General features: G+C 63.5%; 52 protein-coding genes (2 of these 52 cut by a window edge). 20 read left to right on the top strand and 32 right to left on the bottom strand.

Annotated features, from left to right (window positions below; translation table 11 throughout):
• Both FHR27_RS26990 and FHR27_RS20280 read right to left on the bottom strand, forming a co-directional pair.
• A protein-coding gene (locus FHR27_RS26990) for a proline racemase family protein (RefSeq protein WP_042555894.1) crosses the window boundary here: on the bottom strand, positions 1 to 769 show its 5' portion. It extends 305 nt beyond the left edge of the window; 769 of the gene's 1,074 nt are visible here — the first part of the coding sequence; its start codon is at positions 767 to 769; its stop codon lies off the left edge, out of view.
• Positions 770 to 922: 153 nt separating this feature from the next.
• Positions 923 to 1,636 carry a murein L,D-transpeptidase catalytic domain family protein gene (locus FHR27_RS20280; RefSeq protein ID WP_042555895.1) on the bottom strand — a complete coding sequence of 238 codons (714 nt, stop codon included), beginning with the start codon at positions 1,634 to 1,636 and terminating at the stop codon, positions 923 to 925.
• A 152-nt stretch (positions 1,637 to 1,788) separates the two neighbouring features.
• On the opposite strand from FHR27_RS20280, the gene FHR27_RS20275 reads away from it, so the two are divergent.
• On the top strand, positions 1,789 to 3,402 hold the full coding sequence (locus FHR27_RS20275; protein WP_179539394.1) for a L,D-transpeptidase family protein: 1,614 nt from the start codon (positions 1,789 to 1,791) through the stop codon (positions 3,400 to 3,402).
• Between the two features lie 138 nt (positions 3,403 to 3,540).
• Here the strand turns inward: FHR27_RS20275 and FHR27_RS20270 are convergent, their stop codons facing one another.
• Together FHR27_RS20270 and FHR27_RS20265 are read right to left on the bottom strand one after the other, a co-directional pair.
• Complete coding sequence (locus FHR27_RS20270) at positions 3,541 to 4,212, bottom strand: GntR family transcriptional regulator (RefSeq protein ID WP_042555896.1); 672 nt, start codon at positions 4,210 to 4,212, stop codon at positions 3,541 to 3,543.
• Between the two features lie 48 nt (positions 4,213 to 4,260).
• Positions 4,261 to 5,211: a LysR family transcriptional regulator gene (locus FHR27_RS20265; RefSeq protein WP_042555989.1), complete on the bottom strand. Its 951-nt coding sequence runs from the start codon at positions 5,209 to 5,211 to the stop codon at positions 4,261 to 4,263.
• 188 nt (positions 5,212 to 5,399) lie between these two features.
• On the opposite strand from FHR27_RS20265, the gene FHR27_RS20260 reads away from it, so the two are divergent.
• The 7 genes from FHR27_RS20260 to FHR27_RS20230 all read left to right on the top strand — a co-directional run bounded on the left by FHR27_RS20260 (position 5,400) and on the right by FHR27_RS20230 (position 14,957).
• Positions 5,400 to 6,815: an acetyl-CoA carboxylase biotin carboxylase subunit gene (locus tag FHR27_RS20260; RefSeq protein WP_042555897.1), complete on the top strand. Its 1,416-nt coding sequence runs from the start codon at positions 5,400 to 5,402 to the stop codon at positions 6,813 to 6,815.
• A gap of 10 nt (positions 6,816 to 6,825) precedes the next feature.
• Positions 6,826 to 8,637 carry a sodium-extruding oxaloacetate decarboxylase subunit alpha gene (oadA, locus tag FHR27_RS20255; RefSeq protein WP_179539393.1) on the top strand — a complete coding sequence of 604 codons (1,812 nt, stop codon included), beginning with the start codon at positions 6,826 to 6,828 and terminating at the stop codon, positions 8,635 to 8,637.
• A gap of 335 nt (positions 8,638 to 8,972) precedes the next feature.
• Positions 8,973 to 10,187: a YeeE/YedE family protein gene (locus FHR27_RS20250; protein ID WP_179539392.1), complete on the top strand. Its 1,215-nt coding sequence runs from the start codon at positions 8,973 to 8,975 to the stop codon at positions 10,185 to 10,187.
• Positions 10,181 to 11,017, top strand: coding sequence for an alpha/beta hydrolase (locus FHR27_RS20245; protein WP_179539391.1), 837 nt, complete (start codon positions 10,181 to 10,183; stop codon positions 11,015 to 11,017). The genes FHR27_RS20250 and FHR27_RS20245 overlap by 7 nt, the downstream gene beginning before the upstream one ends.
• 305 nt (positions 11,018 to 11,322) lie before the next feature.
• A complete protein-coding gene (locus FHR27_RS20240; RefSeq protein WP_042555901.1) occupies positions 11,323 to 12,696 on the top strand; it encodes an alanine/glycine:cation symporter family protein in 1,374 nt (457 codons plus the stop codon).
• Between the two features lie 645 nt (positions 12,697 to 13,341).
• A complete protein-coding gene (locus FHR27_RS20235) occupies positions 13,342 to 14,469 on the top strand; it encodes a saccharopine dehydrogenase family protein (RefSeq protein ID WP_179539390.1) in 1,128 nt (375 codons plus the stop codon).
• Between the two features lie 2 nt (positions 14,470 to 14,471).
• Positions 14,472 to 14,957, top strand: coding sequence for a DUF2269 family protein (locus FHR27_RS20230; protein WP_042555903.1), 486 nt, complete (start codon positions 14,472 to 14,474; stop codon positions 14,955 to 14,957).
• Positions 14,958 to 15,064: 107 nt separating this feature from the next.
• Here the strand turns inward: FHR27_RS20230 and FHR27_RS20225 are convergent, their stop codons facing one another.
• The 4 genes from FHR27_RS20225 to FHR27_RS20210 form a co-directional block, all read right to left on the bottom strand.
• Positions 15,065 to 16,135, bottom strand: a complete 1,071-nt coding sequence (locus tag FHR27_RS20225) for an energy transducer TonB family protein (RefSeq protein ID WP_179539389.1) — start codon at positions 16,133 to 16,135, stop codon at positions 15,065 to 15,067.
• The gene (locus FHR27_RS20220) at positions 16,132 to 16,782 is read right to left on the bottom strand and encodes a hypothetical protein (protein ID WP_257026958.1); all 651 of its coding nucleotides are present in this window, start codon (positions 16,780 to 16,782) and stop codon (positions 16,132 to 16,134) included. Before FHR27_RS20220 ends, FHR27_RS20225 begins: the two co-directional genes overlap by 4 nt.
• Before the next feature lie 251 nt (positions 16,783 to 17,033).
• Positions 17,034 to 17,975: a hypothetical protein gene (locus FHR27_RS20215; RefSeq protein ID WP_179539388.1), complete on the bottom strand. Its 942-nt coding sequence runs from the start codon at positions 17,973 to 17,975 to the stop codon at positions 17,034 to 17,036.
• Positions 17,976 to 18,104: 129 nt separating this feature from the next.
• Entirely contained in the window at positions 18,105 to 19,007 is a 903-nt protein-coding gene (locus FHR27_RS20210; RefSeq protein ID WP_042555905.1) for an alpha/beta hydrolase, read from the bottom strand.
• A 215-nt stretch (positions 19,008 to 19,222) separates the two neighbouring features.
• Here FHR27_RS20210 and FHR27_RS20205 point away from each other — a divergent pair, with 215 nt between their 5' ends.
• On the top strand, positions 19,223 to 20,473 hold the full coding sequence (locus FHR27_RS20205) for an MFS transporter (RefSeq protein ID WP_179539387.1): 1,251 nt from the start codon (positions 19,223 to 19,225) through the stop codon (positions 20,471 to 20,473).
• Between the two features lie 159 nt (positions 20,474 to 20,632).
• Here the strand turns inward: FHR27_RS20205 and FHR27_RS20200 are convergent, their stop codons facing one another.
• The 3 genes from FHR27_RS20200 to betC all read right to left on the bottom strand — a co-directional run bounded on the left by FHR27_RS20200 (position 20,633) and on the right by betC (position 24,925).
• The gene (locus FHR27_RS20200; protein ID WP_042555906.1) at positions 20,633 to 22,198 is read right to left on the bottom strand and encodes a SulP family inorganic anion transporter; all 1,566 of its coding nucleotides are present in this window, start codon (positions 22,196 to 22,198) and stop codon (positions 20,633 to 20,635) included.
• A gap of 188 nt (positions 22,199 to 22,386) precedes the next feature.
• Entirely contained in the window at positions 22,387 to 23,316 is a 930-nt protein-coding gene (gene choX / locus FHR27_RS20195) for a choline ABC transporter substrate-binding protein (protein WP_179539386.1), read from the bottom strand.
• Positions 23,317 to 23,416: 100 nt separating this feature from the next.
• Complete coding sequence (gene betC / locus FHR27_RS20190) at positions 23,417 to 24,925, bottom strand: choline-sulfatase (protein ID WP_179539385.1); 1,509 nt, start codon at positions 24,923 to 24,925, stop codon at positions 23,417 to 23,419.
• Between the two features lie 112 nt (positions 24,926 to 25,037).
• Here betC and FHR27_RS20185 point away from each other — a divergent pair, with 112 nt between their 5' ends.
• From FHR27_RS20185 to pbpG, 4 genes are all read left to right on the top strand, one after another.
• Positions 25,038 to 25,991 carry a choline sulfate utilization transcriptional regulator gene (locus FHR27_RS20185; protein ID WP_042555909.1) on the top strand — a complete coding sequence of 318 codons (954 nt, stop codon included), beginning with the start codon at positions 25,038 to 25,040 and terminating at the stop codon, positions 25,989 to 25,991.
• Positions 25,988 to 26,350: a DOPA 4,5-dioxygenase family protein gene (locus FHR27_RS20180; RefSeq protein ID WP_042555910.1), complete on the top strand. Its 363-nt coding sequence runs from the start codon at positions 25,988 to 25,990 to the stop codon at positions 26,348 to 26,350. Before FHR27_RS20185 ends, FHR27_RS20180 begins: the two co-directional genes overlap by 4 nt.
• A 54-nt stretch (positions 26,351 to 26,404) precedes the next feature.
• On the top strand, positions 26,405 to 27,268 hold the full coding sequence (locus FHR27_RS20175) for a carboxylate/amino acid/amine transporter (protein ID WP_042555911.1): 864 nt from the start codon (positions 26,405 to 26,407) through the stop codon (positions 27,266 to 27,268).
• Positions 27,269 to 27,442: 174 nt separating this feature from the next.
• Entirely contained in the window at positions 27,443 to 28,348 is a 906-nt protein-coding gene (pbpG, locus tag FHR27_RS20170) for a D-alanyl-D-alanine endopeptidase (RefSeq protein WP_042555993.1), read from the top strand.
• Position 28,349: 1 nt separating this feature from the next.
• Here pbpG and FHR27_RS20165 read toward each other — a convergent pair whose 3' ends face one another.
• Positions 28,350 to 29,246, bottom strand: a complete 897-nt coding sequence (locus tag FHR27_RS20165; protein WP_179539384.1) for a LysR family transcriptional regulator — start codon at positions 29,244 to 29,246, stop codon at positions 28,350 to 28,352.
• A 218-nt stretch (positions 29,247 to 29,464) separates the two neighbouring features.
• Between FHR27_RS20165 and FHR27_RS20160 the strand changes: the two genes are divergently transcribed.
• On the top strand, positions 29,465 to 30,076 hold the full coding sequence (locus tag FHR27_RS20160; protein WP_179539383.1) for an NAD(P)-dependent oxidoreductase: 612 nt from the start codon (positions 29,465 to 29,467) through the stop codon (positions 30,074 to 30,076).
• Between the two features lie 131 nt (positions 30,077 to 30,207).
• Here FHR27_RS20160 and FHR27_RS20155 read toward each other — a convergent pair whose 3' ends face one another.
• Positions 30,208 to 31,506: an Nramp family divalent metal transporter gene (locus FHR27_RS20155; RefSeq protein ID WP_042555913.1), complete on the bottom strand. Its 1,299-nt coding sequence runs from the start codon at positions 31,504 to 31,506 to the stop codon at positions 30,208 to 30,210.
• 354 nt (positions 31,507 to 31,860) lie between these two features.
• Between FHR27_RS20155 and FHR27_RS20150 the strand changes: the two genes are divergently transcribed.
• A complete protein-coding gene (locus FHR27_RS20150; protein WP_179539382.1) occupies positions 31,861 to 32,811 on the top strand; it encodes a 2-hydroxyacid dehydrogenase in 951 nt (316 codons plus the stop codon).
• A 235-nt stretch (positions 32,812 to 33,046) separates the two neighbouring features.
• Here the strand turns inward: FHR27_RS20150 and FHR27_RS20145 are convergent, their stop codons facing one another.
• The 3 genes from FHR27_RS20145 to trpB form a co-directional block, all read right to left on the bottom strand.
• The gene (locus FHR27_RS20145) at positions 33,047 to 33,574 is read right to left on the bottom strand and encodes an REP-associated tyrosine transposase (protein WP_179539381.1); all 528 of its coding nucleotides are present in this window, start codon (positions 33,572 to 33,574) and stop codon (positions 33,047 to 33,049) included.
• 135 nt (positions 33,575 to 33,709) lie between these two features.
• Entirely contained in the window at positions 33,710 to 34,519 is an 810-nt protein-coding gene (trpA, locus tag FHR27_RS20140) for a tryptophan synthase subunit alpha (RefSeq protein WP_179539380.1), read from the bottom strand.
• Positions 34,516 to 35,727 carry a tryptophan synthase subunit beta gene (gene trpB / locus FHR27_RS20135; RefSeq protein WP_042555917.1) on the bottom strand — a complete coding sequence of 404 codons (1,212 nt, stop codon included), beginning with the start codon at positions 35,725 to 35,727 and terminating at the stop codon, positions 34,516 to 34,518. Before trpB ends, trpA begins: the two co-directional genes overlap by 4 nt.
• 274 nt (positions 35,728 to 36,001) lie before the next feature.
• Here trpB and FHR27_RS20130 point away from each other — a divergent pair, with 274 nt between their 5' ends.
• From FHR27_RS20130 to FHR27_RS20120, 3 genes are all read left to right on the top strand, one after another.
• Positions 36,002 to 36,670 (top strand): DUF3592 domain-containing protein, encoded by a 669-nt coding sequence (locus FHR27_RS20130; protein ID WP_179539379.1) that lies wholly within the window; start codon positions 36,002 to 36,004, stop codon positions 36,668 to 36,670.
• A 1-nt stretch (position 36,671) separates the two neighbouring features.
• Complete coding sequence (locus FHR27_RS20125) at positions 36,672 to 37,565, top strand: LysR family transcriptional regulator (RefSeq protein WP_179539378.1); 894 nt, start codon at positions 36,672 to 36,674, stop codon at positions 37,563 to 37,565.
• A 96-nt stretch (positions 37,566 to 37,661) separates the two neighbouring features.
• Complete coding sequence (locus tag FHR27_RS20120; RefSeq protein ID WP_179539377.1) at positions 37,662 to 38,156, top strand: DUF3060 domain-containing protein; 495 nt, start codon at positions 37,662 to 37,664, stop codon at positions 38,154 to 38,156.
• Positions 38,157 to 38,200: 44 nt separating this feature from the next.
• On the opposite strand, the gene gloA is transcribed toward FHR27_RS20120, so the two are convergent.
• The 16 genes from gloA to FHR27_RS20040 all read right to left on the bottom strand — a co-directional run bounded on the left by gloA (position 38,201) and on the right by FHR27_RS20040 (position 54,207).
• On the bottom strand, positions 38,201 to 38,728 hold the full coding sequence (gene gloA, locus FHR27_RS20115; protein ID WP_042555921.1) for a lactoylglutathione lyase: 528 nt from the start codon (positions 38,726 to 38,728) through the stop codon (positions 38,201 to 38,203).
• Between the two features lie 225 nt (positions 38,729 to 38,953).
• Positions 38,954 to 39,412 (bottom strand): metallophosphoesterase family protein, encoded by a 459-nt coding sequence (locus FHR27_RS20110; protein ID WP_179539376.1) that lies wholly within the window; start codon positions 39,410 to 39,412, stop codon positions 38,954 to 38,956.
• A 176-nt stretch (positions 39,413 to 39,588) separates the two neighbouring features.
• Positions 39,589 to 41,427, bottom strand: a complete 1,839-nt coding sequence (gene ilvD, locus FHR27_RS20105; protein WP_042555923.1) for a dihydroxy-acid dehydratase — start codon at positions 41,425 to 41,427, stop codon at positions 39,589 to 39,591.
• A gap of 215 nt (positions 41,428 to 41,642) precedes the next feature.
• The gene (locus FHR27_RS20100; protein ID WP_179539375.1) at positions 41,643 to 42,710 is read right to left on the bottom strand and encodes a protein-glutamate methylesterase/protein-glutamine glutaminase; all 1,068 of its coding nucleotides are present in this window, start codon (positions 42,708 to 42,710) and stop codon (positions 41,643 to 41,645) included.
• Positions 42,707 to 43,225 carry a chemotaxis protein CheD gene (locus tag FHR27_RS20095; RefSeq protein WP_042555925.1) on the bottom strand — a complete coding sequence of 173 codons (519 nt, stop codon included), beginning with the start codon at positions 43,223 to 43,225 and terminating at the stop codon, positions 42,707 to 42,709. Before FHR27_RS20095 ends, FHR27_RS20100 begins: the two co-directional genes overlap by 4 nt.
• Entirely contained in the window at positions 43,218 to 44,039 is an 822-nt protein-coding gene (locus tag FHR27_RS20090; RefSeq protein ID WP_042555926.1) for a CheR family methyltransferase, read from the bottom strand. The genes FHR27_RS20095 and FHR27_RS20090 overlap by 8 nt, the downstream gene beginning before the upstream one ends.
• Position 44,040: 1 nt before the next feature.
• The gene (locus tag FHR27_RS20085) at positions 44,041 to 44,568 is read right to left on the bottom strand and encodes a chemotaxis protein CheW (protein ID WP_042555927.1); all 528 of its coding nucleotides are present in this window, start codon (positions 44,566 to 44,568) and stop codon (positions 44,041 to 44,043) included.
• A gap of 3 nt (positions 44,569 to 44,571) precedes the next feature.
• Positions 44,572 to 46,230 carry a methyl-accepting chemotaxis protein gene (locus FHR27_RS20080; RefSeq protein WP_042555928.1) on the bottom strand — a complete coding sequence of 553 codons (1,659 nt, stop codon included), beginning with the start codon at positions 46,228 to 46,230 and terminating at the stop codon, positions 44,572 to 44,574.
• A 37-nt stretch (positions 46,231 to 46,267) separates the two neighbouring features.
• Positions 46,268 to 46,780: a chemotaxis protein CheW gene (locus FHR27_RS20075; protein WP_042555929.1), complete on the bottom strand. Its 513-nt coding sequence runs from the start codon at positions 46,778 to 46,780 to the stop codon at positions 46,268 to 46,270.
• Positions 46,777 to 48,948 (bottom strand): chemotaxis protein CheA, encoded by a 2,172-nt coding sequence (locus FHR27_RS20070; protein ID WP_042555930.1) that lies wholly within the window; start codon positions 48,946 to 48,948, stop codon positions 46,777 to 46,779. Before FHR27_RS20070 ends, FHR27_RS20075 begins: the two co-directional genes overlap by 4 nt.
• Positions 48,949 to 48,953: 5 nt before the next feature.
• Complete coding sequence (locus tag FHR27_RS20065; RefSeq protein ID WP_042555931.1) at positions 48,954 to 49,274, bottom strand: STAS domain-containing protein; 321 nt, start codon at positions 49,272 to 49,274, stop codon at positions 48,954 to 48,956.
• Positions 49,271 to 49,639 (bottom strand): response regulator, encoded by a 369-nt coding sequence (locus FHR27_RS20060; protein ID WP_042555932.1) that lies wholly within the window; start codon positions 49,637 to 49,639, stop codon positions 49,271 to 49,273. Before FHR27_RS20060 ends, FHR27_RS20065 begins: the two co-directional genes overlap by 4 nt.
• A 9-nt stretch (positions 49,640 to 49,648) precedes the next feature.
• A complete protein-coding gene (locus FHR27_RS27360; RefSeq protein WP_444964389.1) occupies positions 49,649 to 50,368 on the bottom strand; it encodes a methyl-accepting chemotaxis protein in 720 nt (239 codons plus the stop codon).
• Between the two features lie 621 nt (positions 50,369 to 50,989).
• Complete coding sequence (locus FHR27_RS20050) at positions 50,990 to 51,628, bottom strand: response regulator (protein ID WP_042555934.1); 639 nt, start codon at positions 51,626 to 51,628, stop codon at positions 50,990 to 50,992.
• A 10-nt stretch (positions 51,629 to 51,638) separates the two neighbouring features.
• Complete coding sequence (locus FHR27_RS20045; protein WP_042555935.1) at positions 51,639 to 52,364, bottom strand: sensor histidine kinase; 726 nt, start codon at positions 52,362 to 52,364, stop codon at positions 51,639 to 51,641.
• A 646-nt stretch (positions 52,365 to 53,010) separates the two neighbouring features.
• A complete protein-coding gene (locus FHR27_RS20040; protein WP_042555936.1) occupies positions 53,011 to 54,207 on the bottom strand; it encodes a class I SAM-dependent rRNA methyltransferase in 1,197 nt (398 codons plus the stop codon).
• Positions 54,208 to 54,439: 232 nt separating this feature from the next.
• Here FHR27_RS20040 and FHR27_RS20035 point away from each other — a divergent pair, with 232 nt between their 5' ends.
• A complete protein-coding gene (locus FHR27_RS20035; RefSeq protein ID WP_218878506.1) occupies positions 54,440 to 55,306 on the top strand; it encodes an HDOD domain-containing protein in 867 nt (288 codons plus the stop codon).
• Positions 55,307 to 55,386: 80 nt separating this feature from the next.
• Positions 55,387 to 56,115, top strand: partial view of a bifunctional DNA-formamidopyrimidine glycosylase/DNA-(apurinic or apyrimidinic site) lyase gene (gene mutM, locus FHR27_RS20030; RefSeq protein WP_042555938.1) — the 5' portion only. It continues 84 nt past the right edge of the window; the window shows 729 of its 813 coding nt (coding positions 1-729); the start codon lies at positions 55,387 to 55,389; the stop codon falls past the right edge of the window.

Genomic DNA, 56,115 nt, shown 5'->3' with positions numbered 1-56,115 from the left:
ATGATGCTGCGTTGGGAACTGGCGAAAAATGCTCATTTACAGCCAGTAAACTGCGCTTTTTCGCCAGCTCCCGCCTTGCCTCCTCATCGCTCGCGACGCTTGGCTGCGAGCCTTCGGCTTGTTCATCTTCTGCAAACAACTCGATGTGGTCGATAAGGCCGCCGTCCTCGCCACGAACGCCCTGGTCCTCGAGCGCCTTCTGCACCGCGTAGGTATACGCGGTCAGGGCTTCGACGTTGTCTCCCGCGATGCGCTGGCCGTGGTCGGCGATCAGGAAGAACCAGTTACCGCCCCAGGCGATATCGCCCTGCACCGAGCCATAGCCCGGCACCTGCAGTTCGACGGCCTGACGGTAACGGTAGGACGGCACGTTGCGCACGCTGACCGAGCGATCTTCATGCAGGGTCGCCTCGACCGTGCCCACCGGGGTTTCGATCTTGTGCACGCCGGCGCCGATGCGCCCCATGTGCGCCAGCGATACCACCAGGCCGATGGTGCCGTGCCCGCACATGCCGAGGTAGCCGGTGTTGTTGAAGAAGATCACTCCGGCACAGGCGCTAGGGTCGACCGGCTCGCAGAGCAGGGCGCCGACCAGCACGTCATTGCCGCGTGGCTCGAGAATGCAGGCGGCACGCCAGGCATCGTGCTCGCTGGCCAGCAGCTGTTTGCGCTCGGCCATGCTGCCCTTGCCGAGATCAGGAAAGCCGCTGACCACCAGACGGGTCGGCTCGCCGCCGGTATGGGAGTCGATCACTTCGATGCGTTTCATGGGAGCTGCGCCTGTATGCCGATTGAATGGTTACAGGGTGACGCGAGGCGGGCTGCCCGGCTTGAAGGATTTGCGCGGGCGTGATGACGAAATCGGCATAGTGGTCCAGGCCGTTCCTGACGCCCTGCATGGCACCCACCAATCGACCGCGTATCAGCCCTCTTTGGCGCTGACGATGCTCGCGACCAGGCCGGGCTTGCAATTGATGAACGCCGACGACTGCAACCAGCGCTTATCCGGGTAGTACGAAAACATGAATTGGCCGCCCTTGAGGCTGTCTACCACCATGCGGGCGACTTCCGGGCGCACGGCAGGGCAGCCCTGGCTGCGGCCGATTCGGCCCTGGGTCTTGATCCAGGCTGGGTTCACGTAATCCGCCGGGTGTATGACGATGGCGCGCTGGCGGGCAAGATCATTGAAGCCTGGTTCCAGGCCGTCCATGCGCAGCGAGTAGCCGTGCTTGCCGGTATAACTTTCCTGGGTGCGGAACAAGCCGATGCTGGACTGATGGCTGCCTTCGGTATTGGAGAACCGGGTGGCGAAATTTTCACCGGACTGCTGGCCATGGGCGACCAGATCGTGCAGCAGCAAGCGTTTGCTGGTCAGGTCGAAGATCCACAGGCGGCGTTCGCTGGAGGGCTTGGAAAAATCGATGACCGCCAGTCGTTGAGCGGGTACGGCGCCATTATTGATGGCGCAACGCATGGCGTCGATGGCATGGTTGAGTACCTTGCGATTCAATGCCGGTGCTTTGGCAGACAGGCTTTCCAGCAGGGGATCGGGAGCCAGTGTGGCGGCCATCAGGGACGGAACGGGCAATGCCAGGCAAAGAAAGGCTAAGCAAATTCGCTGAATCGTGGTCATCATTTCAAGTCTCTGAGTTTCGGCCATCGATATGTCGAGCCTTCGCCAGGCGATGCGGGCACAACAAAGCCCGCGATTCTAGCAGCCGAAATCTTCTGACCCGCGGGCCAATCCGACGGGCTGTCATTCACTTTGTCGTAAATTGGAGCGGCGCTTTGTTTTCTCCCACTTCATCCGCCGCCTGGGCGTTGGTCCTCACCGCTCCTCTGGCCGTGGCCGATGCCATGCCACCCAGCCCTCTCGAACAGCAGCTCGCCGAACCCAGCCTGACCTGCGTATCGCCGGCCCTGAACCTTACCGCCAAGGATCGCGAATGGCTGGAGCCTTTCTATCTGCTGCGTGGTTCGCAGCCGGTGTGGAGTGAGCAGAACCTGCCCACCTTGCTCGCGCAGTTGGATACGCTGGTCGACGACGGCCTCGAGCCTCGCGCTTACCATCTTGAGCCGCTGCGTGAGCTGGCCGCGGTGGAAAGCCCGTCGCCACGTCTTTCCGCCTGTGTCGAGGTGCTCGCCACCACGGCTTATCTGCAGGCATTGCGTGACCTGGCCTATGGGCGTCTGGAGCAGTCTCAGGTCGAGCCGCTCTGGGAGCCCGAAAGCATGGCCATGGAGCAGAGCCAGGCACCGCTGCTGGCCATCGCCCAGGCGGGGTTGAGCGATCCGGCGCAAGCCTTCGAGCAGGCCCGTCCGGATTTCGGCCCCTACCGGGAGCTGCGTCAGCGCTATGCCGATCTGCGTCGTCAGGCGCTGCCGCAATGGCTGGCGATTCCGGGCGGAACTCTGTTGCGTCCTGGCGCGGTGGACGGGCGCGTGCCCCTGCTCGAGCAGCGCCTGCAACTGCATGGCGATCTTTCCCAGGGCGCCCCGGCATTGGTCGCCGAGGAAACATCGGTGTACTCCACTGCGCTGGTGGAGGCCGTCAAGGCCTTCCAGCGCAACCACCTGCTCAAGCCCGATGGTGTGGTCGGCCCGGGCACGCTGGCCGAGCTGAACCGCTCGGCCAGCGAGCGCATGGATCAGATCCGCATCAACCTGGAGCGCCTGCGCTGGCTGTCCCACGAGATCGAGCCGACCAGCGTACTGATCGACGTGGCTGGCGCCGAAGTGATCTTCCTGCGTGACCATGCGATCGCCTGGCAGGCACGCACTCAGGTTGGCCGCCCGGCCCGGCCGACGCCGTTGCTGCGTTCGCGGATCACTCACCTGACCCTGAACCCGACCTGGACGATTCCACCCACCATCCTGCGCGAGGACAAACTGCCGGAGCTGCGCCGCGACGCCGCCGGCTATCTGGCCGCCAACCATATGCAGGTGATCGATTACGAAGGCAATCCGGTGGATCCGCGTGGCGTCGACTGGGAGCGCCCTGGCCGCGTGATGATTCGTCAGTCTGCTGGCGCTCACAGCCCATTGGGCAAAGTGGCGATCCGCTTCCCAAATCCGTTCTCGGTGTACCTGCACGACACACCGAGCCAGCGCCTGTTCGACAACCTGCCGCGGCTGTTCAGCTCAGGTTGCGTGCGCATCGAGCGGGTGACCGAGCTGGTCGATCAGTTGCTCGCCGAAGCCACTCCAACCGACCGCGCGCGGATCGCCAGGCAGTGGGACAGTGGTCGCACGCTGCGTGCCGATCTGCCGCGCCCGGTACCGATCCTGATGGCGTACTGGACAGCCCAGGTCGGCGCCGACGGGCAGGTGCAGTTCCGCCCCGATATCTACGGCCACGACGCTCGCCTGCTCAAGGCGCTGGATGCGTCGAACCGGATCTAGGGCGTCGCGGTTCGAGGAACCTTTGCAAGGCAGTAGCAAGTGTCCATCGGTTCAGTGTGGGAGCGGGCCACGCCCGCGATCTCGTGAGCCGCAGGTATTTTGCTGAACGGCCGCTTCCGTATGTTTAAGCCTGCCGATTCAACGGTGCTCGGGCAGGTGCTCGAACAGGCTGCGGCAGACGCCGATGATGTGCTGGTCGAGCAGGGTGACCGCCAGTTCGACGTCACGGGCGCGGCAGGCGGCGATGATCTCGCGGTGTTCGCGGTCGGCGCGATCCTTGCCCTCGGAAAGGCTCATCTGCATGCGCAGGTAGCGCTCCAATTTGTCGTGGATGGAGCGGATCAGGCTGACCAGGAACGGACGCTGCGCCGGCTCGTAGAGGCAGGCGTGCAGCTCCCAGTTGAGTTCGGCCCAGCGGCCGATGTCTTCCTCGCCGATGAACTCCTCGCAGATGCGCTCGGCGCGGGCGAAGGTCTCTTCGCTCATGTTGGGAATCGCCAGGCGCAGTACCTTGTCTTCGAGGAGAATGCGCACCTCGAACATCTGCGCCAGCTCCGGCTCGGAGATGCGCGTGACCACCGCTCCCTTGTTGCGCTGGAACACCACCAGCCCTTCGGCTTCCAGGCGCTTGAGCGCCTCGCGCACGGGAATCTTGCTGACGTTGAACAGCTTGGCGATGTCGTCCTGACGCACCGGCTCGTCTTCGGCGAAATGGCCGGAGACGATGGCATCGCGCAGGTGCTTGGTGATCACCTCGGAAGCGGACGGGGTGATGCCCAGATTCGGGGCGTTCAGGGGAGGTAATGGCACGCTGAGGCACCCGCTAGGTGAGGGTTTTGGATATCATATACGAAATCCCTACAGCGAATTGCTCGCGCCGCTGAATTGCTCGGCCAGAGCGCCAATCTGCGTGCGCTCGTTACGCACGAAATTGAAGAACGCCTGGGCGACAGGCGACAGGTATTTGCCCCGCGGATGCACCACGCACCAGCTGCGCAACAACGGCAGTTCGGCTACCGGTAACTCGCGCAGCACGCCCAGTTGCAGTTCGCGACGCACGGCATGGCGCGGTATCAGGGCCAGGCCCAGCCCGGCGATCACCCCCTCGCGCTGCCCCTCCATGGAGCCCACCTCTTGCAACTGGGCGAAATGTGCACGCTTCTGGTGACAGTACTCTTCACAGGCTCGCCGGGTGCCCGAGCCAGGTTCGCGCACCAGCAATGGCCAGGCACACAGGTCCTGTAACTGCAACGATCGTGCCTGGCTCAGCGGGTGATCAGCGGGCGCCACGGCGATGATCGGGTTGTTCAGGAAGGGCAGAAACTCCAGGGACATGTCCGCCGGCACCTGGGACATGATCAGCAGGTCGTCCCGGTTGGCGCTCAGTCGCCTGACCGCCTGGGCGTGATTGACCACGGTCAGTTGCAGGCTGACTTCCGGATGCTCGCGGCGAAAGGCGGCGAACAGATGCGGCATGAAGTACTTGGCGCTGGACTCGATGGCCAGGCTCAGTTGGCCCTGCAGCGAGCCCTTGAGATCGGCCAGCTGCATGTCCAGGCTTTCCAGGCGGCCGAAAATGTCTTCGCTGGCGCGCTGCAGGGCTTCGGCTGCCTCGGTCAGGTACAGCCTCTTGCCGACGTAATCGAACAGCGGCTGATCGAGCAGCTCCTCGAGCTGGCGGATCTGCAGACTCACTGCTGGCTGGGTCAGGGCCATTTCTTCAGCGGCGCGGCTGTACGAGCGGTTGTCGCACACCGACCGAAACACCTGAAGTTGACGAAAGGTCATACGTAACAATGACTTGCGAATTTTATTCACCACTCCAGTGGATTCTTGTTCGCCCAGCATAAGTTTTTACTTATGCATGACCCAATAAATATTGATTTTGGTTAATTGTTACAGCCGAGTAGGGTTAAGACTGAAGCCGGGGTGGAGTTATCCGGTCATATCTCGACCCTTAAAGGGTTGCCTGTTCACGTGATCGAGGATGCTGGCTCGTGATCAAGAAAATCCTGATAGCCAACCGTGGCGAGATCGCGGTCCGTATCGTGCGGGCCTGCGCCGAAATGAACATTCGGTCGGTGGCCATCTATTCGGATGCCGACCGCCAGGCCTTGCACGTCAAGCGTGCCGACGAGGCCTATGGCATTGGCGACGACCCTTTGGCGGGTTACCTGAACCCGCGCAAGCTGGTGAACCTCGCCGTGGAAACCGGCTGCGACGCGCTGCACCCCGGCTACGGCTTTCTCTCCGAGAACGCCGAGCTGGCAGAAATCTGCGCCTCACGCGGCATCAGGTTCATCGGCCCGAGCGCCGAGGTCATCCGCCGCATGGGCGACAAGACCGAGGCCCGGCGCAGCATGATCAAGGCCGGCGTGCCGGTGACGCCGGGCACCGAGGGCAACGTGGCGGATATCGCCGAGGCGCTGCGCGAAGGTGATCGCATCGGCTACCCGGTGATGCTCAAGGCCACCTCCGGTGGCGGTGGGCGGGGCATACGTCGCTGCAACAGCCGCGAGGAACTGGAGCAGGCGTTCCCGCGGGTGATCTCCGAGGCCACCAAGGCGTTTGGCTCGGCCGAGGTGTTTCTCGAGAAGTGCATCGTCAACCCGAAGCACATCGAGGCGCAGATTCTCGGCGACAGCTTCGGCAACGTGGTGCACCTGTTCGAGCGCGATTGCTCGATCCAGCGGCGCAACCAGAAGCTCATCGAAATCGCCCCCAGCCCGCAACTGACCCCGGAGCAGCGCGCCTACATCGGTGACCTCGCCGTGCGCGCCGCCCAGGCGGTGGGCTACGAGAACGCCGGTACCGTGGAGTTCCTGCTCGCCGAGGGCGAGGTGTACTTCATGGAGATGAATACCCGGGTGCAGGTGGAACACACCATCACCGAGGAAATCACCGGCATCGACATCGTTCGCGAGCAGATCCGCATCGCCTCCGGCCTGCCGCTTTCCATCAAGCAGGAAGACATCCAGTACCGCGGCTTCGCCCTGCAATTCCGGATCAACGCCGAGGACCCGCGCAACAACTTCCTGCCGTCGTTCGGCAAGATCACCCGCTACTACGCGCCTGGCGGCCCGGGCGTGCGCACCGACACGGCGATCTACACCGGCTACACCATCCCGCCGTATTACGACTCCATGTGCCTGAAACTGATCGTCTGGGCGCTGACCTGGGAAGAGGCCCTGGCCCGTGGCTCCCGTGCACTGGACGACATGCGCGTGCAGGGCGTGAAGACCACCGCCACCTACTACCAGCAGATTCTCGCCAACGACGAATTTCGCAGTGGGCGCTTCAACACCAGCTTCGTCGACAACCATCCCGAGCTGCTGAACTACTCGATCAAACGCAAGCCGGGCGAACTGGCCCTGGCCATCGCCGCCGCCATCGCCGCCCATGCCGGCCTGTGAGGAACACACCATGACAAGAAAGATCACGGTCACCGACACCATCCTGCGCGACGCCCACCAGTCCCTGCTGGCCACCCGCATGCGCACCGAAGACATGCTGCCGATCTGCGACAAGCTCGACAAGGTCGGCTACTGGTCGCTGGAAGTCTGGGGCGGCGCGACGTTCGACGCCTGCGTGCGCTTCCTCAAGGAGGACCCGTGGGAGCGCCTGCGCGAGCTGCGTGCGGCACTGCCCAATACCCGCCTGCAGATGCTCCTGCGCGGGCAGAACCTGCTCGGTTATCGCCATTACAGCGATGACGTGGTCAGCGCCTTCGTTGCCAAGGCGGCGGAGAACGGCATCGACGTGTTCCGCATCTTCGATGCCATGAACGATGTGCGTAACCTGCGCGTTGCCATCGAAGCGGTGAAGACCGCCGGCAAGCACGCCCAGGGCACCATCGCCTACACCACCAGCCCGGTGCACACCGTCGATGCCTTCGTCGCCCAGGGCAAGGCCATGCAGGCCATGGGCATCGACTCCATCGCCATCAAGGACATGGCCGGTCTGCTCACGCCTTACGCCACGGCCGATCTGGTCAAAGCGCTGAAAGCCGAGATCGATCTGCCGGTATTTATCCACAGCCACGACACCGCGGGCCTGGGTTCGATGTGCCAGCTCAAGGCCATCGAGGCGGGCGCCGATCATATCGACACGGCCATTTCCAGCTTCGCCTGGGGCACCAGCCATCCCGGTACCGAGTCCATGGTCGCCGCGCTCAAGGGCAGCGAATACGACACCGGCCTGGACCTCTCGCTGATCCAGGAAATCGGCATGTACTTCCACGCGGTGCGCAAGAAGTACCACCAGTTCGAGAGCGAATTCACGGCGGTCGACACCCGGGTGCAGGTCAATCAGGTGCCGGGCGGAATGATTTCCAACCTGGCCAACCAGCTCAAGGAGCAGGGCGCGCTGAACCGCATGAACGAAGTGCTGGCGGAGATTCCGCGGGTGCGTGAAGACCTCGGCTTTCCGCCTCTGGTCACGCCCACTTCGCAGATCGTCGGCACCCAGGCGTTCTTCAACGTGCTCGCCGGCGAGCGCTACAAGACCATCACCAACGAGGTGAAGCTCTACCTGCAGGGCGGCTACGGCCAGGCGCCGGGCAAGGTCAACGAAACGCTGCGCAAGCAGGCCATCGGCAGTGAAGAAGTGATCGACGTGCGCCCGGCCGATCTGCTCAAGCCGGAGATGGACAAGCTGCGCGGGCAGATCGGCGACCTGGCCAAGTCCGAGGAGGACGTGCTGACCTTCGCCATGTTCCCGGATATCGGCCGCAAGTTTCTCGAGGAGCGCGAAGCCGGCAGCCTGCAACCCGAGGCGCTGCTGCCGATTCCCGATGGCAGCGGCGTGGCGGCAGCCGGCGGGGCTGGCGTACCGACCGAATTCATCATCGACGTGCACGGCGAAAGTTACCGCGTGGATATCACCGGCGTCGGTGTGAAGGGCGAGGGCAAGCGGCACTTCTACCTGTCCATCGACGGCATGCCCGAAGAGGTGGTGTTCGAAGCGCTCAACGACTACGTCGCCGGCGGCACCGGCAGCAAGCGCCGCACCGCCAGTGCGCCGGGTGACGTGAGCACCAGCATGCCGGGCAATATCGTCGACGTACTGGTCAAGGAGGGCGACACCGTGAAGGCGGGACAGGCCGTGCTGATCACCGAAGCGATGAAGATGGAAACCGAAGTGCAGGCGCCGATCGCCGGCACCGTCAAGGCCGTGCACGTGGCCAAGGGCGACCGGGTCAACCCGGGCGAGGTGCTGATCGAAGTCGAGGCCTGACTGCCCACCGTTTTACCTCTGGGGGCCGAACCAGGCTGTGTGAAAACTACTGCGCTCGTTCATGCGGCGTCAAAAGCCGGCTCAAAATGCTCGTTTACACCTCGTAAACTGCACTTTTCGCCGATTTTTGCCTTGCCTGACCTTCGCTCGCTACGTTTTCACATGGCCTGGAACGGCCCCTTTTTTTGCTTGGTGTGATCTGCGGCGGTGCATTGACCAGCCGCTTATAGCGCGACGAAATGGGCACTGCATGAGTCGGTCTAACCAATGACTGCCATGGCGCTTGGGAAAGGCTAAAATAACCGACCGTTTCAATTGGTTATTCGAAGGTCTATATGAGTTTGTCCATTCCTGCCACCGCGCCGGCCAATCGTCCAGGCACGCCGCTGGTCGCCATCGCGCTGCTGCTGGCTGGCGCCCTGGCCCTCACCTTCGCGGTGAGTGGCCGTCAGGCGCTGCTGTTCATCGTCGGTGGTGCTCTGGGCCTTGTGCTCTATCACGCGGCATTCGGTTTCACCTCGGCCTGGCGCGTGCTGCTCAACGAGCGCCGCGGCGCCGGCCTGCGCGCGCAGATGGTGATGCTGGCGATTGCCGTGCTGCTGTTCTTCCCGGCGCTGTCTGTGGGCACGCTGTTCGGTGAGCCGGTCAAGGGACTGGTAGCGCCGGCAGGTACTTCGGTGATCGTCGGTGCTTTCATCTTCGGCATCGGCATGCAGTTGGGCGGTGGGTGTGCGTCCGGCACGCTGTTCACCGTGGGCGGTGGCAATGCGCGGATGCTGGTGACGCTGCTGTTCTTCATCATCGGTGGCGTTAGCGCGACTCATCATCTGGAGTGGTGGTCGGCCCTGCCAAGCCTGCCGCCGACCTCCATCGTCACTAGCCTGGGTCTGGTGCCCGCGCTGCTGGTCAGCCTCGCGTTATTCGCTGCCATCGCGGCAATCAGCGCCCGTCTGGAGCTGCGCCGGCATGGCAGCCTGGAGCGTGCGGCTCCGAGTGAGCAGCAGGGCTGGCAACGTTTCCTGCGTGGCCCCTGGCCGCTGATCTGGGGCGCGGTGCTGCTGGCGCTGCTCAACTTCGCCACCCTGGCGCTGGCCGGTCGCCCATGGGGCATCACGTCGGCATTCGCGCTGTGGGGCGCCAAGGTGCTGCAGGGCTCCGGTATCGACGTTTCCGCCTGGGCGTTCTGGCAGCAACCGGGCAATGCGCAGGCGCTTGCCGCACCGCTTTGGGAGGACATCACCACGGTGATGGATATCGGTATCGTCATCGGCGCACTGCTGGCCGCTGGCCTGGCCGGGCGCTTCGCACCGAACCTGAATATTCCGCTGCGTTCGCTGATCGCGGCGGTGATCGGTGGCCTGCTGCTCGGCTACGGCTCGCGTCTGGCCTATGGGTGCAATATCGGCGCCTACTTCAGCGGTATCGCCTCCGGCAGCCTGCACGGCTGGCTCTGGCTGGTGGCAGCGTTCATCGGCAATGGCGTGGGCGTGCGTCTGCGGCCATTGTTCTTTCCCGACGAGCGCCGTGAGGAGAAGCTGACGGGATGCTGATGGCCAGCCGCGCGAGCTCGGGCGCGCTGCTTCTTGGCGTATTGCTGAGCGTTGCATTGAGCGGCTGCCAATCCCCGCTGCAACAGCTCGACGAGTTGGCGGGCAAGCAGGATCAACGCCTGCAAACCCTCGACAGCACGCCCTTTCCGTTGCTCCTGAGCGCGCCAGGCAGAGCGCTGTCCACCTCGCGGATTCGGGTGTATCTGGAAGGCGATGGTCAGGCCTGGGCGACCCGTTCGCAGCCCAGCCTCGACCCTTCTCCCCGTGACCTGCTGGTGGCTCGTCTGGCGTTCGCCGATCCCACACCGAGCCTGTACCTGGCGCGGCCCTGTCAGTTCGTGCGCAGCGATGCCTGCGACACCGCGCTGTGGACGGATCGGCGCTTTGGCAGCGAGGTGCTGGCCAGCCTCGACGGTGCCCTCAATCTCATCAAGACGCGCTACGGCAACCGTGACTTCGAACTGGTCGGCTACTCCGGTGGCGCGGCCCTGGCCCTGTTGCTCGCCGCCCGCCGTGATGATGTCGCCAGCGTGCAGACGCTCGCGGGCAACCTGAGCCCGCGTCGTTGGGTGCAGGTGCGCCAGTTGAGCCCGTTGACCGGCTCGCTGGAGCCGCTGGATTACCGTGAGCGGCTGACGCATGTGGCGCAACGTCACCTGGTGGGCGACGATGATCGCGTGGTACCGGCCGAAGTCCTGCGCGAGTACCTCGATGGCCTTGGCGAGGCGCGGTGCGTGGAGGCCGTCAGCCTTGCGCAGGTGTCGCACCGCGACGGCTGGGAGGCCGCCTGGGCACAGTGGCGGCAGCTGCCGTTGCAGTGCGCTCAATGACCTCTGGCGAAACCCGGGTGGGCGAGGCGAACGCCTGATTCGGTGCGCCGCTGCAGCTAAATTCCCCGTTTTTTCGGCCCCTCTCGCGGGCAAGTTGTTATAGCCTTGCCCTCCTGGCAACAATCGGCCCCGTCGCAATCGATTGATTCGCCTAACATTTCGTTACGTTCCCAGGGTTCGTAACGCTGCCGCCCAAGGCTGCACGGACGCATCTGCGTTCATCCCTCGACATCCCGTGCTACCAGCCCGGGTGCCGTTCCTGCCGGCCACGAGCCGCACCGGATAGAACAAGAAGGATATCCTCGATGGAACAATTTCTCGCTGTACTCTCGGCCATCAGTGGTTTTATCTGGGGCCCGTTTCTGCTCATCCCCCTGCTGCTGCTCACGGGTCTGTACCTGACCATTCGCCTGCGTGGCATCCAGTTCCGCGTGCTCGGCCACGCCTTCTGGCTGGCTTTCGTCAAACGCAAGGAAAAGGGTGACGTACCCGGTGACGTTTCTCACTATCAGGCTCTGGCCACCGCGCTGGCGGCGACCATCGGCGTCGGCAATATCGCCGGGGTGGCGACTGCCATCGGCATCGGTGGCCCGGGCGCGCTGTTCTGGATGTGGATGACCGGCCTGGTCGGCATGGCCACCAAGTACTCCGAAGCCTTGTTGGGCGTGAAGTACCGGGTCACCGATGCCAGGGGCGAGCAGAGTGGCGGGCCGATGTACTACCTGACCCGTGGTGTCGGCGGCACCCTGGGCAAGAGCCTGGGCATCGCCTTCGCGATTTTCGGCGCGATTGCCTCGTTCGGGATCGGCAACATGGTGCAGGCCAACACCGCCGCCCATCAGCTTCATGACACCTGGGGCATTTCGCCGACCGCCACCGGCTTGGTGATGGCCATTGCGACTGCCGTGGTGATCATCGGCGGGATCAAGAGCATCGGGCGTTTCGCCGCGGGCGTGGTGCCGGTGATGATCGTCCTCTACATCATCAGCAACGTCGCCGTGCTGGTGGTGTTCGCCGACCGTCTGCCGGACGCCATCGTGCTGGTCTTCACCGATGCGTTCAGTGGCAGCGCGGCGGCCGGTGGTTTCCTTGGCTCCAGCATTATCCTGGCCGTGCAGATGGGCGTGGCGCGGGGCATCTTTTCCAACGAGTCGGGCCTGGGGACCGGTGCCATCGCCGCGGCAGCGGCGAAAACCGACAAGCCGGTGCGCCAGGCCATGGTCTCGATGACCCAGACCTTTCTCGACACCCTGGTAATGGTGACCTTCACCGCCTTTGCGATCATCGTCACCGGCGCCTGGACCCAGGAGGGTCTCAAGGGCGCGCCGATGACCGCCTGGGCGCTGGAGCAGGGCCTCGGCGGCGGTTGGGGTATCTATACGGTGACCATCGGTGTGCTGGTCTATGCCTACACCACCATCCTCGGCTGGTCGTATTACGGCGAGCGCTGCATGGAACGGCTGATGGGCCGCGTCGCGGTGATGCCGTACCGGCTGATCTTCTCGGTGGTGGTGTTCGTCGGAGCGGTAACTTCGCTGGAGGTGGTGTGGACCTTCTCCGACATCGCCAACGGCCTGATGGCGCTGCCCAACCTGATCGGCCTGTTGCTGCTCTCCGGCATCGTGGTCAAGGAAACCCGCGATTACATGAGCCGCAAGAACTGGAAGACCGAGGACTGATTCTCTCCTGTAGGCGCCGGCGGCGTTGACGTTCACGCTGGCGTCGAGGGTGAGAGCGCTTCGCTGGCAAGCCAGCTCCTACGGGGTACCGGTATGTGGCAAGGACCTATTGCCAATGCGGGCTGTGTAGGAGCCGGCTCACCGGCGCTGGCGGCGGTGGAATTCACGCTGACGTCGAGGGTGAGACCGCTTTGCTGGCAAGCCAGCTCCTACGGGGTACCGGTATGCGGCAAGGACCGCTTGCCAATGCGGGCTGTGTAGGAGCCGGCGCATCGGCGCTGGCGGCGGTGGAATCCACGCTGACGTCGAGGGTGAGAGCGCTTCGCTGGCAAGCCAGCTCCTACGGGGTACCGGTATGCGGCAAGGACCGCTTGCCAATGCGGGTTGTGTAAGAGCCGGCGCACCGGCGCTGGCGGCGGTGGAATTCACGCTGACGTCGAGGGTGAGAGCGCTTCGCTGGCAAGCCAGCTCCTACGGGGTACTGGTATGCGGCAAGGACCGCTTGCCAATACGGGCTGTGTAGGAACCGGCTTGCCGGCGATTGCCGTCGCCTTTTCCGCCAGCTTGCTTCGTTAAGGCTGATCGGTGAACCTTGGCCCGCTCCGCTGAGGGGCGGACTCGAGCGGCTTGTCCAAGGGAGATGAAATGGCTTTGCGGATCATGGTGATTGGCGCCTACGGGAATTTTGGCAGCATCATCAGCGACCATCTGAGTCGCATGCCCGGCGTGGAGATGGTCATCACGGGCCGCGATGCGCAGAAGCTGCAGGCGCGGCTCGCGGTATTGAATGCTCAGGCACCGTCGCCCGCGCGCAGCTGGTGTGGCGATGCCATGGCGGCGGGCTTTGCAGAGGCGCTGCAGGATCTGGGCATCGATTGGGTGATTCATACCGGTGGGCCGTTTCAGGGGCAGCCCTATAGCGTCGCCGAGGCGTGTATCGGAGCGGGTGTCAACTACTGCGATCTCGCCGACTGTCGCGCCTTCGTCAACGGTATCGCCAGGCTCGACGAGCGGGCCCGGCAGGCCGGTGTGGCGATTCTCAGTGGATGCAGCTCGGTGCCCAGTCTGTCGTCGGCGATCATCGATGAACACCGCGCGGGTTTCGCCCGTATCGACCGCATCGCGCACGGCATCTCCTCGTCGGCCAAGATGCCTGGCCTGTCCACTGTAGAAGGCGTGCTGGCCTATGCCGGTCGGCCCATTCGCCAGCTCAGCAATGGCCGTATTCATGAAGTCACGGGTTGGCAGGACCTGTCCTTGCGCACCATGCCGCATCTGGGCACGCGCCTGCTGGCCAATGTGGATGTGCCGGACATGGACATCTTCGCGCAGCGCTATGGCGCTCATACGCTGTCGTTCAAGGCGGGGCTGGGTCTCAAGCTGGGCGGTGTGGCCAATGCCCTGCTGGCCCAGATGGTGAAGATCGGTCTGGTGCGTGACACCCTGCCATGGGCCAGGCGTTTGCACCGCTGGGGCACGTGGTTCGAGCGCTTCGGTGATGGCATGAGCGCCATGTATGTCGACGTGCAGGGCGTCGATCACCAGGCCCGGCCTCTGACCCTGACCGCCCAGCTCACCGCCCGCAATGACAAGGGGCCGGAGATCCCCAGTTGCGCCGCGGTCGCTCTCGCCGCCAAGGTCGCCAGTGGTTACCGACCAGCTCCCGGTGCACGGCCCTGCGTTGGAGAAATCACCGTCGCCGAATACCTGGCGGCCATTGACGAGCCGGATAACGTGCAACTGGCCGTCGACTTCTCTCACGCGGTGGTTTGAGCATGGACTACCTGCAGCTCAAGTACCTGCACGTCATCGCCGCAGTGTTCCTGTTCGGCTTCGGCATGGGCTCGTACCTGTACATGATCGCCGCCAGCCGAACCGGCGATGCCCGGGTCATCGCCCAGGTGGTGAAGATGGTGGTGCGTTTCGACACCTGGATCACCACCCCGGCCGGCGTGCTGCAAGTGCTCACCGGTTACGCCATGACCCGAGTGGCCGGCATGCCGCTGTCCAGCGACTGGCTGCTGAGCTCCATACTGATCATGGTCTGCGTTGGCGCGCTGTGGTTGCCGGTGCTGGTGCTGCAGCATCGCCTGCAGCGCCTGGCTGCCGACTCTGCCGAGCGTGGCGAAGCGCTGGGTGAACGCTACCGGGCGCTCTACCGCGCCTGGTTCTGGATGGGGGTGGCGGGTTTTTCGGGAATGTTCGTGATCGTGTGGATCATGGTGACCAAGAGCACGCCCTGGCATTGGCTGGCTATCTAGCTGGCCAGCCTGCGGATGAGGTCATCGGCTATCCGCGGGCCATGCTCTGCGATGCGCGGCGAAGTGGCCGATACTCGATCAGCTCACTCCGCATTGCATGGCTTCAGTTACCTGCCGGTCACGCCCTGAGCAGCCGTTTCCTTTTTGATCCCTTCGGATACGTAATGCCAGTACAGGGCCTCCGGGTTGGCTCTGCATTGCTCGATGATCCACGGCAGCGCGCGCGTGAAGGCTTTGTCGACCCCGGCTGCCGACGAGCTCTTCTGCTGACGCAACTCGGTGAGAAACAGCAGCGCCGAAGTCTGCTGAAAGGTGGCCAGGTCACTGGACGGCTTGCCGGGTGAGGTGTGCTCGAACTGCTGCAACTCGCTCATGACCTGTGCGCAGCTTTGCTCCTGGGTGCTCAGGATGGATTGCGGCCTGAGCACGAAGCTGTGGCTCACCGGTTGTGTTGATGGGGCCTGTGGGCTGGCGGTCCAGGGCTGATAGCGCCATTTCTGCACGGCAGTTTCAACCACGGAGAGAACCAGGTCCGGCGCTTCACCGCTGGCCTTCACATCGCTGACCGAACCATCGGCGTGCACCTGGAACGTCGCCGTTACCCTCGTGCGCTGTTGCAGGCTTGCCGGTGCTACCGGCATGGGCATCTGCAGCGGCTTGAGTGGCGTCACGGCGAACAGGGCCGCATCGGCCTGGGCGCGGGCGACGAAGTTGTCGATGATGAGGCGGACATTGTCGCCGCGGCCGTCCGGGTGGACGAACAGGCCGTTGTAATGCGAGGTCGTGTTGTCGATGCGGTAGGTCGCGACTTCCTGGTGGCCGCGGGTTACCCGAAACGTCAGCTCCAAGTCCCAGGAAATGGGCGCCGGGATGATGAACAGGCTGAAGGCGCTGAGGAACTGAATGGGGACGTTGCTGAGGCCATAATAGTCGCCAACCGACAGCACCTGAATGTTGTACCCACCCGGATCGAAACCTTCGCGTACCTGTTCGAAGGCACCCAGGCTGCGCATGTGATTACGGATCAGCGTGCCGGGGACCGATCCCAGGGTCTGCACGCTCACCTGCGGTAGCGTCAGGTCGTGGTCCAGCGTCGGTGTGCTGAGGGTGTGGTTGACCTGGCAGCCGCCCAGGAACATCAGCAGGCCAATGCCAAGTATGCGTAGCTTGCCGTTCATCTGAGCTGCCCCGAAAGAACCGATTTGAAGATTGCGGCATTCTCGGTGTCGCTATCGAACATGGCGGGATAGGCGCCATCCATGTGCTTCAGCTCGAGTACTTGCAGCGGTGGCAATTCGGGGTGCTTGCTGGTGACCAGGGCCTGATCACGCTCGGCGTGGTAGCTGTGGATAAACGAGCACCTGGCGTTGAGGTCAATGCAGGCGGCACGGAAGTCGCCTATGTAGTAAGCCTTGCCGGGCTCCAGCTGGAGTGGGATGGAGAAGTCTTCGCGCTTCCATCCGGTACCGTCGCCGCGACGAAACAGCACGTTGTACAGTTCGTAGCGACCGGGTTTGAGTGGCATCACGAACAGCGTACCGATGCCGCGGCGGCCATCGCGGATATCCCGCGTGGTACGCAGATGAACGTTGTTGCGCAGACGTGCGGAGGCTGAACCGCCGCCGCCCTTCTGGCGTAGCAGGATGCTTTGTTCGTGGGGCGAGTACTTGGCATCCGGCCAGACGCCGACCACGCCGACCAGATAGCTGGTGGCACCGCCTTCGGCAGGGCGAAGGCTCTTGTCGATATCGATGGGCGACAGGCTGTAGCAGCCAACCAGGTTGAGCAGCAGCATAGAGCTGCAGAGATTGCGGAGCAGGGACATCAGTACACTCGCGTGCAGGGCAGCGCCATCGGGTCTGACTGACCGACGGGGCCTGTAATGAACACAAGGTGTGAAGCGAGGGCGTAGCACACCAATCCTTGGCGACATCATTCCAATGTAGCTGGGTGCGATTATAACCAGGCGCCGCTGTCGATTGGCCAGGAAGGCTTCAGATCATGAACGGTTTGGCAGTTGAGCGTGCTGCGCATCATCTGCGTATTGAATCGTGCACCTGATCGTCGATCCGCCGCTCACGGGGTGGATTTCAGTCGCGCCGTGATCGCCACGCGCAGGCAACCCCAGGCGATCGTGCCGATGATCAGCACCTCGGCGAAACCCACCAGCAGGTTGAACGAGAAGACGAATGGCTGTTCGGCCCAGTAGAAGGTATGCGATCCCGTTCGAAAACCGCTGGCGCGCAGGCGTCCGTTGAATAGCGCAGGCACCAGCACGATGATGTGATTGAGTTCGAACACGGTCAGGAAGGCGCCCAGCAGAGCGCAGAAGCCGCGGGCGGGCGTGCTGAAGGTCTCGTGCTTGTCTGCCGGTGGCGTTGACCCCTTGGCAGCCCTGGCACCTTTGCTGGTTGGCGCCGGTGTCGGCTCGTAGATGGTCCGCGCTTTGACTGTCGCAGGATCGATGACGTCGGTCGGTACTGCCAGCTGCAGGTACTCGGCCAATTCGCGCAGCCATAGTTCAGTGCGTTCGCTGCCCGGTATGACAGGCACGTTGTTGGTCGTCAGCCGGTGCTCGGTGCCGTCGCGCATCACCAGCCACAGTTGCGTATGGGCAGGCTCCGCGCCTTCGCGGCGGCGTAGTTCGAGGCGTTTGGCGGCGTCGATCCGGAAAGCATCGTGCACCCGCTCGCGGCGGCCGAAGAAATTTCGCGTGCGGCGTTTGCCTTCACCGTCGAGTCGCGACAGCAGCAAGCTCTCTCGCATGCCGGTGTAGACCGTGACGACCAGGCCGAGGGCAGGCAACAGCAACAGCCCGAGCACTATCAGCAATGCCGACAGTGGATCCATGCTCGACAAGGGCGAAGAGTCACTGGTAACTGCGAACGCCACGAATGCCACTGGCGCCGCGAATGCGATCGCTCCCATGAGCGGGACTGCGGTATTCATCACCAGATTGCGCGAGTGGATGTGCAGATCGCCCCTCGGGGTGCGTTCGTAGCGATGGCCAATCAGCATGCCGACTTCCTTGTGCGCCACTGTCAGATCGTTCGCAGGGCGGGGCGAGTTGCAAGCAGCGCACAATACCCCAAGCCGCATCTTGTGGTGCTCGCCCTTCAGCCATTCATGCCGGTCTCTGCAGGAACCCTAGCCCCTGCCAACCACCTTCGGCGCGAACAGGGTACGAATCGCTTCCCGGTACTCGCTGCTGCCGGTGCGGAGGCTGTTGTTGTGGTTGCCACCGTCGATCAGCAGCAGGCGCTTGGGTTCGTTGGCGGCCTGATAGAGGCTTTCGCTGAACCGCTGTGGGATATAGCGATCATTGGTGCCGTGGGCGATGAGTACGGGCACCTTGATGTCGCCGATCTTGCTCAGCGAATCGAATTTCTGCGACAGCAGCCAGTGCACCGGTAGCGATGTGTACTCGGCGGCTACTTCGGTCGCCGCGTCGGCCAGGTTGGTGAAGGTCGACTCGATGATCAGCCCGGCCAGCGGCGGTGTGTGGCGATCGCGGCCCAGGGATTCGGTGAGGTTGACCGCTACGGCGCCGCCCAGGGAGTGGCCGTAGACGAAGCGTTTGGCAGGATCAGGCTGCAGTTCGGTGAGACGCTGCCAGGCGATCTCGGCGTCTTCGTAAATGGTGCGCTCGGAGGGCAGTTCGCCGAGGCTCTCGCCAAAACCACGGTAGTCGATGGCCAGTACCGAGAAACCCATGGCGTGCAGCTGCTCGATGCGGAACATCTGGCCGGTGAGGTTCCAGCGCGAGCCGTGCAGGTACAGCAGTGTGGGGGCGTCAGCCTTCTGCGCGGGCCACCACCAGGCGTGAATGTTCTGCTTGTCCCCGAACTGCGGCGCGCTGAGGGTCATTTCCTCGACACCAGCGGGCAGGCCGCTGAACCAGCTGGCGGTGCCCGGTTCGATGCGGAACACCAGTTCGCGCTCCTTCTGTTCCAGCTTGGCGCAGCCGACCGGCAGGCCGACGGCCAGACACAGCAGCAGGCTCAGGCTGAACCAGCGGCGGCGCAGGGTGTGGATAAGTGATGTGGCCATGGATCTCCGCACTGCTCGAAAACGTGACGCCGCGGCCCCTGCACAGGGGCGGCAGCGTGGCGTGAAAGGGTGATAGGCGAGTAGACAGGAGCGCAGCGGCGATGTTCGTCTGGCGCGCGCTTTTCGGGTATCGAGTTGTTACCGGATCATGACATGGCTGCTGCCGCTTTCAAGCCTGCGCTATGCTGCGCCGCTCACATGCTGCGGACTCGTTCATGTCGTCCACGTCTTCCGATCTGCGCCGCCCGGCGGGTGCCACGCTGGTGCTGCTGGCGTCGTTGTACTGCGCTCAGGGTTTACCATCCGGGCTGATCGCCCATGCGCTGCCGGTGCTGCTACGTCAGCACGGCGTGGATCTGGCGCTGATCGGCCTGCTCAAGCTGCTGGCATTGCCCTGGTTGCTCAAGGTGCTGTGGGCGCCCTGGGTGGATCGTCTGTCGTCGCGCCGCCTGGGCCATCATCGTGGCTGGATCCTGCCGCTGCAGAGCGGCGTGCTGCTGATTCTGCTGGCGTTGGCGCTGCTCTCGCCCGATGCCCTGTTCGGCGCCCATCTGCCGCTGCTGCTCGGCCTGCTGGTGCTGGTCAATCTGGCGGCGGCGACCCAGGACATCGCCACCGACGGCCTGACCGTGCGCCTGCTGCCGGAGCGCTGGCGCGGGCTCGGCAACAGCCTGCAGGTCGGTGGCTACAAGGTGGGGATGATCATCAGCGGCAGCGGCCTGTTGCTGGTCATCGACCGCGTCGGCTGGAACCTGTCGCTGCTCTGGCTGGCGGCTCTGCTGGCGTTGACGCTGGTGCCGATCTGGCGCTTCGCTGAAGCGCGCCATCTGCCTCCTCGGGTTGCCGGGGTCGAACCGGTTGGGCCGAGCCTGTTGCTGCACCATTATCGTGGGCTGCTGGCGCTACCGGGCATGGCGTTGTGGCTGGCGGTGGTGCTGACCTTCAAGCTCGGTGACGCACTGGGGTCGCCGATGATCAAACCGATGCTGGTGGATCAGGGCTGGAGCAACGCGGAACTGGGGCAATTGACACTGATCAGCAGCCTGGTCGGCATCGGCGGCGCGCTGCTGGGTGGGCTGCTGTATGCGCGTCTGGGCGTGCTGCGTGCGTTGCTGATCTTCGGCGCGCTGCAGGCGCTGAGCCTTGCCACGTTGGCGCTGCTGGTGAGCCGTGGCGGTGATGCAGCCCTGGTGTACGCGTTGACGCTGTTCGAGCAGGCAGCCGATGGTTTGTCCACGGTGGCCCTGTTTGCCGCGATGATGCGCCAGTGCCGCGCCGGTCACGAGGGTGCCGATTTCACCCTGCAGGCCTCCACGCAGATTCTGCTCGGCGGCTTCGTCGGTGCCGCCAGCGGCGTGCTCGCCAAGGCCCTGGGCTACGACGGTTTGTTCATCTGTGCCGGGGCCCTGGGGCTGGCGGCGCTGGTGTTGGTGTGGCGTTATTTTCGCCGCCACGGCTGGCGTTAGGAGCCCTCGCCTTCCGTAGCCCTGTAGGAGCCGGCTTGCGGTTGATCGCCGGCAAGCCGGCTCCTACAGGATCGTTGGTACTAGGCGAGCCTGGGGTGAGGTCAATTATCGCTTCCTGGGTATCACTGCGCTCGATGCCAGCGATGGCATTGGCCTTGTTCAATCTTCGAATTGCACGGGACAGGTGGGGCCTTCGAGTTTCTGGATTTCTTCGATCACGTGAGGGCGAGCGTGGCGCAGGACCAGTTGGCGGTTCTGGGTGTGCAGGCGGCGGGCTTCCAGGTGGAGCATTTCCACGCCGGCGTAATCGATGAAGTTGATGTGCCTGGCATCGACCACCACCCGCTCCCCACGGCTCAGTTGCAGCACCTGCTGCACGTAGTGGCAGGCACCGAAAAAGATCGAGCCCTCCAGGCGCAGCTGTTCGTCATCACCGTCGCGGGTGTATTTGAAGCGCGGTTGCGAGGTGCGTTTGAGGTAGAAGAACAGCGAGGCCAGCACGCCCGCGTAGATCGCCGTTTGCAGCTCCAGCAGCAGCGTGGCCAGCAGGGTCAGCAGCATCACCACGAACTCTGAACGGCTGACGCGCAGCAGCGCGCGGACCCCGGCGACATCCACCAGCCCCCAGCAGATCAGCAGAATCGCCGCCGCCATGCTGGGCAAGGCGATGTGGGCGATCAGCGCGGCGCAGAACAGCGCGAACGCCCCCACCAGCAGTGCAGAGAACACCCCGGCCAGTGGCGAAGTGGCGCCGCCTTGCAGGTTCAGCGCCGAGCGGGTGAAGGAACCAGCCGACATCGAGCCGGAGAACCAGGGACCGATCAGGTTGGACAGGCCCTGGGCACGCACCTCCTGATTGGCGTCCAGCACCTGCTGGGATTTGCTCGCCAGGGAGCGGGCGATGGACAGGCTGGTGACCAGCCCGAGCATGCCGCAGGCGATGGCGGCGGGCAGCAGTTGCAACAGGCTGTTGATCTCGACGTGCAGGGTGGTGAGCGGCGGCAGTTTGCCTTCGAAAGCGTTGACCAGGGTGATGCTGGCGAAGAACCCCGGCAGCGCGGCAACCAGCAGGCTACCGGCGATCACGCCGATCAGCAGCGCCGGCAAGCGCGGCCACAGGCGCCGGCACAGCAGGCTCACCGCCAGGGTGAAGATTGCCACCAGCACGGCGTGCCAGTCGGCCTGGTCGAGGTGCTGGAAGAGGTTGAGCAGCGTCGCCACGGCAGTGCGCTGGCTGTCGACCTGCAGGCCCAGCAGGTTGGGTAGCTGACCGAGCGCGATCACCACGGCGGCGCCGAGGGTGAAGCCAAGTACCACCGAGGGCGAGACGAAGTTGACCAGATTGCCGAAGCGCAGCAGCCCCAGCAGCCATTGGAAAAGCCCGGCGAGAAAGGTCAGTACCAGCACCAGCGCGACGAACTCCTCGCTGCCGGGCCTGGCCATGGGGCTGACGCTGGTGAACAGGACGATGGAAATGGCCGCAGTCGGCCCGCCGATCAGGTGCCACGACGAGCCCCACAGGCAGGCGATGATCACCGGCACGATGGCTGCGTACAGCCCGTACTCTGCTGGCAACCCGGCGATCAGTGCGTAGGCGATCGATTGCGGCAAGGCCAGAATGGCACCGCTGAGCCCGACCAGCAGATCCGTACCCAGGGTGCGCCGGGTGACACTCGGCCACCAGAGCAGGAAGGGCAACAGGCTGTAACGGCTGGGTAAGCGCATGCGTTCGCTCGGAGGCGGGTGATCAGGTGGCAAGCAGAGTAACAGAGGCTTTACTCATGATTTCCCGGATTGTTCGAGTGCATCGCGTGTATGGCTTTGGAAAGGCGAAAGCAGCCGTTCGTAGTCGGGGGCCAATTGGTGGGCTTTAGCCCACCAAATCGAAGGTCCGCTATCGCCTTTTAACTGCCTTACAGCTTGGCCTTCACCGCCGCGACCGCATCGCCGCCATCGCGGGTGGTGACGCCCTGCAACCAGCCGTCGATCACCTCGGGGTTGGCCTTGAGCCAGTCCTTCACGGCCTGGTCGTTGCTGGCCTGTTTGCTCAATACCTTGTCCATGATGGCGTTCTCCATGTCCTGGGTGAAGGTCAGGTTGCTCAGCAGCTTGCCCACGTTCGGGCACTGCGCCGCGTAGCCCTTGCGGGCCAAGGTGTTGACGCTGCCGCTCTCGCCAAAGTACTTCTCGCCGCCCTTGAGGTACTTCATGTCGTACTGCACGTTCATCGGGTGTGGCGTCCAACCGAGGAAGGCGACGAACTCGTCACGTCGCACGGCGCGGCCGACCTGCACCAGCATGGCCTGTTCGCTGGACTCGACCAGGGTCCAGTCCTTGAGGCCGAACTCGTTGGCGGCGATGATTTGCTTGATCGATTCGTTGGCCGGTGCGCCGGACGCGATGCCGTAGATCTTGCGGCCGAACTTGTCGGCGTGCTTTTCCAGGTCGGCGAAGGTTTTCACCCCGGCGTCATAGGCGTAGGTCGGCACGGCCAGGGTGTACTCGGTGCCATTGAGGTTTTGCGCGACCTTGTCCACCTTGCCGTTGGCGACGAACTTGTCGTAGTTGGCCTGCTGAGCTGGCATCCAGTTGCCGAGGAACACGTCGACCTGGCCCTTCTGCAGGCCGGCGAAAATGATCGGTACGCCGAGGGTCTGGGTCTGCACCTTGTAACCCAGGCCGTCGAGCACCAGGCTGGCGATGCCGTTGGTCACGGCGATGTCGCTCCAGCCCGGGTCGCCGAGCTTCACCGTGGCACAGCTGGCATCTTCGGCGTGGGCCTGGGAGGCGAGGGCGGCCGCCATGAACAGGCTGCTGGCGAAAGCCGTCTTGAATGTCTTCATGCCTATTTCCTTATGTTGATTTCTAGGTTGGCAGGCTATGCGACGCAGGCCTGCGCGCCGGGTTCCCGCGGTTTTCCGCTGGGTCACCCGACGCGCTGCATCACGGTTGGGGGAAGCGAGCGCGGCGCTCCAGATCGTCGAGGTCGATGTGGTTGCGCATGTACTGCTCGCTGGCGTCGACGATCGGCTGGTGATCCCAGCTTTTCAGCGCACCTTGGGTAAGGGCTTCGGCGACCAGGCGCCGCCGCCGCTGACTGGCCAGGGTCGCCCGGTGGATGGCGGGAATGTCCCAACGACCGCGTGCCTCGTCGAGGAACGACTCGACCTGCTGGCGATGGTCCCACGACTGGGCGAGGTTCTCGCGCTCCTGCGGATCGTTCGCCACGTTGAACAGCAGCAACGGGTCGTCTTCGGAGTAGATGAATTTCCACTCGCCGCGGCGAATCATCATCAGCGGGCTGGTGGTGCCCTCGGCCATGTACTCGCCGAGCACTTCGTCGTGGCCGCCAGTGCCCAGCAGGTGCGGCAGCAGCGAGCGGCCGTCGAGCGCCAGGCCCGGTTCGACCTGGCCGCCCGCCAGCTCCACCAGGGTCGGCAGCAGGTCGACGGTGGACACCGACTGGCTGACCCGGTGCGCGGCGAATCGCGCCGGTGCGTGGACCAGCAGCGGTACCCGGGCAGCCATCTCGAACCAGTGCATCTTGTACCAGAGGCCGCGCTCGCCAAGCATGTCGCCATGATCGCCGGAGAACACGATGATGGTGTCGTCGGCCAGCTTGCAGTCCTTGAGGGTCTTGAGCAGCTTGCCGATGTTGTCGTCGATGTAGCTGCAGGCACCGAAGTAGGCGCGCCGCGCGTCGCGGATCTTGTGCTCGGGCAGCGGCTTGTCCCACAGGTCGATGACCTTGAGCAGGCGCTGGGAATGAGGATCCTGCTCGGCCTGGTCGATCACCTGGCGGGGCAGGGGGATGTCGTCATCGTCGTAGCGATCCCAGTATTCCTCGGGGATGGTGTACGGGTCGTGCGGATGGGTCATCGATACGGTCAGGCAAAACGGCTGATCCGGCGTTACCCGCACGTGGTCGTAGAGGTATTGCTGCGCCTTGAACACCACCTCTTCGTCGAAGTCGAGCTGGTTGGTGCGCACGCAAGGGCCGGCCTGCAGCACCGAAGACATGTTGTGGTACCAGCTGGCGCGTACTTCTGGCTCATCCCAGTTCACGGCCCAGCCGTAGTCGGCGGGGTAGATGTCGCTGGTCAGGCGCTCTTCGTAACCGTGCAACTGATCGGGGCCGCAGAAGTGCATCTTGCCGGACAGCGCCGTGCGGTAGCCGAGGCGGCGCAGATAGTGAGCGTAGGTGGGGATGTCGGCAGGAAAATCGGCGGCGTTGTCGTAGGCACCGATCTGGCTGGGCAACTGGCCGCTGACCAGGGTGAAGCGCGATGGCGCGCACAGCGGGCTGTTGCAGTAGGCGGAATCGAACAACACGCCCTCGGCGGCCAGACGCTGCAGGTTGGGCACCTTGATCGGCGAAGCCGGGTCGTGCAGTGGCAACAGTGGCGCGGCCATCTGATCGGCCATGATGAAAAGGATGTTCGGGCGTTTCATGGCGGTTGGTGTTCCATATATTTGTTTTATGCGAGAGTGCTATTTCGATCATCCAGCCTCGCCAGGCATGGGTAAACCCGGATCAGGTACATGACTAGGATAAGCACAGCTTATGCTTAAGGCGCTCGAGGGAGTCTCTCTGGATGTGCTGCGGGTATTCGAGTCCGCAGCGCGACACTTGAGTTTCACTGCCGCGGCGGCTGAGCTCGGCAGCAGCCAACCGGCCATCAGCCAGCAGATCAAGCGGCTGGAAGAACGGTTGGCGACCCGTCTGTTCGACCGCGTGTACCGTGGCATCGTGCTGACCGAGGCGGGCGAAACCCTGCTGGGCCCGGTACAGGAGGGGTTGGCGGCCCTGGGTGCCGGTCTGGAGGCAGTGGTTGGTCGACAGCAGCATGAGGTGCTGCAGGTGGCCACCGACTTCGCCTTCGCCGCCTATTGGCTGATGCCACGGCTGCAGCGTTTTCATCAGCTGTATCCGGAGGTCGATGTCAGCCTGGTCACCAGCGAGCGTGACATGACCAGCCTGCCAGCGGAGATCGATGTGGCCATTTCCTTCGGGGACGGGCGTCTGAAGAACGGCCAGGTACACCTGTTGTTCAAGGAGGAGGTGTTTGCGGTGTGCAGTCCGCATCTGCTCAGCGGCCAGGGCGCCTGCGCCAATCAATTGCTGGCGCGTCTGCCGCTGCTGCATCTGCGCCCGGAGAGCCGCTCGCGCTGGTTCGACTGGAACGGCCTGTTCCGCGCCCTGGGAATCGCCGAAACGCCCAGCCCCGGCAGCCTGCGCTTCGACAACTACACCCTGCTGATCCAGGCCGCCATCGCCGGCCAGGGGGTCGCCATCGGCTGGCGGCATCTGGTCGACGAGCTACTGGCCCAGGGGTTGCTCAGCCGCGTTGACGGACGCACGGTAACCTCCGAGCTCGGCTATTACGTGGTGCTGCCCGAGCGCAAGCGGCGGGTGCGCCTGGTGCAGAACTTCGTCGACTGGTTGCAGGACGAACTGCTGCGCGAGACGCTACCGCCACCGCAGAGCCCTATCGATCCACGGGGAATCGCCATATGACCGATGTCCGTATTCGCGGCTATCACGCCCATGTGTACTTCGATGCCGGTAGCCTCGAGCAGGCGCGCGTGCTGTGCGAATCAGCGGCGGCACGCTTTGCCGTGAAGATGGGGCGCCTGCATCAGAAGGCGGTCGGGCCTCATCCCGACTGGAGTTGCCAGTTGGCCTTTCGCGCCGAGCTGTTCGGCGAAGTGATTCCCTGGCTGATGCTCAATCGCGGCGAGCTGGTGATCTTCATCCACCCGATCACCGGCAACGACCTGATCGACCACCGTGACCGCGCCCTGTGGATGGGCGCGGTACGGCCGCTGGATCTTTCCGGGCTGGCGGACGGCAGGCCGCTGACCTTCGAGCTCTGACGTAGGGCTTGCGGCGCGGTATGATCCGCGCCTGATTTTTCAAGAGCCCGCGCCATGCCTTACCTGCTCGCCGTCACCGTCCTCTGGGCGTTTTCCTTCAGCCTGATCGGCGAATACCTGGCGGGGCGGGTGGACAGCGATTTCGCCGTGCTGGCGCGGGTGGCCGTCGCGGCGCTGGTGTTCCTGCCGTTCACGCTCTGGCGTGGCTTGCCGCGGCGCTTGCTGGCGGGTTTCTGGCTGGCCGGGGCGTTGCAGTTCGGGGTGACCTACCTGTGTCTGTACCGCAGCTTCCAGGTGCTGACGGTACCCGAGGTGCTGCTGTTCACCGTGCTCACGCCGATCTACGTGACCCTGCTCGATGACGCCTTGGCGCGGCGTTTCAACCCCTGGGCCCTGCTCGCCGCACTGGTCGCGGTGGGCGGCGGCGTGGTGATTCGCTTCGAGCGCCTGGAGGGCGAGTACCTGATCGGTTTCCTGCTCCTGCAACTGGCCAATCTCACTTTCGCTGCCGGCCAGGTGCTGTGTCGCCAGTTGCTGATGCGCTACCCCACCGAGCAGCCGCTGCATCGTTTCTTCGGCCACTTCTTCCTGGGTGCGATGCTGCTGGTGCTGCCGTCGTTCCTGCTCTTCGGCAACCCGGACAAGCTGCCGCAGACCGCGCTGCAGTGGGGCATCCTGCTGTGGATGGGGCTGTTCGCCACGGCTCTGGGGCTGTTCTGGTGGGTCAAGGGCAGCATCAAGGTGGATGCCGGCACCCTAGCGGTGATGAACGAGCTGCATGTGCCTGCTGGTTTGGTGGTGAACCTGCTGATCTGGAACCGCGATGCGGATATTCCGCGCCTGGCTCTGGGTGGCGCGATCATCCTCGCTTCGTTGTGGCTGAACCGTCTCGGCCGTCGACGCACTATCGCCAGCTGATCCATTTATCGGACAATGGGAACCCTGCTTGACGGGTGCTAACATCGCACCTTCAATTGCATACGCAATCAGCTGTTTTTCAAACCCTATTTGCTTAGGCAATAGGTCCACGGATGATGTTCTTTCATCGGCATGGAGCGCCTCTTAGCCATCTCTTGCCCAGTGAATGCCATCGTGAATATTCGTCGCCCCTTCGCCAGTCTCGCTCTGGCCTGCCTGTTCATCGTTTCCCCGCTGGCTGCCAAGGCTGCCGCCCCCGCCAAACAGGAACTCGCTTCCGGTAGCGCGCTGCTGGTCGACCTGACCACCGACAAGGTGCTGTACTCCAGCAACCCCGACATGGTGGTGCCGATCGCCTCGGTCACCAAGCTGATGACCGCCATGGTCACCCTGGATGCCAAGCTGCCACTCAACGAGCAACTGCCGGTGATCATCCGCGACGTGCATGACATGCGTGGTGTGTATTCCCGCGTACGCATCGGCAGTGAGATCAGCCGCCGGGAAATGCTCCTGCTGACCCTGATGTCGTCCGAGAACCGGGCGGCCTCCAGCCTGGCCCATCACTACCCGGGTGGCGTCACCGCCTTCGTCGCCGCCATGAATGCCAAGGCCCGTGCTCTGGGCATGACCCAGACCCGCTATGTCGAGCCGACAGGCCTGTCGGAGCACAACGTTTCCAGCGCCAACGATCTGGTGAAGCTGCTCAAGGCAACGCGCAAGTACCCGCTGATCGGTGAGCTCAGCTCGACCGGGGAAAAGACCGTGGCGTTCCACAAACCCAATTACACCCTGGGCTTCCGCAATACCAACGCACTGACGCGCAAGGCTGGCTGGGACGTGCAACTGACCAAGACCGGCTTCACCAACCGTGCCGGGCACTGCCTGGTGATGCGTACCACCATGGCGGGCAAACCCGTGGCGTTCGTGGTGCTCGACGCGTTCGGCAAGTACACCCACATGGCTGACGCCAGCCGCCTGCGCAAGTGGGTGGAGACTGGCAAGGTCACGCCGGTGGCACCCGCTGCTCTGGCCTACAAGCAGCAGCGTGCCTCGCAGCGCCAGTTGCAGGCTGCCCAGTAAGCTACTGCCAGAGCGGATCGCTGGCCAGGCGCTGGGCGATGAAGTCCAGCAGGGTACGCAGCGCCGGCAGCATCTGTCGGCGTGATGCATAGATTGCATGCACACCCAGGGACTGCGGTTGCCAGTCCGGTAGCAGGCGTACCAGGCGGCCGTCCTCGAGCATGGCTGCGGTCGCGTAAAGCGGCTGCATGCAGATGCCGCCATCGTTGAGGGCCGCCTCCAGCAGCACGGCGGTGTCATTGCTGCTGAGGTTGCCGTCCACCGCCACTTCCTCTTCGCTATCGGCCTGTTCGAAACGCCAGACGCTGCGCCCGAAATAGCTGTAGGTCAGGCAATTGTGCTGTGCCAGATCCTGCGGTCGCTGCGGCAACCCGGCGCGTGCCAGGTAGCCTGGCGACGCGCATACCACGGAATGGCAGGTGCCCAGGTGGCGTGCCACCTGATTGGGCTCCAGCTGATTGGTGATGCGCAGCGCCAGGTCGATGCGCTCCTCCACCAGATTCACCGCCTGGCTGTTGACCAGCAGGTCGATCGAGGTATTGGGGTAGCGCGCCAGGTAGTCGACCAGCATCGGGCTCAGCCATGTCTGGGCGAAGGACTGGCTGCTGGCGATACGCAGGTTGCCGCTGGGCCCGTCAGTGGCCTTTATGCCGGTAGTGCGCATCATCTCGGCGGTGTGCAGCATCTCCCGGCAGTGAGGCAACAGTTCGGTGCCCACCTGGGTCAGGCTCAACTTGCGCGTGGTGCGGTGCAGCAGGCGTGCGCCGACCCACCCCTCCAGTGCCGCCAGGTAGCGCGACACCATGGCCCGGGAGAGATCCAGATGCTCCGCGGCGGCGGTCTGGCTGCCGCGATCCACCACTTCGACGAAAACGCGGGTTGCTGTGAGTCTGTCCATGATTCGCTCGATTCATGCAACTGAGTTGGGTCGATTATGCGGCTTTTCGAGGGTTTTGCAGCGAGTAAGCTCACTGTTCATCCATCGGCAGTGGTACGGAGATGATCCGCTCATTCCAGCTACTTGGTGCTTTATCGCTGCTGGCGCTAGCTGCGTTCGCCGCTGCTGGCAGCGAGCTGGCTGCCGATCGCTCATCAGCCGTCAAATCGGAGAATGCCATGAAGGTCGTCGTACTAGGTGTCAGCGGGCGTGCAGGTTCGCGTCTGCGTCATGAACTGCTGCAGCGTGGCCATCAGGTCACCGGTATCGCCCGTGATGTCAGTGCAGTGCCTGCGCAGGAAGGCCTGACCCTGGCCAGCGCTGACGTGGCCGATGTCCAGCGTCTGGTGCCGTTGCTCAAGGGCCATGACGCCGTCATCAGTTCCACTCGATTCGTCGGCAGCGATGCCGCCAGCCTGATCGAGGCCGTGGAAGCTGCAGGCGTGTCGCGTCTGCTCGTCGTGGGTGGTGCTGGGAGCCTGGAGGTGGCGCCGGGTGTCGCGTTGATCGACACGCCGGAATTCCCTGCGGCCTACAAGGATGAGGCGGGGGCCGGGCGTGATTTCCTCAACGTGCTGCGTGGCGAGAAAGAGCTCGACTGGACCTTCCTGTCGCCGTCGGCGCTGTTCGAGCCAGGCCAGCGCACAGGCAAATTCCGTATCGGCAAGGACAGCCTGCTGGTCGATGCACAAGGCAACAGCTCGATCTCCATGGAAGACTTCGCCATCGCACTGGTCGATGAGCTGGAGCAGCCAGAGCACTCGCGTCAGCGCTTCACCGTCGGCTACTGAGGCCGTTCCGAGCGGCAGGCCGAATAAAAAAACGCGGCTCAAGCACCTCCACATTCGGCAATAGTGGAGGTGACTTGGCCGCGTCGCAGGGCCTTGGCTTCATTCAAGGCAAGTTGCTAGGGAGTCCTGTATCAGGCCAGCAGTTGCATACCCAGCTGGATGGCCACCCAGACCGCCAGGATGGTGGCGGCGCCGAGCGCGATGTTCTCGAACCAGTTGTTGCAGTACTTGCCGAGCAGCTTCTTCTGGTTGGACATGATCAGCAGGCCCAGGGAGATCACTGGCAGGCCGACGATGTTCAAGGCGTTGACCGCAATGGTCAGGGTCACGAAGTCCGGCATGCCCGGCAGCGACCAGACCAGCGGGGTGATCAAGATGAACAGCAGGAACCACTTGTGCAGCGGGTCTTTGTGGAACGTGCTGCCATATTTCTCGCGACGCTTGGGCACGATGTGGTGCAGAGCATCGGTGATCAGCATCGGGAACGCGGTGGTCTTGCCGGCAACGCTGGCGAATAGTGTGGCGAACGCGCCGACGAAGAACAGGTACCAGCCGGTCGGGCCGAAGAACATCTGCAATGCCGTGCCCAGATCACCCAGGGTCTCGACCTGCAGGCCGTTCGGACGCAGAATTTCCGCACCCACCACCCAGATCGCCAGGTTGATGATGATGCCGACGAACACGGCGAACAGCAGATCGTTGCGCTGAATGCGCTTGTGTTCCGGGCCCGTCCAGCCTTTCTCCTTCATCACGTAGGGCAGCACGAAGTTGGCGATGGAGCCGGCTACCGCGCCGATCACCGATACGGCGACGATCAGTGCGCCATGCACACCCTCATCCGGCGGAATGCTGAAGCCGATGGTGCCGGCAGCGATGCCGCCCCAATCCGGGCCGGCCATCAGTGCCAGGGCAATGAATGCCAGGGTCATCAGGCACAGCAGGCCCTTCATCACCCCTTCGATCAACGAGTAGATACTGCGCCCGACCAGCAGCCAGACAGCGATGGCGACGGCAACCGAGCACAGCAGTGGTGCATTCCAGCCGATCAGGGTGGCCAGTGCTTCACCGGCACCCTTGAGCATGTAGGCGTTGGTGAGGTGGCCCATCAGCAGGGCGTAGCCGAACATGAACCAGGCGAAGCTGGGGTGCAGTTGCGCATAACCCCCGAGGATGCTCATTCCCTGGTTATTGCACAGCTGGAAGCGCGCCATGATGTTGACGATGAGGAAGCGTAGGAGAAGGGAGACGGCCAGTACCCACATCATGGCGTAGCCATAGTTGGCGCCTGCCACCGAAGAGGTGATCAGGTCGCCGGCACCTAGCCAGGAGAGTACGGCGATGATGCCGGGGCCGAGCATTTTGAGTAGTTTGCCGAGGGTAGAGCCAGAACTGCTTTCAGCAGTCTTTTCGAGGACTTCAGTGCGGGCCATGCGTGGGCCTCCGATTATTTTTGTTGGAATGACACCAGCTGGGTATTACGACATCACACAACTTGTCCGAGTTCAAGAGTGCCCGAAATTTTTAGTATCATCCTGTTGGTAGCGCTATCTATTTTTTCTTAATTAAAAATCAATGAGTTACGTTTGAATTGTGCAAATGTTACTGAATGTTTTCTGGCGATGGGCGGTCTTCTGACGTTGCCATATTGCGTTAGTCATAATACAACTGGGTGAAATCAAGCCATTCGCCGCACCTGGCCTCGTCGGAAAATTCCGGCTTTCAGGTGCCGCGTCACAGGCTCCAGAGGTCGAAAACGGCGCTCTACACGTTCAGAGGAGATACCGATGACTGCTTCAAATGCGCGTCCACAACTATTGATGATCGGGCCGTTGTTGCCGAGTCTGGTGGAACGAATCGCCGAACAGTACGAGATCCACCGCTACTGGGAATTGGCCGATGCCGATGCCTGGGTTCGTGAGAATGGCGGGCGTATCGACGGTATCGCCACAAGCGGTGTATTCGGCGCCAAGGCCGAGCTGATCGAGGCCCTGCCCAACCTCAAGGCCATCATCAGCTTCGGTGTTGGATATGATTCGATCGCCGTTGAAACGGCAAAGAAAAAAGGGGTAACGGTTACCAACACACCTGGTGTTCTGGATAACTGCGTGGCCGATACCGCGGTATCGATCCTGCTCGCGCTGGGCCGCCGAATCAGCGAGGCGGATCGTTTCGTGCGCAAGGGGGAGTGGGAGAAAGGGCGCTTCCCGCTCTCCGGCAGTATCGGCGGCAAGGTGTGCGGCATCGTCGGTATGGGCAACATCGGCCGGGCGATCGCCAAGCGGGTCGAAGCGTTCGGCATGACAGTGGCCTACCACAATCGCCGTCGCCGCGATGACGTCGACTATGCCTATCACGAGACCCTGGAAGGCCTGCTCGAAGCGGCCGACTACGCCGTGCTGGTGGTACCGGGTGGCAGCTCTACCGATAAGTTGATCGGTGCCGAGCAATTGCGTGCGCTGGGTCCGCAGGGCTATCTGGTGAATATTGCCCGTGGCACCGTGGTGGACGAACAGGCCCTGGTCGAAGCCCTGCAGAACGGCACCATCGCCGGTGCCGCTCTCGACGTGTTCGCCGAAGAACCCAAGGTACCTGCAGAGCTCCTGGCGCTGGACAACGTGGTGCTTACCCCGCATATCGGCAGCGGCACTCACGAGACCCGCCAGGCCATGGCCGACCTGTTCTTCGCCAATCTCGACGGCGTATTCAAGCAGGGCAAGGCCGTTACCGAGGTTTGATCCCTGTCAGGAGGGAGTGACCAGGCGGGCTGAACGCAGTTCTCCTCAGGTAGGGTGGGCTTCAGCCCACCGGTCACCAATCAACCACTTGCCTTTTCATTCTCCGAATCCCCCGTCGAGCTCAGTCCCGCCAGCCCAATCCTGCGGGTGAATGCCCTGCATGACATAGCGGTGAAAACCAGAATAGCCTGGTAGGGTGGGCTTCAGCCCACCACAGCGAATCAAACGGCCAACCTCACTCTCCAAATGCTCCATCCCGATCACCCCCACCTGCCCAATCCGCTGGGAGAATCCCTTGTTCGACATAGCGGTGCAAACTCGAATATGGCCAGTCGCCAACCCTTTTCACCAAGCCGTGCCTGACCGGGTTGTAATGGATGTAATCAACATGCCTTGCCAGATCATCGGCGTCACGAATTCGATGCTCCCAGAATCGACGCTGCCAGATTCCCTTTTCACGTTTCCGTACTTTGCTGGCGCTCACATCAGGAGAAGCCGGCAGGCCTCTTGAAAACCCACTCTTGATCGAACTCCAACGTCGCGCATAGGCGTTATCACCCTCCGGCAACCTCCAGACTGCGTGCAGATGATCTGGAAGCACGCAGATGGCAATGGTCTGGAAAGGCATGTAACTGGCTGTCGTACCGTAAGCACGGCGCAACAGTTGAATGGCATCGGTCAGCACAGTCGATCGGCGATTCGCCAGGGTCACGGTGAAGAAATAGGTGCCGCCCGGCATCCATTCGCGGCGGTAATTGGGCATATGGCAATCCTTTGCCTGATGTTTTGGAGGGTGGAGCTGGTGGGCTGAAGCCCACCCTACGTCAGTACGTCACTGAGATTTCATGTTTAGCTGGTGGGCCGCAGCCCACCAGCTAAACGAGACGAAAGCTGATCCTTAGCGGCGTGCGCCGCGTACGCCTTCGGCCAGTTGGCTGCACAGCTCGAGCACGCCGTCGATGGCCTGCTGGTCGTTGTCGGCCTTGGCGATCTGGTCGATCAGTGCCGAGCCGACCACCACGCCGTCGGCCAGACGGGCGATGGTCGCCGCGTGTTCCGGGGTGCGGATGCCGAAGCCGATGCTGATCGGCAGGTCGGTATGACGGCGCAGGCGGGTGACCGCTTCCTGTACGTGCTCCAGGGTCGCCGAGCCAGCACCGGTAACGCCAGCCACGGAGACGTAGTAGACGAAGCCCGAGCTGCCGCTGAGTACCGTGGGCAGGCGCTTGTCGTCGGTGGTCGGGGTGGTCAGGCGGATGAAATCGATACCCGCAGCCTGAGCCGGGTCGCACAGGTCGGCGTTATGTTCCGGTGGCAGATCGACCACGATCAGGCCATCGACGCCGGCTTCCTTGGCATCGACGATGAAACGCGCCACGCCATACTTGTGGATCGGGTTGAAGTAACCCATCAGCACCAGCGGCGTGGCCTGTTCGGTTTCGCGGAATTCACGAACCAGTTGCAGGGTCTTGGCCAGGTTCTGCTTGGCTTCCAGGGCGCGGATGTTGGCGAGCTGGATCGCCGGGCCGTCGGCCATCGGATCGGTGAACGGCATGCCCAGTTCGATCACATCGGCGCCGGCCTTCGGCAAGCCCTTGAGAATCGCCAGGGAAGCATCGTAGTTCGGGTCGCCGGCGGTAACGAAGGTCACCAGGGCGGCGCGGTTCTGTTGTTTCAGCTCGGCGAAGCGCGTCTGCAGGCGGCTCATATGTGTTCTTCCTGTTCGTCGAAGTGGTGCATGACGGTCTGCATGTCTTTGTCGCCGCGGCCCGAAAGGTTGACCACCATCAGGTGATCCTTGGGCAGCGTTGGCGCGCGCTTGAACACTTCAGCCAGGGCGTGGGACGACTCCAGAGCCGGGATGATGCCCTCCAGGCGGCAGCACTGGTGGAAGGCGGCAAGGGCCTCCTTGTCGGTGATCGAGGTGTACTCGACGCGGCCGATGTCGAACAACCAGGCGTGCTCCGGGCCGATGCCCGGGTAGTCGAGGCCGGCGGAAATCGAGTGGGCGTCGATGATCTGGCCATCGTCGTCCTGCAGCAGGAAGGTGCGGTTGCCGTGCAGCACGCCGGGTACGCCGCCATTCAGGCTGGCGGCGTGCTTGCCGGTTTCCACGCCATGACCGGCCGCTTCGACGCCGATGATCTGTACCGACTGATCATCGAGGAAGGGGTGGAACAGGCCCATGGCGTTGGAGCCGCCACCTATGCAGGCGACCAGGCTGTCCGGCAGGCGGCCTTCCTGAGCTTGCAGTTGGTCACGGGTTTCCTTGCCGATGACGGCCTGGAAGTCGCGCACCATCGCCGGGTAAGGGTGTGGGCCGGCCACGGTGCCGATGATGTAGAAGGTGCTGTCGACGTTGGTCACCCAGTCGCGCAGGGCTTCGTTCATCGCATCCTTCAGGGTACCGGTGCCGGCGGTGACCGGAATCACTTCGGCGCCGAGCAGTTTCATGCGGAAGACGTTGGCCTGCTGGCGGTCGATGTCGGTGGTGCCCATGTAGATCACGCACTGCAGGCCGAAGCGCGCAGCCACGGTGGCGGTAGCCACGCCATGCATGCCGGCGCCGGTCTCGGCGATGATGCGCTGCTTGCCCATGCGCTTGGCCAGCAGGATCTGGCCGATGCAGTTGTTGATCTTGTGCGCGCCGGTGTGATTGAGCTCTTCGCGTTTGAGATAGATCTTCGCGCCGCCGCAATGCTCGGTCAGGCGCTCGGCGTAGTACAGCGGGCTCGGGCGGCCGACGTAGTCGCGCTGGAAATAGGCCAGCTCCTTGGCGAACTCGGGATCTTCCTTGGCCTTTTCGTACTCGGCGGCTAGGTCATGGATCAGCGGCATCAGCGTCTCGGCGACGTACTGCCCGCCAAAGCTACCGAACAAGCCGGTGGCGTCTGGGCCGTTGCGTAATGAAGTCATGGGATTCTCCTGTGAATTCGGAGGCCGCGAGCGACCTGCTTGCCAAGCGGTGTTGGCGTCGATGGTGGCCAGACTAACCCTGTGGCGCCGGTCGGAAAAGCGATTAGTTTTAACGGATATGTGATTAAAAATCACCTATCATCAGCTACTTCGTAGCGGGTAGGGCCTGCGAAGCATTGCAACTGTGTAGGCTTGAAAGCCCAACCATTGGCATCCTGAGCGAGTTGGTCGATGATCGTTCAGCTATGAATTTTATGCACAGGTCGGAGGCAGGATGAAAACAGCATGGTTATGGCTGTTCCCAGGTATCGGCGCGCTGCTGCTGGCGGTTGCCATCGGCATTCAGGTCTCGCGCATCAGCGGCGAGGCGCAGATGATGCGCGTCGAAGGCTCCATCGTGGATGTCGAGGACGGCTGCCCGACGGTGTCCTTCACCACGCTCGATGGCACGCTGGGCGAGTATCACAGCAGCACCTGCAGTACGCCGCCGTCGTTCGACATCGGTGAACGCGTGGCGGTGTATTACGACCCGCAGGAGCCTGAGCGCGCGCGTATAGACAGCTTCGAGCAGAACTGGATCGGTAGCCTGATCGTCGGTGGCATCGGCGCGGTCTTTCTGGCGATTGGTCTGTTGTTCGTGCTGCCGCCGCTGTTCGCCAAGCGCCGCGCCGCCGAGTTGCGGGTCAGCGGCACAGCGGTGCAGGCCGAGGTGGTGGATGTCGAGCTCAATGGCTCGCTGAGCATCAACGGCCGCAACCCGTACCGCATCGTCGCCCAGTGGCTGAACCCGCAAACCAACAAGCTGCATGTGTTTCGCAGTGAAAACCTGTGGTTCGATCCGGGCCCCTACATCAGCGAGTCGCTGGTCACCGTGATGCTCGACCCGAGCAACCCCAGGCGCTACAGCATGGACACCCGTTTTCTGCCTGAGCTGGTGGACTGAGATGGCCCAGGATCTGCCGTCGCTCAACGCCCTGCATGCCTTCGAGGCCGCCGCGCGGTTGGGCAGCGTCAGCCGTGCGGCGGTTGAGTTGCACGTCACTCATGGTGCGGTGAGCCGGCAGATCCGCACGCTGGAAGAGCAGCTTGGCGTGGCGCTGTTCACCAAGGACGGGCGGGGCTTGAAGCTGACCGACGCAGGCATACGCCTGCGTGATGTCAGCGGCGAGACGTTCACCCGCCTGCGGCAGGTGTCTGGCGAGCTGCGCCAGCGGGAAGTCGATACACCTTTCGTGCTCGGCTGCCCGGGCAGCCTGCTGGCGCGCTGGTTCATTCCGCGTCTGGACCGGCTCAACGGGGCCTTGCCCGAGCTGCGGCTGCAGCTGTCCACCAGCCAGGGGGAGCTCGACCCGCGCAGCCCTCAGGTGGATGCCACCCTGCTCTACGCCGAGCCACCGTGGCCTGCGGACATGCGCGTATTCGAGCTGGCGCGCGAATCTATCGGACCGGTGATAAGTCCGCGCCACCCACGGTTCTCGGAACTGAGTCAGGCTGCTCCCGAGACGTTGCTGCAGGAGGCGTTGCTGCATACCACCTCGCGCCCCCAGGCTTGGCCGCAGTGGCTGGCGGCGATGAACCTGCAGCCTGCGGACATGCGCCTGGGGCAGGGTTTCGAGCACCTGTATTACCTGCTCGAGGCTGCGTCGGCGGGCCTTGGCGTGGCCATCGCGCCGCTGCAGCTGGTGGCGGACGATCTCGCTGCAGGGCGGCTGGTCGCGCCCTGGGGCTTCGTGCAAACCGAGGCGCAGCTGTCGCTCTGGGTACCGCAACGGCGTAGCGGTCAGCGCGCCGAGAGGCTTGCCGATTGGTTGAGAGCGGCGTTGCAAACCGCGAATTGAGTCGCATGCAGCGGAGAACCTTCTTTCCTGGGCATCTGTCATAGCATCGGCCCTCAGACGTCTTCCGGGCCATCACTGACAGAGAGGGATGTGCCCATGAACAAGACGCTGATGGCAGGTTTGCTGCTGGCCGGCACAGCTACGCTGGCCCAGGCGGAGCCGCTGAATATCGAGGGGATCGGCCTGTCGCGAGACGTATCCTGCAAAGGCCAGGACGTGAACATTACCGGCAATGCTAACGTCATTCACCTGACCGGTGAGTGTGGCGCCGTGCTGGTCTACGGCTCGGAGCACAAGGTCACGCTGGATACGGCCAAGTCGCTTACGGTATCGGGTGCCGAACACAAGGTGATCGCCGAGCGCGTCAATGCATTGAGCGTCGACACCAGCAACAACCAGGTTCGCACGGCGATCATCGCGGGCGAGCAACCGGCAGTGGTCACGGTAGAAGGTGCCGAGCACGAACTGGATCTGCAGTTCGAAGGCCAGGCCAAGCTGAACGTTACTGGCGTCAGTCAGCAGGTGCGCTGGAGCGGTGATGAGCCGGAGGTGCAGTTGGGAGGCATCGACAACAAGGTCGAGCGCAAGTAGGCGGGGCGGCCGCCCCGCCGGTCAACAGCGGGGCGCCACGTCAATCAATCCACTTCGGTGAACTGGATGATTTCCACCCAGTAGCCGTCCGGGTCCTTGATGAAGGCGATGTTGCTCATGCGCCCGTCGGTCAGGCGCTTCTGGAAGTCCACGCTCAGGTCTTCGAAGCGCTGGCAAGCCGCCTTGATATCCGGCACTGCCACGCACAGGTGACCGAAGCCGCGCGGGTCACTGTTGCCGCTGTGGTAGGAAAACTCCGGGTCCTTCTCGGTGCCGTAGTTGTAGGTCAGCTCCAGTACGCCCGGGATGGACTTGCGCCATTGATGGCGTGCTGCCGGGTCGGCCGGGATCTGCGACTTGTCGGCGATCAACGCGAGGAAGTACAGGCTGAACTCGGCATCCGGGAAGTCCTTTTTCTCCAGCAGGGTGAAACCCAGCACACGGGTATAGAAATCCAGGGACTTCTGCAGATCCTTCACGCGGATCATGGTGTGGTTGTAGACGAAATCCGCCGTGGCGACGTCAGGCTTGCCGGTTACGCCGGGAAGGGTGTTGAGTTCATCGAGGGTCATGGGGACTCCATCAAGTGAGTGGACGAATCGAAAAATCTGTATTCATACAGATGGCTTCGAAAGGCGTGTTTTTCAAGGTCGTTGCCTCGGCAGGACGTCTTTGTGGCGATAGCAGCCGTTCGTAGTCGGGGGCCAATTGGTGGGCTAAAGCCCACCCTACGGCTAGATGCGCGGCTGTAGGGTGGGCTTTAGCCCACCAAATCGAAGGTCCGCTATCGCCTTGCATCAGACCTCCAGCGTAATCAGTTCGAACCGCACCGTGTCACCGTCGATATGCAGCAGGGCCACGCTGATCGGCAGCTTGAAGCGTCGTGGGCCGGCGCTGCCCGGGTTCAGGTAGAGCACGCCGTCGCGCTCGTCATGCAGCGGCTTGTGCGAGTGCCCGGCGATCACCACGTCGATACCTTCGGCTTTAGGGTCGATAGCCAGCTTCTTGAGATCATGCAGCACATACAGACTGATCGCGCCGAAGCGCAGGGTCAGGCTTTCCGGGATGGCATCGGCCCAGGCATCGCTGTCGTTGTTGCCGCGCACCACCGACAGCGGCGCGATGCGTTCGAGCTCGGCAAGGATCTGCGGCCCGCCGATATCGCCCGCGTGGATCAGGTGGTCGACGCCTTGCAGCGCTGCCAGTGCCTGGGGTCTCAACAGGCCGTGGGTGTCGGCGATCAGGCCAATCTTCATGCGTCCTCCAGGCTATAACTGTAGGAGCCGGCTTGCTGGCGATCCGTTCCGTGCAAAAACGCCGCCTTGGGTCGAGTGACGCGACAGCCGGGGCGCCACGTGAGGCGTCGCTGTCTGCATCGCCAAAAACGGAAAACCCGGCACAAGGCCGGGTTTCCATGTGCCGCGCGAGGGGATCAGCCGTCCAGCAACGCCTTGTTGCGCACCGCGCCCTTGTCGGCGCTGGTGGCGAGCAGGGCGTAGGCCTTCAGTGCGGTGGTCACCTTGCGGGGACGTTGTTCGACCGGTTTCCAGCCCTTCTTGTCCTGCTCATGACGGCGGTGGGCGATTTCCTCATCGCTGACCAGCAGGTTGATCGAGCGGTTCGGAATGTCGATCAGCACCTTGTCGCCATCGCGTACCAGGCCGATGGCGCCGCCGGCAGCCGCTTCCGGCGAAGCGTGGCCGATGGACAGGCCGGATGTACCGCCGGAGAAGCGGCCATCGGTAAGCAGTGCACACGCCTTGCCCAGACCCTTGGATTTCAGGTACGAGGTCGGGTAGAGCATTTCCTGCATGCCCGGGCCGCCTTTCGGGCCTTCGTAGCGGATGATGACGATGTCGCCAGCCTGCACTTCATCGGCAAGGATGCCGCGCACGGCGCTGTCCTGGCTTTCGAAGATCTTCGCGTTGCCTTCGAAGACGTGGATCGACTCGTCCACACCGGCGGTTTTCACCACGCAGCCGTCCAGGGCGATGTTGCCATACAGCACGGCCAGGCCGCCTTCTTGCGAGTAGGCGTGTTCGACACTGCGGATGCAGCCGTTTTCACGGTCGTCATCGAGGGTTTCCCAGCGGGTCGACTGGCTGAATGCGGTCTGCGTCGGAATACCGGCCGGGCCGGCTTTGAAGAAGTGGTGCACCGCTTCGTCGTCGGTCTGGGTGATGTCCCATTTGGCGATGGCTTCTTCCATGCTGCGGCTGTGCACGGTCGGCAGGTCGGTGTGCAGCAGGCCGCCACGGGCCAGCGAACCGAGGATCGAGAAGATCCCGCCAGCGCGGTGCACGTCTTCCATGTGGTACTTCTGAATGTTCGGCGCGACCTTGCACAGTTGCGGCACGTGACGGGACAGGCGGTCGATATCGCGCAGGTCGAAATCGATCTCGGCTTCCTGGGCCGCGGCCAGCAAATGCAGGATGGTGTTGGTGGAACCGCCCATGGCGATGTCCAGGGTCATGGCGTTCTCGAACGCCTTGAAGTTGGCGATGTTGCGCGGCAGCACCGAGTCGTCGTTCTCGCCGTAGTAGCGTTTGCACAGCTCGACGATGGTACGGCCAGCCTGCAGGAACAGCTGTTCGCGGTCGCTGTGGGTGGCCAGGGTCGAACCGTTGCCCGGCAGGGCCAGGCCCAAGGCCTCGGTCAGGCAGTTCATCGAGTTGGCGGTGAACATGCCGGAGCACGAACCGCAGGTCGGGCAGGCGCTGCGCTCGTACTCGGCGACCTTCTCGTCGGAGGCGCTGGAGTCGGCGGCGATGACCATGGCGTCGACCAGGTCCAGGCCGTGGCTGGCCAGTTTGGTCTTGCCCGCCTCCATGGGACCGCCGGAAACGAAGATCACCGGAACGTTGAGGCGCAGGGCGGCCATCAGCATGCCGGGGGTGATCTTGTCGCAGTTGGAGATGCACACGATGGCGTCGGCGCAGTGAGCGTTGACCATGTACTCCACGGAGTCGGCGATGATCTCGCGGCTCGGCAGCGAATAGAGCATGCCGTCGTGGCCCATGGCGATGCCGTCGTCGACGGCGATGGTGTTGAATTCCTTGGCCACGCCGCCGGCTTTCTCGATCTCGCGGGCGACCAGCTGGCCCAGGTCCTTCAGGTGCACGTGGCCGGGCACGAACTGGGTGAAGGAGTTGGCGATGGCGATGATCGGTTTCTTGAAGTCTTCGTCCTTCATCCCGGTGGCGCGCCACAGTGCACGGGCGCCGGCCATGTTGCGGCCGTGGGTGGAGGTCTTCGAGCGGTAATCAGGCATGACGGATTCCTGCGGCTAATCAGGTAGGCATTGATAGGTGGGTGAGCGGATCAGCGGCAGATGACCGCGACGCAAGGTGGCATGGCGCACGACGGGATCTCCGTCTGCCTGCCTGGGCTCACAGGCCCGCCGAAGGGTGGATGGCGGGAAATGCTCCGATTCTACGCCCCACGGGGCGGGCGAGGAAAGGCTGGTGGCTGCCGACCGTCCCTGCACTAACCGCGCAGGATGGCCGCGGGGATCTGCTCCAGCGCTATCTCGCGGCTCACGGCGCCCAGTTTCATGGCCTCTCGGGGCATGCCGTAGACCACGCAACTGGCTTCGTCCTGGCCAAGGGTGAGGGCACCGGCCTCGTGCATCTCGCGCAGGCCGCGGGCACCGTCGTCACCCATGCCGGTCATGATGATACCGGTGGCGTTGGCGCCTGCTGCACGGGCCGTGGAGCGGAACAGGACGTCCACCGAGGGCTTGTGACGGCTGACCGGTGGGCCATCGACCACTTCCACCTGGTACTGGGCACCGCTGCGCTTGAGCAGCAGGTGGCGGCCACCGGGGGCGATCAGGGCGCGGCCTGGCAGTACCCGATCGCCATGCCGCGCCTCCAGAACCTCCAGTTCGCAGAGGCCATTGAGGCGTTGGGCGAAGGCGGCGGTGAAACGTTCGGGCATGTGCTGGACGATCACCAGTGCGGGACACACCCGCGGCAGGCGCGTGAGGATGTACTCCAGTGCCTGGGTGCCACCGGTGGACGTGCCGATGGCCACGACACGTTCGGTGGTGCGCGCCATGGCGCCCTGGCCCGGCGGCAGGATGACGTCGGCGCTGAGCTTGCCCTGCACGGGCGCGGCGGGTACTGCCTTGTTCTTCGCCAGGCTGCGGACGTTGGCGCGCGCTGCGGCCTTCACCGCATTGACCAGATCGTCGCTGGCATTGACCAGAAACTTGCTGAGGCTGGCCTGGGGTTTGGTGACGATGCTCACCGCGCCGGCGGCGAGCGCCTGCATGGTCGTGGCGGCGCCCTTCTCGGTGAGCGTGGAGCAGATGACGACGGGCGTGGGGCGCTCGCTCATCAGCTTCCTGAGAAAGGTGATGCCGTCCATGCGCGGCATTTCCACGTCCAGCACGATCACGTCGGGCCACTCGCGCTGCATCTTGTCGAGGGCGAACAGCGGATCGGCGGCCGTCCCGATGACCTGGATCGCCGGGTCGCTGGCCAGCACCGAGGACAGCACCTGGCGCACCACGGCGGAGTCGTCGACGATCATGACTTTTATCGGTTTCATGCGTATTGCTCTCCAGAGGGGCGACCGGAGATCGCGGTCGGCGCCGTCTGCTTCAGGGCCAGATGGCCGCTCCAGATGTCGAAGATCAGGTTGCGATGCCCGACTCCGCCTACGTGTTCGCCATGGCAACTGAGCTTCTTCTCGGTGATTAGACGCCTGGCCATGTCAACGTTCTGTAGGCCCACGTGCCGGCGGTTGCCATTCATGAGCGCGGGAAACATATGCCCACCACCGAAGATGCGTGCCTGATAGTCGGCCAGCCGCGTGCCGCTCAGCCCGATGGCGTCGCACAGCAGGCTCATGACTTCGTCGCCGTAACGACCGTCCGGGTGGGCGGTCGGGCGCCCGCGCGTCGGCAGCATGAAATGGCACATGCCGCCCAGGCGCGCATGGGGGTGCCAGAGCACCATCGAGACGCAGGAGCCAAGCAGGGTTCGCACACGGGTATAGGGGCCGCCGAAATGATAGTCGCCGGGCTGCAGGTAGACCTCGGCGATGGAGGGGGTCTTAGTCATCGGGCTTTCGATAGATCGAAGGTTTGACGACCTTGAGCGTGTCGTTGACGCCGTTCAGGCTCTCCGAGTGACTGATGAAGAAGTGACCGCCCGGGCGCAGGTGCTTGACCAGGCGACCGACCACCTGACGTTTGGTGTCGGCGTCGAAGTAGATCATCACGTTGCGCAGGAAGATCACGTCGAACAGCCCCAGGTCCGGTAGTGCGCTGTTCAGGTTGATCTGCTCGAAGCGGATGCGCTGGCGCAGTGACGGGACGATCATCATGCGTCCCTGGTTGTCGTCGACGCCGCGCAGGCAGTACTTCACCAGCAGATGCCGGGGGATGTTCCGGCTGTCCTCGAGGTCGTAAACGCCGCTGCGGGCCTGGGCCAGGATGCGCTGGCTGATATCCGAGGCAAGAATTTCCCAGGGCCTCTCACCGAGCCGTTCGGCCAGCAGCAGCGCTAGCGTGTAAGGCTCTTCGCCGCTGGAGCAGGCGCCACTCCAGACGCGCAGCGGTCGCCCGCTGGGAATGGCACCGGGTTTGTGCAGCAGCTCGCGCAGGAAGTCGAAGTGCTTGGGTTCGCGGAAGAAGTAGGTCTCGTTGGTGGTCAGCAGGTCCACGCAGGTCTGCAGCTCCGCGGCATCCTTGCCCAGACGTTTGAAGTAGTCACCGTAGCTGGCCATGCCGAAGGTGCGCAGGCGCTTGTTGAGGCGCCCGGCTACCAGCGGCTTCTTCGCGTCGGAAAGGTGGATGCCGGCAATCTCGTGGATCAATTGACGGAACTGGCCGAACTCCCGGTCGGAGAGGGCGCTGTGGGTGCTCTCGTGCATGTCAGGCTCGAGCGCCGTCGAGACCATGCCGTTCGGCCTGGTCCAGTGCCACGAGCTCCTGCGCGGAAATGATCCGGCTGATGTCGAGCATCACCACCAGCCGCTCATCCAGCTTGCCCATGCCACGAATGAAATCGGTACGGATGCTGCCTCCGAAGCTGGGCGTCGGTTCGATCTGCTCGGCGCTCAGTTCACGGACCTCGTTGACGGCGTCCACCACCATGCCGATCACCTGGGTGCTGGTCTGGTTGAGTATCTCCAGAATCACGATGCAGGTTCTCGGGCCGATGGCCGTGGCCCGGCCGCCGAAGCGCTGGCCGAGATCCATCACCGGCACCACCGCGCCGCGCAGGTTGATCACGCCAAGAATGCTTGGCGGCATCATCGGCACCGTGGTCAGCCGGCCGTACTCGATGATCTCCCGTACGGCACGGATTTCCACCGCGAACAGTTCCTGAGCCAGGGTGAAGGTCAGGTACTGGCCCGACACTGCGGTAGCGTCGTCGAGCAGCCGGGTATCGGAGCTCATGGCTTACTCCTGAAAGCGCACGTAACCGGCCGGCAGGCCCGTGCCATGGCCTTGCTGGCCCTCGTCTTCACGCAGCTGGCGTGTGCCGCCGTTGCCGCGGTTGGTCTGTGGCCTGTTGCGTGGTGGGTTGACGGTGGTGATGCGCTCGCCACTGCCGCTGAGGCGGAAGAAGTCCATCAGTTGCTGCAGCTGTTCGGCCTGGCCGCTCATTTCCTCGGCGGTGGCGGCGAGCTCCTCGGAGGCCGAGGCATTCTGCTGGGTCAGTTCGCTGAGCTGGTTCATCGCCGTGCTGATCTGGCTGACGCCGCTGCTCTGCTCGTCGGAGGCCGCCGCGATTTCCTGCACCAGGTCGGAGGTCTTGGCGATGGACGGGACGATCTCGTCGAGCAGGGTGCCAGCACGTTCGGCCAGCGCCACGCTGTTCTTGGCGACTTCGCCGATTTCCTGGGCCGCCACCTGGCTGCGCTCGGCCAGCTTGCGTACTTCCGCGGCGACCACCGCGAAGCCCTTGCCGTGTTCGCCGGCCCGGGCCGCCTCGATGGCGGCGTTGAGGGCGAGCAGGTTGGTCTGGTAGGCGATGTCGTCGACGATGCCGATCTTGTCGGCGATGGTCTTCATGGCTCGCACGGTGTCCTTGACCGCCTGGCCGCCTTCGCCCGCTTCGTTGGAGGCTTTGCTGGCCATGCCGTCGGTGACCCGGGCGTTCTCGGTGTTCTGCGAAATGGAGGCGGACATCTGCTCCATCGACGCACTGGTTTCCTCCACCGAAGCCGCCTGTTCGGAAGCCGCCTGGCTCATGCTCTGGGCGGTCGAGGAAATCTCCTCGGAGGCGCTGGACAGCGAGTCGGCGGAGCCGCGTACCTCGGCGATGATCTGCGTGAGCTTCTCGCTCATGTTGCCCATCGACTTCAGCAACTGGCCGGTCTCGTCGCGAGCGGTGCTATCGAGTTTCACGCGCAAGTCGCCTTCGGCCAGCAGGTTGGCGGCTTCCACCGCGCGGCTGAGCGGGCGGGTGATGCTGCGGCTGATCAGCAGGCCGAGCACGACACCGATCAGCAGGCCACCGATGATGACGCCGATCATGATGTCGCGGCTGGCTTCGTAGAGCTCGGTGGTCTGATCGTTGGCATCGCTGGCGTTGGTCTCCTTGATGCGCGAGAGCTCGGAGAAGATGCTGTCGATCTTGTCGCCGTATGCACGTGTCTGGGTCAGCTGCCGCTGCAGTTCGGGGTTCTCCGCGTACAAGGCTTGATTGGCCGCCGTTTGCAACGTCTGATCCATGCTGCTCTGGTAGTCCTTCCAGACCGAGTCGGCCTCTCGGAAAAGCTCCATGGAGCGCTCGCTGGCGAACTGCAGACGGGCCTCATCGATCAGTTTTCGCGCAGTTTCGCTGTAATTGGTGATATCGGCGCGAATCCGATCACGATCCTGTTGGGTGGTCGCGAGAAGGAAGTTAGCGCGGGCTCGGCCAATGTAGATGAGGTTGATGTTGGCATCCTTGATCTTGGAGAGGCCTACCAGTTCCCTGGAGTACATCCTGTCTGCCAGGTCGTTCATGGTCGAGGTGTTGGACAGGCCGACTAGGCCGACTATGGCACTGATTCCCGCGACCAGGACGAACGCGACGATGAGCCGGGTACCGATCTTGAAGTTGCTGAGCATGCTGGAGATCCTTTCGAATGGAGAGTCGCGGGTGAGATCAAGGCCGTACGGTTCTGCCGACGTCGCTGGTGGTGGAGGTGCCAAGTGTTTCCAGATCGAGTACCTGATCGAGTGCCAGGAGCGTGACGAAGCGATCGTCCAGGCGAACGACACCGGTGATGAATTCGCTGCGCAGATGGCTGCCGAAAGCCGGTGCCGGCTGGATCTCGTGCGGGCTGATCTCACGCACTGCGCTGACTGCATCGACCAGCACGCCGAGAGGCTGCGGACGATCCTCGTCGGGTACGTCGAGAATGACGATGCAGGTGCGTTTGCCGAGCGTCGTACGCTCGCCGCTGAAGCGCGCCAGCAGATCGATCACCGGCACCACGGCACCGCGCAGGTTGGTCGCGCCGCGCACCGTGGGCGGCATGCGCGGCACCGGAGTGAAGCGGGTGTACTCGAGGATCTCACGTACGCTCAGGGTATCGACGGCGTAGTGCTCGCCGGCCAGGATGAAGGTCAGGTACTGGTGTGCGGTGGACTCGTGCCCAAGCGTTGCCATGTTCATGCTTCGAGCCTCGCCCGGCGCGGGGCTTCCGGGGTGCTGGTGAGTTGGGTGAGCAGGCTGGGAATGTCGAGGATCAAGGCCACCGCGCCGTCACCGAGAATGGTGAAGCCGCCGAGGCCCGGGCAGCTGGAGAACACCTTGCCCGGTGGCTTGATGACCGTCTGGAATTCACCGAGCAACTGATCGACCACCAGCCCGGCGCGCAGACCTGCCTGTTGCACCACCACCACGCTCTCGCGCCGTGGCGCCGGGCTGTCGTCCTCGAACAGCTCGCGCAGGCGGACGATGGGCAACATCTGCCCGCGCAGTTCGAGATGCCCGCGTTCCAGCAGGGTGTCGGCCTGCAGCTCGATGCATTCCTCCACCAGCTCCAGCGGAATCACGTAGCCGGCCTGGCCGACGCTGACCAGGAAGCCGTCGATGATCGCCAGGGTCAGGGGCAGGCGGATACGGATGCGCGTGCCCTGGCCGAGGCTGCTGTCCAGCTCGATGGTGCCGCGCAGGGCGGCGATGTTGCGCTTGACCACGTCCATGCCGACGCCGCGTCCGGACAGGTTGCTGACCTGCTCGGCGGTGGAGAAGCCGGGCTCGAAGATCAGCGCGAAGATTTCCTTCTCGGTCAGCGTCTGGCCCTCGCCGACCAGGCCGCGTTCACGGGCTTTGGCGAGGATGCGCTGTGAGTCGAGGCCGCCGCCGTCGTCGCTGACCTCGAGGATGATGCTGCCGGCATCGTGGTAGGCGTTCAGCGAGACGTTGCCCTGGGCGGGCTTGCCCCGTGCCAGGCGCGTGTCGACCGGTTCGATGCCATGATCCATGGCGTTGCGTACCAGGTGCGTCAGCGGGTCGGTGATGCGCTCGACCACGGTCTTGTCGAGCTCGGTCTCGCCGCCGCTGATGGACAGGGCGATGTCCTTGCCGAGCTCGCCGGACACGTCGCGCACCACGCGCTGGAAGCGGTTGAAGGTGCTGCCGATCTGCACCATGCGCAGCGGCAGTGCCGAGTCGCGGACTTCTTCCACGAGTCGCGAAAGCAGCTCGGTGGCTTCGAGCATTTCCGGGTGGCCGCAGTTCTGCGCGGTCATGCGCGCGCCGGCACCGGCGATGATCAGTTCACCCACCAGGTCGATCAGGCGATCCAGCTTGCCGGCATCGACGCGGATCAGGCTGTTCTCGTTGCTGCGGTTTTCCTTGATCTGCTGCTGTTTCTGCAGCGCGGCGGCGATCACCGGTGGTTGCACCAGGCTCTCTTCCACCAGCACCCGGCCGATCGGACGCGGCTCGTCGCGCTCCTGGCCCTGCACCTGGGCGTGCAGCACGTCCTGCAGTTCGCTGGCGGTCAGGGTGCCGCAACGCATGAGGATTTCGCCCAGACGCATGTCTTCTTCGGGCAGGGCGCGGATCAGCTCCAGGTACTCGTCCGACTTGCTGTTGGGCGGCAGGATGCGGATCAGGCTGTCTTCACGGACGAACTCGAAGGCACCGTCGATGGTGGCCTTGTCGGCGTCACTGGCGAAGGCGACCTCGAAACCCAGGTAGCAGGTTTCCGGGTCCATCTCGGCGGCTGCGGGGATGCGATCGAGCAGCGGAACGATGCTGATGATGCGGCCGAAGGTATTCAGGTAGCGGAACAGACCCAGCGGGTCCATGCCGTTGCGCAGGGTGTCGGGGCCGAAGCGCAGGGACAGGTGCCAGTGGTCGGCACCAACGCCCGGACCATGGCCGCGTTCGATACGTGTGGCGGCGGCCGGCACGCGTCCGGCGTCCGCTGCGGGGGCCAGGTAATGAGTGAGACGCTCACCCAGTTGCTCGTGCAGCGCCTGGGTATCGGGGTCCATGCACTGCAGGTCGGTGCCGCCGTCGACCAGCGCGACCAGGCGCGCCAGGTGGTCGCCCACCTGCAGGAAGAGGGCGGTCATCTCCTTGTCGAAGTGCAGCTCGCCAGTGCGCACCCGGTCCAGCACGCTTTCGGCGATATGGGTGAAGGCGACGATCACGTCGAGGCCGAACAGCCCTGCCGAACCCTTGATGGTGTGGGCGGCACGAAAGATCGCGTTGATGGTGTCGGCATCGCCCGGGCTGTTTTCCAGCTGCAGCAGGGCTTCTTCCATCTGCTGCAACAGCTCCTGGCTTTCGGCGATGAAGATCTGCAGCACTTCGTCCATGTTCATGGTGACTACTCGCTCGCCGGCTTGATCAGGATGGGGTCGCCGAAAAAGGTGCCGAGCCCGCTCAGCTCGAAGGCTTCGATCACGGCCGGGCTGTGGTTGGTCAGGCGCAGGTCGCAGCTCATCCGCGTGGCTTCCTGCTTGGCCAGAATCAGCAACTGCAGGCCTGCGCAATCGAGTTCATCCACCGCCCCGAGGTCGAGTTCCACTTCGGTACCCGGGGCCAGTACCTGAGTCAGCAGCTCCATGTGCTCGGCCGCGCTGTAGATGGTCAGGCCACCCTCCAGTGGCAGGATGCGGTAGAGGTTCTCTGCCGACGCGGTGTTCATGGCAGGATCAGCTTGGACACGGCAGTGAGCATTTGCGCCGGCTGGAAGGGCTTGACCACCCAGGCCTTGGCACCCGCTGCGCGTCCTTCCTCCTTCTTCGCTTCGCCCGCCTCGGTGGTGAGCATGATCACCGGGGTGAATTTGTAGGCGGGCATCTGCTTGACCTGTTTGACGAAGGTGATGCCGTCCATGTTCGGCATGTTCACGTCACTGATGATCAGGTGCACCTTGCGGCCATCGAGCTTGCTCAGGGCATCCTTGCCGTCACAGCCCTCGATGACCTGATAGCCGGCCCCACGGAGCGTAATGCTGACGACCTGACGGATGGAGGTGGAGTCGTCGACGATGAGTACGGTCTTGCTCATGGGGGAACCTCAGAAAAACGTGATTTCAGAATCGTTGCGCCTGGCGGAGCTGTCGCCGCGATGCACGTCGTGCTGCTCGGGTGTGGTGTAGGTCTGGGCCAGCTCGCGCAGCCAGCGCTCGACATCCAGCGGCGCCGGGCTCAGGCCCTGGCGACGCTGGGCGTTGCGTTCGTGGAGGTAGGCGAGCAGTTTTTCCTGGTCACCGGCGATGTGGCCGAGCATCTGGCTGGTGCGGTCCTGGAATTGCAGCGCCACCAGTACTTCGGCGATGTCCTGGGCGACGGCTTCGCTCTGTGCGCGCATCGTTTCGTTGTGATTGACGATGTCGGTGGCGTTCTGGTTGAAGCGGTTGATCACCCCGGCAATGACTTCACTGGCCTTGTTCAGGGTGGCGGTGTCGGTCTTGGTGTATTCCTGGGAAATGCTCAGGGTCTTGTGGATGGCGTCGTTGACGATCACCACGGTCTCGCCGATGCGTTGCCCGGTGGCCCCCGACATCGACGAGAGCTTGCGCACTTCGTCGGCGACCACGGCGAAGCCGCGGCCGCTTTCGCCCGCGCGAGCCGCTTCGATGGCTGCGTTGAGGGCCAGCAGGTTGGTCTGTTTGGCGATGTTGGCGACATCCTGCGCCATGTCCTGCAACTGCTCGGTGAAGGTGGAAAGCTGCATGACTTCCTTGAGCAGCGATTCCTTGCTGGCCAGTGCTTCGCGCAGGGCCAGGACGATCATGTCCAACTCGTATTCACAGGTCGACAACAGCGCCACCAGGCGTTTGCCCGCCTCACGCTCCGTGCTGCCGCCAAGGCTGTTCTGGATGCGCGTGGCCAACAGGGCAAAGCGCTCGCTGAGGGCGCTGATGGATTCTTCGGTGTGGCTGCGCGCGGTCTCGATCTGCTGTGACCAGAGCGGCAGGGTCTGCTCGCAGAGGCGATCGAGATTGTCGGCGTGGGCCGCGCTGGGTGCGTCCGGCTCCGCGTCGATGGATTGCAGCGAGGCCTGCGTCGAGGTTTGCTTGCGCAGCACCACAATCGCCACGGTGCCAAGCACGATCAGGCCACACAGCACGGGGAGCGTGCCCAGTATGCCCTGGCCGACCAGCAGTACGGCGGCGATGCCGGCAACCAGAATCAGCGACGGGGCAATCAGGTGAGAGGTTCTATCTTGCACGTCATCGCTCCGCGGTGGACTGGACTCATGTCTCCACGGAACGGGTATCGGGCGGGGGCTTCCTACGCGGTGACCAGTCATTCCTTTGGACGTCCGCAGCATGCATTAAGCATCCAAGCAGGCGGCATCGGGTATTGCTGATTTATCGGTGTGCATAAATACCGATAAAGACTAGGGATATTCTTATCTGTATTCGGATTCGATGAGGCTGGAGGCGAACTTGATCAGGTCGGCATTGCTGGAGAAGCTCATCTTCTCCATCAGATTGATCTTATGAGTACTGACCGTCTTGTTGCTGATCATCAGCTGTTCGGCGATGTGATTCACGCTCAGCCCGCCGGCGAGTAACCGCATGATCTGGAACTCGCGATTGGTCAGGCTGTCGAGCCCGTTGCGGGTGCTTGGCTTGAGGCTGCTGAGGGCGATCGGCTCCATCAGGTCGGGATCGATGTAGCGGGCGCCGCCGCTGACCTTTCTGACCGCATCGATGAGGGCTTCCGGTGACTGGCTCTTGGTCAGGTAGCCAGCTGCCCCGCAGCGCAGCACGCGCATGGCGACGTGCGGGTCGCTGTGCATGCTCAGCACCAGAATCGGCAGGGTCGGGTACTGGTGGTTGATCCGGGCGATCAGCGCCTCTCCGCTCAGGCCGGGCATGCTGATGTCGAGCAGCAGCAGATCCACCGGGGTGACGCGCAGTCGTTCGAGGGCCTGCGGGCCATCGGCCGCTTCTGCGGCGATGTGGATGTCGTTGTAGAGCTCGAACAGGCGTTTCAGCCCTTCGCGCATGATCATGTGGTCGTCGGCGATCATCAGATTGATCATGGAGGGGTCCTTAAGAGCGGGGTTTTACCGGGAAAATCGCCTGCACGATGGTGCCTTGGCCGGGGTGGCTGAAAATGATCACCGGTCCGCCCAGGCGCTTGCCGCGTTCGCGCATGCCGGACAATCCGGTGGAGTCCGGCAAGGTATCGCTGAGGGTGAAGCCGCAGCCGTCGTCGGAAATTTCCAGCACGTAATCGTTGTCGCGCCGTTCGAGACTGACCGCCGCCCAACTGGCATTGGCGTGGCGCAGGATATTGGTCAGCGATTCCTGCACGATGCGGTACAGGTGCGAAGCCTGGTCGGGGGCGAGGTCGATCGGTGTGGAGGGCAGGCTGCAGCGACAGGTGATTCCAGACAGTTGCCGGAACTCCTCGGCGAGGGTCTGCAGGGTGTTTTCGAGGTCCTCTTGCAAGCGTCCGATGGGGCCGCCGAACTGGACGTCGCGTATGGCATCGATGGCACTGTGGGAAATGTTGATCAGGTGAAGAATCTGCTCGCTCAGGTCGGGGCGTTCCCGGCTCAGGTGGATGCGCAGCACGCCGAGCCCATGCTGCAGTGCGGTCAACTGCTGACCCAGCTCGTCATGCAGTTCGCGGGCGATCCGCTTGCGTTCCTGGGCTCTGGCCATGGCATACAGCTTGGCCTGGCGTTTGCGGCGGCGGGCGGCATCGGTGTCCTCGTTCTGCTGTGTCCTGCCTTGGCTGCATCGTTTGGAGAGCATCGTTGCGTCGTTCACGTTGGCTCTTCTCTCTTCTTATGACGGGGTACCGGGTTCTGCCACCGGAGCGTATGCGACGTGGTCGAGTGGAGCGGTAGTGCTGGCAAAAGATGCAGCGAGCGATACACGCAAGAACGAGGTGCGCTTGCCAGCGATCAACCCGTCGTGAGTATTGCTGAGGTGCGACCGCCTCGCTGCGTGAGGTCGGGCCGTACCGGAAGCGGGGATCACTGTCGCCCCCGAGGGCTCGGGGTTGCGCTGGCTCGCTGCTTTGCCTGCCAGTCAGTCAGGGGCCGACTCGTCAGCGGTAGTTGCTGGCGCACCGGTGACCACTGCATGCCGAAGGTGGGGCGAGTGCGGTGACTATCAGGCGCCTGGCGCTGCGCGAAGAGGGGTAGATCATCGGAGTCTGAATTCTGTGCTGATGAGGACTTAGCATATCGTCCACGCCGTTGGTGGTGACAGAAGAAGATGCATCATCATGCGAGGCCCGGGTTTCAGGCCTGCCCAGCAAAGACCGCGCTCGACCCCAAGGGTTCGGCGATGCCCGGCAATCCATCATCGATAATAGGCAATGTGCAACAAATGTCGGCGATAAATCGTTTTCTTGCCGTGTTTGCAGGTGCCTGCCAGCGACCGGCGTCGACTGGCAGGCAACGGCCCGTCAGCTGTTGGGCAGCAACCGGCAGGTGAGGCTCTTGATGTAGCGGGTTTCGCCGATGGCCGGATGCACCGGATGGTCGGGGCCCTGGCCGCCACGTTCGAGCAGCTGGATATTGCGATCGAGGTGGCGTGCACTGGTCAGCAGGATGTTCTGCAGGTTGTCTTCCTCCAGGTGCATCGAGCAACTGGCGCTGACCAGAATGCCGTCCTTGTTGAGCAGGCGCATGGCGGTTTCGTTGAGGCGACGGTAGGCAGCCTCGCCGTTCTTGATGTCCTTCTTGCGCTTGATGAAGGCGGGCGGGTCGGCGATGACCACGTCGAAACGTTCTTCGGCGGACTTGAGTTCGCGCAGCGCAGCGAATACGTCACCCTCCACGCAGGTCATCTTCTCGGCGAAGCCGTTGAGCGTGGCGTTACGCTCGACACCGTCGAGGGCGAAGGCCGAGGCGTCCACGCAGAACACTTCACTGGCGCCGAACGCCGCGGCCTGCACGCCCCAGCCACCGATGTAGCTGAACAGGTCGAGTACCCGCTTGCCCTGCACGTAAGGCGCCAGGCGGGCACGGTTCATGCGGTGGTCGTAGAACCAGCCGGTTTTCTGGCCTTCGATCACCGGTGCTTCGAACTTGACGCCGTTCTCTTCCAGCGCGACCCATTGCGGCACCACACCGAATGCGGTGTCCACATAGCGCTCGAGGCCCTCGGCGTCGCGGGCGGCGGAGTCGTTCTTGAGCAGGATGCCGCTGGGCTTGATCACCTGAATCAGTGCCGCCAGTACGTCATCCTTGTGGCGTTCCATGGTCGCGGAGGCCAGTTGCACCACCAGAATGTCGAAGAAACGGTCGACTACCAGGCCCGGTAACAGGTCGGAGTCGCCGTACACCAGGCGATAGCAGGGTGTGTCGAACAGCCGCTCGCGCAGGCTCAGGGCCACGTTGATGCGATGCACCAACAGGGATTTGTCCAGCACGTGCTTGACGTCACGGGACAGCAGGCGTGCGCAGATCAGGTTGTTCGGGCTGAGAGCGACGATGCCCAGCGGCTTGCCTCCGGCGGCTTCGAGGATCGCCTGATCGCCGGCCTCGAAGGCGTTGAGCGGCGTGACGGCAACATCGATTTCGTTGCTGTAGACCCACAGATGACCGGCGCGCAGGCGTCGGTCGGCGTTGGCTTTCAGGCGCAGGCTGGGCAGGGACATGGTGGGCTCCGTCGAGAAAAACGCGCATTCTAAACGAGCGGCCCGCTGGGCGCTTGGTGACAGTCGAAAAAGCCGGCCGCCGGTCCAATGTCCGTGAGTCCGGCGCTTGGTTCAGCGGCCTGGATTGGACGTGAGGCGATGACCGGTAAATTTACTCTGTAACCGTCGGGTAAAAGTCATCTGCCACAGGGTAAACTGTGCGCTCCATCACCTTTCATGCCCCGCATCCCCCATGGAAAAAGAACTCTCCGCCGAGCAGATCCAGACGTTTCTGCAGGGCATCAGCGTGCCGCCGCAACCGCAGATCATGGTTGACCTGCAGTTCGAGCAATACATGCCCAGCCCGGACCTCAAGGCCATTGCGCGGCTGATCAGCCAGGATCCGGGGCTTTCCGGTGCCTTGCTGAAGATCGTCAATTCGCCGTATTTCGGCCTGGCCAACCGCATCGGCTCGATCCAGCGGGCGGTCAACCTGCTGGGCAGTCGCTCGGTGATCAACATGGTCAACGCGCTGTCGATCCGTGGCGAGATGAGCGACGACACCATCGTCACCCTCAACCGCTTCTGGGACACCGCCCAGGATGTGGCCATGACCTGTCTAACCCTGGCCAAACGCATCGGCTACGAGTCCGTGGACGAGGCCTATACCCTGGGCCTGTTCCACAACTGCGGCATCCCGCTGATGCTCAAGCGCTTTCCCGATTACATGACGGTGCTCGAGGAGTCCTACGCCAGCGCCAGTGCCGAGCGGCGCATCGTCGACACCGAGAACCGCCTGCTCAACACCAATCATGCGGTGGTCGGCTACTACACGGCAAAATCCTGGAACCTGCCCCTTCATCTGTGCGATGCCATCGCCAATCATCACAATGCCCTGGCCATCTTCGCCGATGAAAACGACCGTGACGCGCAACTGAAGAACCTGCTGGCGATCCTCAAGATGGCCGAGCACATCTGCCGCAGTTATCAGGTGTTGGGCAACCAGAGCGAGGATCACGAGTGGCAGAGCATCGAGCCGCTGATCCTCGATTATGTCGGGCTCTCCAACTATGACTTCGAGAGCCTGCGCGAGAGCATTCGCGACCTCGGCGCCGCCTGACCCGCGCCCTCGTCGACGGTTGACGCCACGACCTGGCAGCGCCTAGGGTTGCTGCCTTGCCTCTTGCCGAAGTAGTCGCCATGCCCGAATTGCCAGAAGTCGAAACCACCCGTCGTGGTATCGCGCCCTATCTTGAAGGCCAGCGCGTCAGCCGGGTGATCGTCCGTGAGCGGCGCCTGCGCTGGCCGATCCCCGAAGATCTCGATGTGCGCCTGTCCGGGCAGCGTATCGAGAAGGTGGAGCGTCGTGCCAAGTACCTGTTGATCAAGGCCGAGGTCGGCACGCTGATCAGCCATCTGGGGATGTCCGGCAACCTGCGCCTGGTCGAGGTCGGCTTGCCGGCTGCCAAGCACGAGCACGTCGATATCGAGCTGGAGTCGGGCCTGGCACTGCGTTACACCGACCCGCGTCGCTTCGGCGCGCTGCTGTGGAGTGAGTTGCCGCTGGAACATGAGCTGCTGGCGCGGCTGGGGCCGGAGCCGCTGACCGATCTGTTCGATGGCGAACGCCTGTATCAGCTGTCCCGCGGCAAGGCTGTGGCGATCAAGCCGTTCATCATGGACAACGCCGTGGTGGTCGGGGTGGGCAATATCTATGCGACCGAGGCGTTGTTCGCTGCGGGTATCGATCCACGCCGTGCCGCCGGTACGGTGTCGCGAGCACGCTACGTGCGCCTCGCCCACGAGATCAAGCGCGTGCTGGCCCACGCCATCGAGCGCGGCGGCACTACCCTGCGCGATTTCGTCGGCGGCGACGGCCAGCCTGGCTACTTCCAGCAGGAGCTGTTCGCCTATGGCCGCGGCGGCCAG

It is taken from the genome of Pseudomonas flavescens, assembly GCF_013408425.1.
GTDB classification, from domain to species: Bacteria; Pseudomonadota; Gammaproteobacteria; order Pseudomonadales; family Pseudomonadaceae; genus Aquipseudomonas; species Aquipseudomonas fulva_A.
The sequence above is the reverse complement of the archived record's forward strand: the minus strand, read 5'-3'. Positions and strand labels throughout refer to the sequence as shown.

Excerpts from the sequence above, each read along its gene's own strand:
- choX (WP_179539386.1), bottom strand. The coding sequence starts at position 23,316 with ATGAAGACATTCAAGACGGCTTTCGCCAGCAGCCTGTTCATGGCGGCC.
- FHR27_RS20175 (WP_042555911.1), top strand. The coding sequence starts at position 26,405 with ATGCCTTACCTGCTCGCCGTCACCGTCCTCTGGGCGTTTTCCTTCAGC.
- FHR27_RS20180 (WP_042555910.1), top strand. The coding sequence starts at position 25,988 with ATGACCGATGTCCGTATTCGCGGCTATCACGCCCATGTGTACTTCGAT.
- FHR27_RS20100 (WP_179539375.1), bottom strand. The coding sequence starts at position 42,710 with ATGAAACCGATAAAAGTCATGATCGTCGACGACTCCGCCGTGGTGCGC.
- FHR27_RS20185 (WP_042555909.1), top strand. The coding sequence starts at position 25,038 with ATGCTTAAGGCGCTCGAGGGAGTCTCTCTGGATGTGCTGCGGGTATTC.
- FHR27_RS20110 (WP_179539376.1), bottom strand. The coding sequence starts at position 39,412 with ATGAAGATTGGCCTGATCGCCGACACCCACGGCCTGTTGAGACCCCAG.
- FHR27_RS20215 (WP_179539388.1), bottom strand. The coding sequence starts at position 17,975 with ATGCTGATTGGCCATCGCTACGAACGCACCCCGAGGGGCGATCTGCAC.
- FHR27_RS20250 (WP_179539392.1), top strand. The coding sequence starts at position 8,973 with ATGAGTTTGTCCATTCCTGCCACCGCGCCGGCCAATCGTCCAGGCACG.
- FHR27_RS20205 (WP_179539387.1), top strand. The coding sequence starts at position 19,223 with ATGTCGTCCACGTCTTCCGATCTGCGCCGCCCGGCGGGTGCCACGCTG.
- FHR27_RS20245 (WP_179539391.1), top strand. The coding sequence starts at position 10,181 with ATGCTGATGGCCAGCCGCGCGAGCTCGGGCGCGCTGCTTCTTGGCGTA.
- FHR27_RS20080 (WP_042555928.1), bottom strand. The coding sequence starts at position 46,230 with ATGCTCAGCAACTTCAAGATCGGTACCCGGCTCATCGTCGCGTTCGTC.
- FHR27_RS27360 (WP_444964389.1), bottom strand. The coding sequence starts at position 50,368 with ATGATCGTCCTGGCCCTGCGCGAAGCACTGGCCAGCAAGGAATCGCTG.
- FHR27_RS20085 (WP_042555927.1), bottom strand. The coding sequence starts at position 44,568 with ATGAGCTCCGATACCCGGCTGCTCGACGACGCTACCGCAGTGTCGGGC.
- gloA (WP_042555921.1), bottom strand. The coding sequence starts at position 38,728 with ATGACCCTCGATGAACTCAACACCCTTCCCGGCGTAACCGGCAAGCCT.
- FHR27_RS20035 (WP_218878506.1), top strand. The coding sequence starts at position 54,440 with ATGGAAAAAGAACTCTCCGCCGAGCAGATCCAGACGTTTCTGCAGGGC.
- FHR27_RS20225 (WP_179539389.1), bottom strand. The coding sequence starts at position 16,135 with ATGAACGGCAAGCTACGCATACTTGGCATTGGCCTGCTGATGTTCCTG.
- FHR27_RS20050 (WP_042555934.1), bottom strand. The coding sequence starts at position 51,628 with ATGATCAATCTGATGATCGCCGACGACCACATGATCATGCGCGAAGGG.
- trpB (WP_042555917.1), bottom strand. The coding sequence starts at position 35,727 with ATGACTTCATTACGCAACGGCCCAGACGCCACCGGCTTGTTCGGTAGC.
- FHR27_RS20070 (WP_042555930.1), bottom strand. The coding sequence starts at position 48,948 with ATGAACATGGACGAAGTGCTGCAGATCTTCATCGCCGAAAGCCAGGAG.
- FHR27_RS20060 (WP_042555932.1), bottom strand. The coding sequence starts at position 49,639 with ATGAGCAAGACCGTACTCATCGTCGACGACTCCACCTCCATCCGTCAG.
- FHR27_RS20240 (WP_042555901.1), top strand. The coding sequence starts at position 11,323 with ATGGAACAATTTCTCGCTGTACTCTCGGCCATCAGTGGTTTTATCTGG.
- FHR27_RS20200 (WP_042555906.1), bottom strand. The coding sequence starts at position 22,198 with ATGCGCTTACCCAGCCGTTACAGCCTGTTGCCCTTCCTGCTCTGGTGG.
- trpA (WP_179539380.1), bottom strand. The coding sequence starts at position 34,519 with ATGAGCCGCCTGCAGACGCGCTTCGCCGAGCTGAAACAACAGAACCGC.
- FHR27_RS20160 (WP_179539383.1), top strand. The coding sequence starts at position 29,465 with ATGAAGGTCGTCGTACTAGGTGTCAGCGGGCGTGCAGGTTCGCGTCTG.
- FHR27_RS20040 (WP_042555936.1), bottom strand. The coding sequence starts at position 54,207 with ATGTCCCTGCCCAGCCTGCGCCTGAAAGCCAACGCCGACCGACGCCTG.
- FHR27_RS20150 (WP_179539382.1), top strand. The coding sequence starts at position 31,861 with ATGACTGCTTCAAATGCGCGTCCACAACTATTGATGATCGGGCCGTTG.
- FHR27_RS20130 (WP_179539379.1), top strand. The coding sequence starts at position 36,002 with ATGAAAACAGCATGGTTATGGCTGTTCCCAGGTATCGGCGCGCTGCTG.
- oadA (WP_179539393.1), top strand. The coding sequence starts at position 6,826 with ATGACAAGAAAGATCACGGTCACCGACACCATCCTGCGCGACGCCCAC.
- FHR27_RS20120 (WP_179539377.1), top strand. The coding sequence starts at position 37,662 with ATGAACAAGACGCTGATGGCAGGTTTGCTGCTGGCCGGCACAGCTACG.
- FHR27_RS20090 (WP_042555926.1), bottom strand. The coding sequence starts at position 44,039 with ATGCACGAGAGCACCCACAGCGCCCTCTCCGACCGGGAGTTCGGCCAG.
- FHR27_RS20165 (WP_179539384.1), bottom strand. The coding sequence starts at position 29,246 with ATGGACAGACTCACAGCAACCCGCGTTTTCGTCGAAGTGGTGGATCGC.
- FHR27_RS20210 (WP_042555905.1), bottom strand. The coding sequence starts at position 19,007 with ATGGCCACATCACTTATCCACACCCTGCGCCGCCGCTGGTTCAGCCTG.
- FHR27_RS20235 (WP_179539390.1), top strand. The coding sequence starts at position 13,342 with ATGGCTTTGCGGATCATGGTGATTGGCGCCTACGGGAATTTTGGCAGC.
- ilvD (WP_042555923.1), bottom strand. The coding sequence starts at position 41,427 with ATGCCTGATTACCGCTCGAAGACCTCCACCCACGGCCGCAACATGGCC.
- FHR27_RS20220 (WP_257026958.1), bottom strand. The coding sequence starts at position 16,782 with ATGTCCCTGCTCCGCAATCTCTGCAGCTCTATGCTGCTGCTCAACCTG.
- FHR27_RS20095 (WP_042555925.1), bottom strand. The coding sequence starts at position 43,225 with ATGACTAAGACCCCCTCCATCGCCGAGGTCTACCTGCAGCCCGGCGAC.
- FHR27_RS20280 (WP_042555895.1), bottom strand. The coding sequence starts at position 1,636 with ATGATGACCACGATTCAGCGAATTTGCTTAGCCTTTCTTTGCCTGGCA.
- FHR27_RS20125 (WP_179539378.1), top strand. The coding sequence starts at position 36,672 with ATGGCCCAGGATCTGCCGTCGCTCAACGCCCTGCATGCCTTCGAGGCC.
- FHR27_RS20155 (WP_042555913.1), bottom strand. The coding sequence starts at position 31,506 with ATGGCCCGCACTGAAGTCCTCGAAAAGACTGCTGAAAGCAGTTCTGGC.
- FHR27_RS20065 (WP_042555931.1), bottom strand. The coding sequence starts at position 49,274 with ATGAACACCGCGTCGGCAGAGAACCTCTACCGCATCCTGCCACTGGAG.
- FHR27_RS20145 (WP_179539381.1), bottom strand. The coding sequence starts at position 33,574 with ATGCCCAATTACCGCCGCGAATGGATGCCGGGCGGCACCTATTTCTTC.
- betC (WP_179539385.1), bottom strand. The coding sequence starts at position 24,925 with ATGAAACGCCCGAACATCCTTTTCATCATGGCCGATCAGATGGCCGCG.
- FHR27_RS20230 (WP_042555903.1), top strand. The coding sequence starts at position 14,472 with ATGGACTACCTGCAGCTCAAGTACCTGCACGTCATCGCCGCAGTGTTC.
- FHR27_RS20075 (WP_042555929.1), bottom strand. The coding sequence starts at position 46,780 with ATGAACATGGCAACGCTTGGGCACGAGTCCACCGCACACCAGTACCTG.